Source organism: Burkholderia sp. Tr-862, from assembly GCF_011753085.1.
GTDB classification, from domain to species: domain Bacteria; phylum Pseudomonadota; class Gammaproteobacteria; order Burkholderiales; family Burkholderiaceae; genus Burkholderia; species Burkholderia ambifaria.
Genome location: NZ_VWWG01000056.1, coordinates 1 through 40,798 on the forward strand (window position 1 = coordinate 1; position 40,798 = coordinate 40,798).

Annotated in this window: 34 protein-coding genes; 13 read left to right on the top strand and 21 right to left on the bottom strand. The window is 67.9% G+C overall.

All coding sequences use genetic code 11. From position 1 onward, the window contains the following. The 5 genes from F3J14_RS17135 to F3J14_RS17155 all read right to left on the bottom strand — a co-directional run. A partial coding sequence (locus tag F3J14_RS17135; RefSeq protein WP_166724013.1) for a site-specific recombinase occupies nucleotides 1-1,949 on the bottom strand: 1,949 nt, incomplete at its 3' end. Between the two features lie 501 nt (nucleotides 1,950-2,450). Continuing rightward, nucleotides 2,451-3,179 carry a PqiC family protein gene (locus F3J14_RS17140; RefSeq protein WP_166724014.1) on the bottom strand — a complete coding sequence of 243 codons (729 nt, stop codon included), beginning with the start codon at nucleotides 3,177-3,179 and terminating at the stop codon, nucleotides 2,451-2,453. Beyond that, nucleotides 3,176-4,795 carry an MlaD family protein gene (locus F3J14_RS17145; protein WP_166724015.1) on the bottom strand — a complete coding sequence of 540 codons (1,620 nt, stop codon included), beginning with the start codon at nucleotides 4,793-4,795 and terminating at the stop codon, nucleotides 3,176-3,178. Before F3J14_RS17145 ends, F3J14_RS17140 begins: the two co-directional genes overlap by 4 nt. Continuing rightward, nucleotides 4,788-5,417, bottom strand: coding sequence for a paraquat-inducible protein A (locus F3J14_RS17150; RefSeq protein ID WP_166724016.1), 630 nt, complete (start codon nucleotides 5,415-5,417; stop codon nucleotides 4,788-4,790). The genes F3J14_RS17145 and F3J14_RS17150 overlap by 8 nt, the downstream gene beginning before the upstream one ends. Next, nucleotides 5,414-6,079: a paraquat-inducible protein A gene (locus F3J14_RS17155; RefSeq protein ID WP_166724017.1), complete on the bottom strand. Its 666-nt coding sequence runs from the start codon at nucleotides 6,077-6,079 to the stop codon at nucleotides 5,414-5,416. The genes F3J14_RS17150 and F3J14_RS17155 overlap by 4 nt, the downstream gene beginning before the upstream one ends. Before the next feature lie 258 nt (nucleotides 6,080-6,337). On the opposite strand from F3J14_RS17155, the gene F3J14_RS17160 reads away from it, so the two are divergent. The 4 genes from F3J14_RS17160 (at nucleotide 6,338) to F3J14_RS17175 (ending at nucleotide 9,544) form a co-directional block, all read left to right on the top strand. Next, nucleotides 6,338-6,898, top strand: a complete 561-nt coding sequence (locus tag F3J14_RS17160) for a cytochrome b (protein ID WP_166724018.1) — start codon at nucleotides 6,338-6,340, stop codon at nucleotides 6,896-6,898. A gap of 8 nt (nucleotides 6,899-6,906) precedes the next feature. Further along, the gene (locus tag F3J14_RS17165; protein ID WP_166724019.1) at nucleotides 6,907-7,467 is read left to right on the top strand and encodes a YceI family protein; all 561 of its coding nucleotides are present in this window, start codon (nucleotides 6,907-6,909) and stop codon (nucleotides 7,465-7,467) included. A 65-nt stretch (nucleotides 7,468-7,532) separates the two neighbouring features. Then, complete coding sequence (locus tag F3J14_RS17170; protein WP_006755693.1) at nucleotides 7,533-8,114, top strand: YceI family protein; 582 nt, start codon at nucleotides 7,533-7,535, stop codon at nucleotides 8,112-8,114. 152 nt (nucleotides 8,115-8,266) lie between these two features. Continuing rightward, nucleotides 8,267-9,544 carry an MFS transporter gene (locus F3J14_RS17175; RefSeq protein WP_166724020.1) on the top strand — a complete coding sequence of 426 codons (1,278 nt, stop codon included), beginning with the start codon at nucleotides 8,267-8,269 and terminating at the stop codon, nucleotides 9,542-9,544. A 19-nt stretch (nucleotides 9,545-9,563) separates the two neighbouring features. On the opposite strand, the gene F3J14_RS17180 is transcribed toward F3J14_RS17175, so the two are convergent. The 6 genes from F3J14_RS17180 to queA form a co-directional block, all read right to left on the bottom strand. Next, the gene (locus tag F3J14_RS17180) at nucleotides 9,564-11,099 is read right to left on the bottom strand and encodes a S41 family peptidase (protein WP_166724021.1); all 1,536 of its coding nucleotides are present in this window, start codon (nucleotides 11,097-11,099) and stop codon (nucleotides 9,564-9,566) included. A gap of 157 nt (nucleotides 11,100-11,256) precedes the next feature. After that, the gene (gene secF / locus F3J14_RS17185; RefSeq protein WP_006755170.1) at nucleotides 11,257-12,207 is read right to left on the bottom strand and encodes a protein translocase subunit SecF; all 951 of its coding nucleotides are present in this window, start codon (nucleotides 12,205-12,207) and stop codon (nucleotides 11,257-11,259) included. 18 nt (nucleotides 12,208-12,225) lie between these two features. Then, on the bottom strand, nucleotides 12,226-14,247 hold the full coding sequence (gene secD, locus F3J14_RS17190) for a protein translocase subunit SecD (protein WP_166724022.1): 2,022 nt from the start codon (nucleotides 14,245-14,247) through the stop codon (nucleotides 12,226-12,228). Between the two features lie 106 nt (nucleotides 14,248-14,353). Continuing rightward, on the bottom strand, nucleotides 14,354-14,677 hold the full coding sequence (gene yajC, locus F3J14_RS17195; RefSeq protein ID WP_006476868.1) for a preprotein translocase subunit YajC: 324 nt from the start codon (nucleotides 14,675-14,677) through the stop codon (nucleotides 14,354-14,356). Between the two features lie 245 nt (nucleotides 14,678-14,922). Further along, complete coding sequence (gene tgt, locus F3J14_RS17200) at nucleotides 14,923-16,110, bottom strand: tRNA guanosine(34) transglycosylase Tgt (protein WP_166724023.1); 1,188 nt, start codon at nucleotides 16,108-16,110, stop codon at nucleotides 14,923-14,925. Nucleotides 16,111-16,278: 168 nt separating this feature from the next. Then, nucleotides 16,279-17,346 carry a tRNA preQ1(34) S-adenosylmethionine ribosyltransferase-isomerase QueA gene (gene queA / locus F3J14_RS17205; RefSeq protein WP_166724024.1) on the bottom strand — a complete coding sequence of 356 codons (1,068 nt, stop codon included), beginning with the start codon at nucleotides 17,344-17,346 and terminating at the stop codon, nucleotides 16,279-16,281. A 167-nt stretch (nucleotides 17,347-17,513) separates the two neighbouring features. On the opposite strand from queA, the gene recG reads away from it, so the two are divergent. The 6 genes from recG (at nucleotide 17,514) to ubiA (ending at nucleotide 25,734) form a co-directional block, all read left to right on the top strand. Next, nucleotides 17,514-19,865 (top strand): ATP-dependent DNA helicase RecG, encoded by a 2,352-nt coding sequence (recG, locus tag F3J14_RS17210; protein WP_166724025.1) that lies wholly within the window; start codon nucleotides 17,514-17,516, stop codon nucleotides 19,863-19,865. 147 nt (nucleotides 19,866-20,012) lie between these two features. After that, nucleotides 20,013-20,972, top strand: coding sequence for a LysR substrate-binding domain-containing protein (locus F3J14_RS17215; protein ID WP_006754461.1), 960 nt, complete (start codon nucleotides 20,013-20,015; stop codon nucleotides 20,970-20,972). A 536-nt stretch (nucleotides 20,973-21,508) separates the two neighbouring features. Further along, nucleotides 21,509-23,695 carry a catalase/peroxidase HPI gene (katG, locus tag F3J14_RS17220; RefSeq protein WP_166724026.1) on the top strand — a complete coding sequence of 729 codons (2,187 nt, stop codon included), beginning with the start codon at nucleotides 21,509-21,511 and terminating at the stop codon, nucleotides 23,693-23,695. A 104-nt stretch (nucleotides 23,696-23,799) separates the two neighbouring features. After that, nucleotides 23,800-23,973, top strand: a complete 174-nt coding sequence (locus F3J14_RS17225) for a hypothetical protein (RefSeq protein WP_166724027.1) — start codon at nucleotides 23,800-23,802, stop codon at nucleotides 23,971-23,973. Between the two features lie 120 nt (nucleotides 23,974-24,093). Continuing rightward, nucleotides 24,094-24,582: a non-specific DNA-binding protein DpsA gene (gene dpsA, locus F3J14_RS17230; RefSeq protein WP_006754457.1), complete on the top strand. Its 489-nt coding sequence runs from the start codon at nucleotides 24,094-24,096 to the stop codon at nucleotides 24,580-24,582. A 279-nt stretch (nucleotides 24,583-24,861) separates the two neighbouring features. Further along, a complete protein-coding gene (ubiA, locus tag F3J14_RS17235; protein WP_012363135.1) occupies nucleotides 24,862-25,734 on the top strand; it encodes a 4-hydroxybenzoate octaprenyltransferase in 873 nt (290 codons plus the stop codon). Nucleotides 25,735-25,827: 93 nt separating this feature from the next. Here the strand turns inward: ubiA and proC are convergent, their stop codons facing one another. The 6 genes from proC to F3J14_RS17265 all read right to left on the bottom strand — a co-directional run bounded on the left by proC (nucleotide 25,828) and on the right by F3J14_RS17265 (nucleotide 33,124). Then, nucleotides 25,828-26,640, bottom strand: a complete 813-nt coding sequence (proC, locus tag F3J14_RS17240) for a pyrroline-5-carboxylate reductase (protein WP_011656016.1) — start codon at nucleotides 26,638-26,640, stop codon at nucleotides 25,828-25,830. Between the two features lie 50 nt (nucleotides 26,641-26,690). Further along, nucleotides 26,691-27,389, bottom strand: coding sequence for a YggS family pyridoxal phosphate-dependent enzyme (locus F3J14_RS17245; RefSeq protein WP_006754454.1), 699 nt, complete (start codon nucleotides 27,387-27,389; stop codon nucleotides 26,691-26,693). Between the two features lie 134 nt (nucleotides 27,390-27,523). Continuing rightward, a complete protein-coding gene (glcF, locus tag F3J14_RS17250; RefSeq protein ID WP_166724028.1) occupies nucleotides 27,524-28,750 on the bottom strand; it encodes a glycolate oxidase subunit GlcF in 1,227 nt (408 codons plus the stop codon). Nucleotides 28,751-28,912: 162 nt separating this feature from the next. Then, on the bottom strand, nucleotides 28,913-30,001 hold the full coding sequence (glcE, locus tag F3J14_RS17255; protein ID WP_166724029.1) for a glycolate oxidase subunit GlcE: 1,089 nt from the start codon (nucleotides 29,999-30,001) through the stop codon (nucleotides 28,913-28,915). Nucleotides 30,002-30,183: 182 nt separating this feature from the next. Next, entirely contained in the window at nucleotides 30,184-31,677 is a 1,494-nt protein-coding gene (locus F3J14_RS17260) for an FAD-linked oxidase C-terminal domain-containing protein (RefSeq protein ID WP_166724030.1), read from the bottom strand. 37 nt (nucleotides 31,678-31,714) lie between these two features. After that, nucleotides 31,715-33,124: an FAD-linked oxidase C-terminal domain-containing protein gene (locus F3J14_RS17265; protein WP_166724031.1), complete on the bottom strand. Its 1,410-nt coding sequence runs from the start codon at nucleotides 33,122-33,124 to the stop codon at nucleotides 31,715-31,717. A 140-nt stretch (nucleotides 33,125-33,264) separates the two neighbouring features. On the opposite strand from F3J14_RS17265, the gene F3J14_RS17270 reads away from it, so the two are divergent. Next, complete coding sequence (locus F3J14_RS17270) at nucleotides 33,265-33,816, top strand: cob(I)yrinic acid a,c-diamide adenosyltransferase (protein WP_012363141.1); 552 nt, start codon at nucleotides 33,265-33,267, stop codon at nucleotides 33,814-33,816. 94 nt (nucleotides 33,817-33,910) lie between these two features. Continuing rightward, nucleotides 33,911-35,119 (top strand): NO-inducible flavohemoprotein, encoded by a 1,209-nt coding sequence (gene hmpA / locus F3J14_RS17275; RefSeq protein ID WP_166724032.1) that lies wholly within the window; start codon nucleotides 33,911-33,913, stop codon nucleotides 35,117-35,119. Nucleotides 35,120-35,235: 116 nt separating this feature from the next. Here hmpA and aroG read toward each other — a convergent pair whose 3' ends face one another. Continuing rightward, the gene (gene aroG / locus F3J14_RS17280) at nucleotides 35,236-36,309 is read right to left on the bottom strand and encodes a 3-deoxy-7-phosphoheptulonate synthase AroG (protein WP_166724033.1); all 1,074 of its coding nucleotides are present in this window, start codon (nucleotides 36,307-36,309) and stop codon (nucleotides 35,236-35,238) included. Nucleotides 36,310-36,389: 80 nt separating this feature from the next. On the opposite strand from aroG, the gene F3J14_RS17285 reads away from it, so the two are divergent. Beyond that, entirely contained in the window at nucleotides 36,390-36,644 is a 255-nt protein-coding gene (locus F3J14_RS17285; RefSeq protein WP_166724012.1) for a hypothetical protein, read from the top strand. 110 nt (nucleotides 36,645-36,754) lie between these two features. Here the strand turns inward: F3J14_RS17285 and tldD are convergent, their stop codons facing one another. The 3 genes from tldD to F3J14_RS17300 form a co-directional block, all read right to left on the bottom strand. Next, entirely contained in the window at nucleotides 36,755-38,221 is a 1,467-nt protein-coding gene (gene tldD / locus F3J14_RS17290) for a metalloprotease TldD (protein ID WP_166724034.1), read from the bottom strand. Nucleotides 38,222-38,314: 93 nt separating this feature from the next. Then, complete coding sequence (locus F3J14_RS17295) at nucleotides 38,315-39,142, bottom strand: carbon-nitrogen hydrolase family protein (protein ID WP_166724035.1); 828 nt, start codon at nucleotides 39,140-39,142, stop codon at nucleotides 38,315-38,317. Nucleotides 39,143-39,193: 51 nt separating this feature from the next. Beyond that, nucleotides 39,194-40,798, bottom strand: a 1,605-nt coding sequence (locus F3J14_RS17300; RefSeq protein WP_282100697.1) for an AsmA-like C-terminal region-containing protein, incomplete at its 5' end; no start/stop codon positions are given.

A 40,798-nucleotide genomic window follows, 5' to 3' on the forward strand; every position in this document is an offset into this window, starting at 1 on the left:
TCGTTGAGGATCGCCATGCTCAGCACGCCGGCGCAGGCCCACCACAGCTCCGGCGTACTCAGCGCGTCCTTGCCGAGCACGCCGAGCGCGATCCCGATCGAGCCGGCCGACAGCGTCACGTGCCGCACCTCGAACGGGAACAGGAACACGGTGACGATCGCCGGGACCAGGCCGAGCATCAGGCCGAGGCCGACGTTCGCGACGACGCCCGCGACGTTCGACCGGCAGAAATGCGCGAGCTTCGCGGCGCCCGATGCGCCGAGCGTGAGCCGCAGCCGGCGGTTGTACGTGAGCGCGTCGCCGACCCGGTGCAGCACGAACCAGTTGTCGGCCCAGCCCGCGAGCAGGCTCGACGACCACAGCAGCACGCCCGTGAGCGCGGCATAGAACGGCGTCGGGCCCAGCAGCGAGAACGAATGCAGCGTTGCGTGCGCTTTTTCCGGCGAGATCAGGTTCCCGTGCAGCAGGTGGCCCGCGAACAGCTGCACGAGCAGGCACACGGGCAGCACGACGAGCACGTTGCCGGAGATCGCCGCCGCCTGCGTGCGGATCAGCGCGATCACCGACGCGACGAACGCCTTCACGCCTTCGTCGTGACCGGTTTCGTCGAGCTCGCGCGCGAGCGTCGGCGCGGTCATCGCGGGCTGCTTGGTCGCGAGCGTGAAGTGCAGGAAGTGCATCAGCATGAAGCTCGCCGCGTAGTTGATGCCCGCGAGCAGCCCTTCGAGCATCGACTGCAGGTGCGCGCCGGTGATCGCGAACTTCACGCACACGGTCGCGACGGTGACGAGGCCGCCGCCCGCGGCCATCCGCAGCATCTTCAGGTATTCGGCGCGGCCGCGCGAGATGTAGTGCTCGCCGGTGTCCGCGTTGGTCTCGACCAGCTTGCGCGCGAACAGCGAGAAGTTGCTGCGCACGAGGTGCGACACGCTCTGGCTGTTCTGGTTCGCGTCGACGAGCTCGGCCGTCAGGCGCGCCATGCCGCGCAGGTCGTCGCGCGCCATCCAGGCGTTGAGCAGCGTTTCGGCGCGCAGGATGCGCATGCGCATCCGTTCGACCTGGAACACGATGTCGACCGACACGCCGTTGCGGTACAGGTGCGTGAACACGTCGTCGACCGCGGTCCGGCATTCGTCGAGCAGCACGCGCAGGTAGTTCACCTCGTGCAGCAGCTTGCTCGGATCGCCGCCGTCCTCGACGGCCGCGTGCGCCGTCTCGACCGCGAGCATCGCGCGCGTGAGGCGGTAGAACGGCTGCGTTTCGAGCGGCTTGCGCGCGTCGTCGTCGGACAGGCGGCTGCGCACCGTCTGCGACAGGCCGGTCGAGCTGATCTGGCAGGTCAGGTTGTGCAGGGCGGCCAGCAGGTCGCGCGAGAACGAGCCGGGCTCGTGGCGTTCTTCGTCGGTGACGTCGTACGCGTTCAGGTCGGCGAGGCGGGCGAGCAGGTCGTCGGGCAGCGCGTCGATCCAGTGCGCGTCTTCCGGTGCCGGGAACATCAGCGTGAACAGCGCGGTCAGCTCGCGGCGGTTCGGCGCGGGCGGGATCAGCGACGAGTCGATCCGCTCGAACAGCGCGCCGAAGAAGCCGGAATGCACCGGCATCCCCGCATCGCACAGCAGCGAGATGCCGTCGCATTCGCGCAGGATCCCGCGCAGGATGCGCGCCGCGTGCGATTTCCACACGGGATTGCGGTCGAGCACGTGGAACAGGTAGCGCAGCCGCGCGTGTGCCGGATACGTGCGCGTGCCGGCGTCGTGCTCGGCTGTCGCGTCCGGCGCGGGCTGCACCGTGCCGTTGCGGCGCAGCCAGTGCGCGAGCTCGATCAGCCATTCGCTGCGCTCGGCGTACGACGTGTCCGCGTCGGCATGCGCGAGCAGCGCGTCGAGCTGGTGGCCCGTACTGCGCGACGCGCGCCACTTCTTGATCAGGGTCGTCAGGGAACGAAACATAAACGGAATAGCGAAAGCCCTGGACGGGCGGGTTCGGGGTGCCGGCCGGGAACACGGCATGGCGCCGGGGGAACGGTAAGGCTGGTCGGGTGGCCGGAAAATACGCGGCGACCCGCGATGCGGCTGTCCCGGCGCGGTGCACGCGGATCGCGTGCGGGCGCCCGGGAGACGCGGCGATCGGACCGGACACGGGCGGATCGCCGCCGGCTGGCACGCACGACAGGCGGCGCGAGCCGGAAAGTGCGTAGGATCGTCAATCGGGCGCGAAAACGCAAGCGGACCGTGTTGCGTGGCGCCGGTTCCGGCGGATTTTGACAAACAATGCAAAGCGGCCGTCCGGCCGATGGATGACGCGCGGTGTCGGCTACATCGGCGATGGCGGCGGGTGCGCGTGCACGGCGGCGCGCACGCGGATCGCCGCCGATGATCGCTATCGGGCGGCGCGTGCCGAATGCGGTGGCAGGTGCGAATACACCGGACGCCGGCCCGCGCGCCGCACGCTTACGTGCCGGACTTGCCGCTCGCGCCCGCGTCGCCGCCTGGCGTCGGATTGGCCGGGCAGGGCAGCACGGGCGCGGTGGCCGTTGCCTTGGCCGACGCGGTCCGCGTGGCCGTCGCCATCGCATCGCGCTGCGCGGCCATCGCGCGCACGCCGGACGCAGCCTGCGACGCAATCACGTCGAGCGCGCGCCGGTGGCCGGCGACGAGCGCGTCGTAGCCATCCCCGACCGGTTCCGCGACGCTCGTGCGGCACGTCATTACCGCCTGCGTGCCGAGTGCGCGCACGCTCCACACCGCATCGATCGCCGCACGCTTGCCGGGCCAGGAATCGAAGCGCTGCAGGTTCACGCTGATCCGATAGACGGGCACGCCGACCGGGTATGCGGAATTCGCGACGTCGATCGTGTCGAGCTGCGCGGCGAGATCGTCGGACAGCGCGCGGCGAATCTCGTCGGCGGGCGGCGCGGCCCAGCGCTCCTGTTCGAGCACGTCGACCTGCGCGGCGTTCTTCTGCACGACGAGCTGGTTCTTCGCGACCTGTTCGGGCACGCCGACGGACGGCACCTCGATCAGGAATGGCGGGTTGGCCGGCGCGGTGCGCACGGTTGCCGTGGCGCCGGCCGGGCTCAGCGTGTAGAACCGCGCGGGCGGCGAGCTGCACGCGGCGAGCGCGAGCACGGCGACAGCCGCCGCCGCGCCGCTCGCGAAACCGTTCACGCGTGTCGTCATTGTTGGTCTCCTGGCTTGCCCTTGAGCAGCGATTCGGGGTGGCGCTCCAGATAGTCGGCGAGCGCGTTCAGGGATTGCAGCGTGCGCGTGAGCTCCTTCAGCGCGCCGCGCACGTCGGACTGCAGCGGCGAATCCTGCTGCAGCGTCGCCTCGGCGGTGGAGAAGGTCTGCTGCGCGGCCGACAGCGTGTCGCGCGCTTGCGGCGCGATCTGCGTGTCGAGCTGCTTGAACAGCTTGTCGGCGTTCGACAGCGCGCTGTTCAGGTTCGCGCCGATCTGGTCGAACGGCACCTTGTCGAGCTTCTTCGCGATGTCGGCGACCTGCAGCTGCAGCTCGTCGAGTGTGTTCGGCACCGTCGGCAGCTCGAGCGGCTGGCGGGTGGTGTCGATCTTCGCGGGCGGCGCCTTCGGGAAGAAGTCGAGCGCGACGTACAGCTGGCTCGTCAGCAGGTTGCCGGTGCGCAGCTGGCCGCGCAGCCCGTGCTTGACGAGGCGCTCGACGATGTCGCGGCGGGCCGGTTCGCCCTGGGTCTCGATCGTTTCGCGGAACCGCCGGCCGAGCCGCTCCGGATACACGTTCATCGTGACCGGCATCAGGAAGTTCTTGGTCTTCGGATCGTAGTCGATGCCGATGTTCGTCACTTCGCCGAGCACGATGCCGCGGAAGTCGACCGGCGCGCCCACGCCGAGCCCGCGCAGCGACTGGTTGAAGTTCATCACGACCTGCAGCGGCTGGCCGTCCGGATCGCGCATCGCGTCGGCCTCGTCGGAGCCCAAGCGGAAGGTCGTGTTGTTCGGCGCGCTCGCACCGGTGCCCTGGTTCGGCGGCGTCTGGAACGCGATGCCGCCGAGGATCACCGTCGCGAGCGACTGCGTGTTCAGCTTCAGGCCGCTCGAATCGAGCCGCAGATCGACGCCGCTCGCCTGCCACCAGCGCGAGTTCACGCCGACGTACTGGTCGTACGGTGCATTGACGAACACGTTGAAGGTGACGCCCGTGCCGTCCTTGTCCAGGGAGAAGCCGACCACTTGTCCGACCTGCACGCGGCGGTAGTAGACGGGCGAGCCGATGTCGACGGAGCCGAGCGAATCGCCGCGCAGCACGTACTGCGTGCCCTTCTGGTCGCCGGTCACGGCCGGCGGGGATTCGAGCCCGGTGAAGTCGGTCTGCGTGTCCTGCCCGTGGCCGCCGTCGACGCCGATATACGCGCCCGACAGCAGCGTGCCGAGCCCCGACACGCCGGTCGCGCCGACGCGCGGACGCACGATCCAGAAGCGCGAGCCCTTGACCGCGAAGTCCTCGGCTTCCTTCTTCAATTGCACCTGGACGAGCACGCGCGACAGGTCTTTCGACAGCTTGATCGTCTTGACCATACCGATCTCGACGTCCTTGTACTTGACCTGCGTCTTGCCCGGCTCGAGGCCTTCCGCGCTGTGGAAGCTGATCGAGATTTCCGGGCCGCGTTCGCGCACGGATTTGACGACGAGGCCGATGCCGATCAGCGCGGCGATCAGCGGCACGAGCCAGACGAGCGACGGCAGCCAGCCGCTTTTCGTCGAGATCGACGGGTCGGGCGGCCGGGACGCGTCGTGCTGCGGGCCTTGCGGACTATTCATGGTGTTTCCCTGAGGTTTCGACTGGATCCCAGATCAGGCGGGGATCGAACTGCATCGACGCGAGCATCGTCAGGATCACGACCGAGCCGAACGCGAGTGCGCCGGGGCCGGCCGTGATGACGGCGAGCGAACGGAAATGGACGAGCGCGACGGTCAGCGTCACGACGAAGATGTCGAGCATCGACCAGCGGCCGATCCGCTCGACGATCCGGTATAGCCGCGTGCGCTGCAGCGGCCGCCACGTGGTGCGGCGCTGCGAACTGATCACGAGGATCAGCAGCACGCCGAGCTTGAGCATCGGCACGAGGATACTGGCGACGAACACGACGAGGGCGAGCGGCCAGTCGCCCGACGTCCAGAAATAGATGACGCCGCTCATGATCGTGTCTTCCTGCGAGCCGACGATCGACGAGGTGCGCATGATCGGCAGCAGGTTCGCCGGGATATAGAGGATCGCGGCCGCGAGCAGCAGCGCCCAGGTGCGCATGATGCTGTTCGGCGTACGGAAATGGAGCGTGCTGCCGCAGCGCGCGCAACGCGCATGCGGATGATCGATCGTCTGCACCAGCCCGCATGCGTGGCAGCTGGCGTAGCCCTCGCGGGCCGCGGTCGGCGTCGTCATCGGCGGGGGTCTTGCGGCAGCGGTGCGGCGCCGTCGGGCCGCCCGGGCGCGCGGCCGGCGCGCAGGTCGTCGGCGATGTCCCACAGCGTGCGCGGATCGAACATCAGCACGACGGCAGTCATCAGCGTGAGCGCGCCGAACGCGAACAGCGCGGCGTCGGGCACGACGCGCGCGAGGCTCACCATCTTCACGATCGTCACGACGATGCCGAGCATGAATACCTCGATCATCCCCCACGGCCGCACGAGCTGGATCGTGCGCAGCACCAGGTTGAGGCCCGGCGGCACGACGCCGCGGCGGATCGGCAGCAGCACGTAAAGCAGCGCGGCCATCTCGACGAGCGGGAACAGCACGGTCGAGCAGAACACCATGACACCGACGACTTCCATGCCCTGGTGCCACAGCGAATCGATCGCGCCGATCAACGTCGTCTGCACGCGGGTGCCGTTCAGGTCCATTTCGAGGATCGGGAAGGTCTGCGCGATGACGAACGTCACCAGCGCCGCGACCGCAAGCGCGCTGATGCGCTCGATCTGCTTGGTGCTGTTGCGGTAGAGCAGCGCGTCGCAGCGCGGGCAGCGCGCGATTTCGCGACCGCTCAGGCGCGGTTTATGCAACAGTGCGTCGCATTCGTGGCAGGCAATCAGGTCGTATCGTTGCATGGAGGAGGCGGTTGCGTGACGGCAGAAACGTGCGCCGACGGGGCCGGAACCCGCGCCAATCTTACCAAAACGGCTTTTTCGGCGCGTCAACGTTCCGTTTTCTGGTTACCGATCGGTAACATGGCGTAGACATGGCGGCCGGCTGGCGCGCCTGTCCTCAGAGTCCGCGCAGGACAAAAGGTTGCGGTAGCATGGCGCCCGTGGCAAGCGTCGGACGGATTTACCGGCGCAGCCGTTCGCTCAACTGAGGAAACCAAGATGGCATCGAAATCGCTGCCGGCCCGGCCGGTACGTTACACGCAGACCGCGATCGCGCTGCACTGGTTGATCGCGCTGCTGATCATCTGCGGCTTCGCGCTCGGCTGGGTGATGACGGACATCCCCGGTTTCACGCCGACCAAGCTGAAGTATTTCTCGTGGCACAAGTGGATCGGCGTGACGGCGTTCGCGCTGGCCGTCGTGCGCGTGCTGTGGCGTGCGACCCACGCGTCGCCACCACTGCCGGGCAATACGCCGGCATGGCAGCGGGCGGCGTCGCACGGCGTGCACATCCTGCTGTACGTGCTGATGCTCGTGATCCCGGTGACCGGCTACCTGTACAGCTCGGCGTCGAACATCCCGGTCGTCTACCTCGGCATCGTGCCGTTGCCGCGCCTGATCGATCCCGATCCGGTGTTGAAGGAAACGTTCAAGACGCTTCACGTGTCTTTGAATTACATTTTGCTTGCGCTCGTTTCGCTGCACGTGCTCGCGGCGCTCAAGCACCAGCTGTTGGACCGCGACGGTCTGCTGTCGCGGATGCTTCCCTTTGCCAAATGAAGGATCCCATGAAAGTGTCTTTCTCCCGCTCCATGCTGACCGCGTTCGCCGCGGTGACACTTGTCGCGTCGGCCGCGGCGCACGCCGACGTCGATCTCGCGAAGAGCAAGGTGTCCGCCGTGTCCAAGCAGATGAACGTGCCGACCGAAGGCGCATTCAAGAAGTTCTCCGCGCAGGTGAAGTTCGATCCGGCGAAGGCCGCGCAGGGCAGCGCGCAGATGTCGATCGACATCGCGAGCTTCGACCTGGGCGACAAGATGTACAACGACCAGGTCGCCGGCAAGGACTGGTTCGACGCGAAGACGTATCCGCAGGCGACCTTCGCGTCGTCGGCGATCGCGCCGGCGGGCGGCAACAAGTACAACGTGACCGGCAAGCTGACGATCAAGGGCAAGTCCGAGACCGTCACGGTGCCCGTCACGGTCACGCAGAGCGGCGCGACGCAGACCTTCGACGGCGTGCTGCCGATCAAGCGTTCGGCGTTCAACGTCGGCACCGGCGAGTGGAAGGACACGTCGATCGTCGCCGACGAAGTGCAGATCAAGTTCCATCTCGTCGCCACGAAGTAAGCGGCGCGCTGTTGCATTACCCGAATGCCGCGCGAGGGCGCGGCGCTGTTCAAAGGAGAATGAGTTTGAAAAAGCATCTGATCATCGCCGCCGGCGCGCTGGCCGCTTCGCTGTCGTTCTCGGCATTCGCCGACACGGCGACGTACCAGTTCGACCCGAGCCACACGTACCCGAGCTTCGAGGCCGACCACTTCGGCGGCCTGTCGGTCTGGCGCGGCAAGTTCGACAAGTCGAGCGGCACCGTGACGCTCGACCGCGCGGCGAAGACCGGTACGGTCGACGTGACGACCGACATCGCGTCGATCCACACGGGCAGCACGAAGCTCGACGAGCACCTGCAGACGGGCGAATTCTTCGACGCGTCCAAGTTCCCGCAGGCGAACTACAAGGGCACGATCAAGTTCGACGGCGACAAGCCCGTGTCGGTGGTTGGCAACCTGACGCTGCATGGCGTCACGAAGCCGGTCACGCTGAAGATCGATTCGTTCAAGTGCATGCCGCACCCGATGCTCAAGCGTGAAGTGTGCGGCGTCGACGCGGTCGGCGAATTCAGCCGCGACGATTTCGGCCTCGACTACGGCAAGCAATACGGCTTCAAGATGAAGACGAAGCTGCTGATCACGGCCGAAGCCGTCAAGCAGCAGTAACGCGCCCGGCCGGACCGGCCGCCGCGTGCCCACCGCCGCGCCCCGCTTCCGGGGTCGCGGCGGTTTTTTTTGCGCGCCTATAATCGTCGGCACAGCTCGCGGCGCGAGAACGGACGCGTCCGACAGAACGTACAACGACAAGGAGATCGCCGATGCACGCCGTCACGCAGTCCCGCTCCATTGCCTCGTCGCCGCGCGTGTGGCGCGCGGTGGTCGCCGCGTCGATCGGCAACGCACTCGAGTGGTTCGACCTCGTCGTCTACGGCTTCTTCGCGGTGACGATCTCGAAGCTGTTCTTTCCGGCCGGCAACGACACCGTGTCGCTGCTGCTCACGCTCGGCACGTTCGGCGTGTCGTTCTTCATGCGTCCGCTCGGCGCGATCGTGCTCGGCGCTTACGCCGACCGCGCGGGCCGCAAGGCCGCACTCACGCTGTCGATCCTGCTGATGATGGCCGGCACGCTCGTCATCGCGGTGCTGCCGACCTACCGGACGATCGGCGTCGCGGCGCCGCTGATCCTCGTCGCCGCACGGCTGATGCAGGGTTTCTCGGCGGGCGGCGAATTCGGCAGCGCGACCGCGTTCCTGGCCGAGCACGTGCCGGGCCGGCGCGGCTTCTTCGCGAGCTGGCAGGTCGCGAGCCAGGGCCTCACGACCCTGCTTGCCGCCGGTTTCGGCACCGTGCTGAACGCGCAGCTCACGGCCGACCAGATGGCCGCATGGGGCTGGCGCATTCCGTTCTTCTTCGGGCTGCTGCTCGGGCCCGTCGCGTACTACATCCGCTCGAAGGTCGACGAGACGCCCGAATTCCTCGCGGCCGAAAGCACCGCGAGCCCGTTGCGCGACACGTTCGCGTCGCACAAGGCGCGGCTCGTCGCCGCGATGGGCGTGGTCGTGCTCGGCACCGTCGCGACCTATCTCGTGCTGTTCATGCCGACCTACGGCGTGAAGCAGCTCGGCCTCGCGCCGTCGGCCGCGTTCGCGGCGATCCTCGTCGTCGGCGTGATCCAGATGGCGTTTGCGCCGCTCGTCGGCCACTGGTCGGATCGCTACGGCCGCGTGCGCGTGATGATCGCGCCGGCGCTCGGCATTCTCGTGCTGATCTATCCGGCGTTCGCGTACCTCGTCGCGCATCCGGGCTTCGGCACGCTGATCGCGCTGCAGGTGCTGCTCGCGTTCCTGATGACCGGCTATTTCGCGGCGCTGCCGGGCCTGCTGTCGGAAGTGTTTCCGGTGCAGACGCGCACGACCGGGATGTCGCTCGCGTATAACGTCGCGGTGACGATCTTCGGCGGCTTCGGGCCCTTCATCATCGCGTGGCTGATCCGCGCGACCGGGATGAAGACCGCGCCGAGCTTCTACCTGATGTTCGCGGCCGTGCTGAGCCTCGCGGCGCTGTTCGTGCTGCGGCGGCGGTTCGGGTTCCGGTGATCGGGCGCGCGGCGGCGCGTCAGTCGTCGCCGCGCTCGCATGTCGGCTGCGCCGGCATCAGTCGCGCGGGCGCGGCGACCGTCTGCACCGGCCGACCGGCGAGCGCATCGAGCGCCTGCCGGAGCTGCCAGTCTGCAGCCGTGCCGAATTCGCGCTGCGGCAGCGCCGCGCTCTTCGACATATCGACCTTCGCGCGCACGCGCTGCTCGCGCAGTGCCTGCCGCGCCTTGCGCACCTGCGCGAACGGATCGGGCGCCAGCCGGTCCGCGTAGGGCGCGCGGGCGAGATCGACTTCGCGATACCACAGCAGCACACCGTCGACGTCCGAGTCGCGGCGCGGCGCCACGAGCCAGTCCGGCACGACGGCGTAGCCGTCCATCGGGCAGCCGTTCGGCCGCAGGTTGCGCGCGAACGTGAAGTTGAGCCGCGTGCCGTCGATCAGGTCGACGCCGGTCTGCGCGAGCCCCTTCCCGTAGGTCGGCATCCCGAGCAGCCGTGCGCGGCCGAGATCCTTGAGTGCTGCCGCGCTCGCTTCGGCGGCCGACGCGCTCTGTCCGTCGACGAGCACGACGAGCGGCACGGTGCGCCACCAGGCGTCGGCCTGCAGCGGCGCGAGCGGATCCTGGCCGTGCATGACCGGCAGTTCGTAGTCGGGCCAGTTGGTCGTGAAGCGGCGGCGCTTCGTGCCGTCGCGCTCGAGCGTGACCATCGCGGTGCGGTCGCGCCCGGCGAACAGCGCGACGATGCCGATCGCCGCATTGAGCGCGCCGCCGCCGTTGATGCGCAGGTCGAGGATCACGCCTTTCGCGGGCGGCCCCGCGCGACGCGCGGCCTGCACCGCGTCGATGTAGTTGCCTACCGCGGGCTCTGGGAAGCTCGACAGGCGCGTGTACAGGATGTCGCCGGCGAGCCGTTTCGCGGTCGCCGGATGCGGGCGGACGATCGCACGCACGGGCGCGAAGGTCAGCGTTTCGTGATTCTGACCGCGCCGGACCGTGAGTTTCAGCGGCACGCCCGCGTCGCCTTTCGCGAGTTTCACGACCTCGCTGCTGTCGAGGCCGACGACGCTCGTGTCGTTCATCGCGACGACGAGATCGTCGGGCCGCACGCCGGCCTGCTCGGCGGGGGCGTCGGGAATCACGTCGATGATGTGCAGCCCGTCGGGCCGTGTCTCGAACACGATGCCGATGCCCGGCGTGCCGTCCCGCACGCGGCGCTCGTCGTCGAGCTGCTGCTGGCGCTCCTTCGCGTTGAAGAAGCGCGCGTACGGCAGCGTCTTGATCCCGTCGTGCACGGTGGCGTCGAGCAGCGCGCCGATGTCGACGTCGGTCAGGTGCTGCTTCTTCAGTACTTCGACCGCGGCCTTCAGTTCGCAGAGTTGCGGTTCCCAGTCGGGCGGGCAGGGTGACGGTTGCGACGCGGCGGCGGGCGCGGTGGCGGACGCGGACGCGGATTGCGCGCGGGCGGCCGATGCGCATGCAACCAACGCAGCTGCAGCGGCTGCACCGGTACTCCAGGCGACGAGGCGACGAACGACACGCGTGGCAGGCATCATGAGGACCGCGGCTTCGACGGGGCGGGGCGGGATGGTGACGCGATTGTAGCCGACGCCCCTTGCCGTCGCGCCGGCGCAGGAGGGCGGCGGCGCGCGCATGAAAAAAGGCCGGTCCACGAGGGACCGGCCTTCTGGTATCAGCCGAAACGGCGCGGGCTCAAACCTGCGCGCCTGCGTTCGGATCGTCCGGATCGTGTGCGCTCTTCTTGTCCTTGATCAGGTCTTCGCGCTTGATGCCGAGCCACATCGCGAGCGAGCCCGCGACGAACACCGACGAGTAGATGCCGAACATGATGCCGACCGTCAGCGCGAGCGCGAAGTAGTGCAGCGTCGGGCCGCCGAAGAAGAACATCGACAGCACCATCATTTCCGTCGACGTGTGCGTGATGATCGTGCGCGACATCGTCGTCGTGATTGCGTGGTTGATCACTTCCGACACGCTCATCCTGCGTTCGCGGCGGAACGTTTCGCGGATCCGGTCGAAGATGACGACCGACTCGTTGACCGAGTAGCCGAGCACCGCGAGGATCGCCGCGAGCACCGCCAGCGAGAACTCCCACTGGAAGAACGCGAAGAAGCCGAGAATGATCACGACGTCGTGCAGGTTCGCGATGATGCCGGCGACCGCGTACTTCCATTCGAAGCGGATCGACAGGTAGATCACGATGCCGATCACGACGCACGCGAGCGCGAGGAGACCGTCGGTCGCGAGCTCGCGGCCGACCTGCGGGCCGACGAACTCGACGCGCTGCAGCGATACGTCGGGGCTCTGCGCCTTCAGTGCGGTCATCACCTGATCGCTCTGCTGCGCGGACGTGAGGCCTTCCTTCAGCTGCAGGCGGATCAGCACGTTGCGCGACGTGCCGAAGTTCTGCACCTGCGCATCGGCGTAGCCGAGCTTGCCGAGCGTGGCGCGCACGGGTTCGAGCTGCGCGGCCTGCTGGTACTGGACCTCGATCACCGTACCGCCGGTGAATTCGACGGACAGGTGCAGCCCGCGGTGGAACAGGAAGAACACGGCGGCGAGGAACGTGACCAGCGAGATCACGTTGAACACCAGCGCGTGCCGCATGAACGGAATGTCTTTACGGATGCGGAAAAATTCCATGGCTTCGTCTCCGGGGCCTTATTGGGTCGAGCCCGGTTTCTTCGGCGACACGCCTTGCTGCGCGCGGTTGCGCAGCTGCGGCTTGCCGGCGCGCGGGGCGTTGCCCTTCGCGGGGGCGGCGAGCTTCGCGGCGCGTGCGGTGTCGGTCGATTCGTCGGCCGCGGTGAACGATGCGCCGGCTGCGGCGCCTTCCGGCCTCCACACCTGGCCGATCGCGAGCGACTTCAGTTTCTTGCGGCCGCCGTACCAGAGGTTGACGAGCCCGCGCGAGAAGAACACCGCGGAGAACATCGACGTCAGGATGCCGAGGCAGTGGACGATCGCGAACGCACGAACCGGGCCCGAGCCGAACGCGAGCAGCGCGAGGCCGGCGATCAGCGTCGTGACGTTCGAGTCGAGAATCGTCGCCCACGCATGTGCGTAGCCGGACTGGATCGCGAGCTGCGGCGGCTGGCCGGCGCGCAGTTCTTCACGCACGCGCTCGTTGATCAGCACGTTCGAGTCGATCGCCATACCGAGCGCGAGCGCGATTGCCGCGATACCGGGCAGCGTCAGCGTCGCCTGCATCAGCGACAGCACCGCGACGAGCAGCAGCAGGTTCACCGACAGGCCGATCACCGAGATCACGCCGAACAGCATGTAGTACGCGATCATGAACACGGCGATCGCGCAGAAGCCCCAGATCACCGAGTGGACGCCCATCTTGATGTTGTCCGCGCCGAGGCTCGGGCCGATCGTGCGTTCCTCGATGATGTCCATCGGTGCGGCGAGCGAACCGGCGCGCAGCAGCAGCGCGAGGTCGGCCGCAGCCTGCGGCGTCGGCTGGCCCGTGATCTGGAAGCGGTCGCCGAGTTCGGACTGGATCGTCGCGACCGTCAGCACTTCGCCCTTGCCCTTCTCGAACAGCACCATCGCCATCGGCTTGCCGATGTTGTCGCGCGACACCGTGCGCACCGAGCGGCCGCCCGCCGAGTCGAGGCGGATGTTGACCGACGGACGCTGGTGTTCGTCGAAGCCGGCCGACGCATCGATGATGCGGTCGCCAGTGAAGATCACTTCCTTCTTCAGCAGCACGGGCGCCTGGTTGCCCTGCGTGAACAGCTCCTCGCCCGGCGGCACGGGGTCGTTCGGGTTCGGGTGCGTGTTGATCGGATCGGCGAGGCGCGCCTCGAGCGTCGCGGTGCGGCCGATGATGTCCTTCGCCTTCGCGGTGTCCTGCACGCCCGGCAGTTCGACGACGATACGGTCGCTGCCCTGCTGCTGCAGGATCGGCTCGGACACGCCGAGTTCGTTCACGCGGTTGTGGAGCGTCGTCAGGTTCTGCTTGAGCGCGGCGTCCTCGACGGACTTCTGCACGGCCGGCGTGAACGTGCCGACGACCTGCGTGCCGCCGCCGCCGGGCTGGGTCGCCCATTGCAGTTCGGTGACGGACGCGGCGAGCACCTTGCGGGCGTCTTCGGCCGTTTGCGCATCGCTGAAGTTGACGACGACGGACTGGTCGACGCGGCTCACGCCGCCGTCGCGGATGTTCCTGTCGCGCAGCAGCGCGCGCGCGTCGGATGCATCGGAGTCGAGCTTTTTCGTCAGCGCGCCCGTCATGTCGACCTGGAGCAGGAAGTGGACACCGCCGCGCAGGTCGAGGCCGAGATACATCGGCAGTGCGTGCAATGCGGTCAGCCAGCGCGGCGACGCGCTCTGCAGGTTCAGTGCGACGACGTACTGCGGATCGTTCGGATCGGCGTTCAGCGATTTCTGCAGCAGGTCCTTGACGCGCAGCTGCGTATCGGTGTCCTTCAGGCGCACGCGGATGTTCGCGTTGGACGCCGTGTTCTCGAAGGTGATGTCGTCCGGCTTGATCTGCGCGGACGCGAGCGCGGATTCGACCTGGGTCAGCGTGGTCGAGTCGAGCTTGACCGTGGCCTTGCCGCTCGACACCTGCACCGCCGGCGCTTCGCCGAAGAAGTTGGGCAATGTGTACAGAAAGCCGATGGCGAGCGCCACGACCATCACGACATATTTCCAGAGTGGATAACGATTCATGAGGGGGCCGAACGGGTGGTTGGCGTGAAAGCGTCGCGTCCGGCGCCGCGGCGGCCCGCTCTCTCAGGCGGGCACGGCGCGGGGAGCCGGACGCTCGGTAAAAGCCTTACAGCGACTTGATCGTGCCCTTCGGCAGAATGGTCGTGACGGCGGCCTTCTGCACGGTGATTTCGGTGCCTTCGGCGATTTCGACGCCGATGTAGCCTTCGGTGACCTTCGTCACCTTGCCGACGAGGCCGCCGCTCGTGACGACTTCGTCGCCCTTCGCCATGGCCGCGAGCATGTTGCGGTGTTCCTTCTGACGCTTCATCTGCGGACGGATCATGATGAAGTACAGCACCGCGAACATCAGGATGAGCGGCAGGAAGCTCATCAGGCTCGATTCGGCGCCACCGGCGCCTTGCGCGAAGGCATTGGAAATGAACGGCACGTTGGTCTCTCCGTAGGGGAAGATCGAAAAATAAGCCGGTTATTCTACCACCGGCCCCATGCGCAAACGGCGCAGCAAATGCGCTGTCGGATCAAGCTGTTAAAGCACGAACCGGCACCGTTGCGACTTGTTTGGAAAGGTAATTGTAATGTTTGGTGGTCACGACCGGCACCTGGAACGCGTTATTTAGTACGCGTCCGATGTGACAGGCCGCAGTGCGGGCGGCGGGCGGGCCGCCGGCCGCGTCAGTCGACCCCTCTTGCACGATCCTCCGCGAAGCGCTGGCGGAACGCGTCGAACGTATGGGTTTCGATCGCATCGCGGATCTCGCCCATCAGCTGCAGGTAGTAGTGCAGGTTGTGGATCGTATTGAGCTGCGCGCCGAGGATTTCGCCGACACGGTGCAGGTGATGCAGGTAGCCGCGCGAGAAGTTCTGGCACGTGTAGCAGGTGCAGCTCGCATCGAGCGGCTTCAGCGAGTTCTTGTGCGTCGCGTTGCGGATCTTCACGTCGCCGAAGCGCGTGAACAGCCAGCCGTTGCGCGCGTTGCGGGTCGGCATCACGCAGTCGAACATGTCGATGCCGTTCGCGACGCCCTCGACCAGGTCTTCCGGCGTGCCGACGCCCATCAGGTAGTGCGGCTTGTTGGCCGGCAGCTTCGGGCCGACGTGCCGCAGCACGCGCATCATGTCTTCCTTCGGCTCGCCGACCGACAGCCCGCCGATCGCGAGGCCGTGGAAGCCGAGCTCGGACAGCCCCGCGAGCGATTCGTCGCGCAGGTCTTCAAACATCCCGCCCTGGACGATCCCGAAGAGGGCGTTCGGGTTGCCGAGCCGGTCGAACTCGTCGAGCGAGCGCTTCGCCCAGCGCAGCGACATGCGCATCGAGTCGGCCGCCTCCTTGTGCGTCGTCGGCACGCCGTTGGTCGCGTACGGCGTGCATTCGTCGAACTGCATCACGATGTCGGAGTTCAGCACCTTCTGGATCTGCATCGACACTTCCGGCGACAGGAACAGCTTGTCGCCGTTGATCGGCGACGCGAACGTGACGCCGTCCTCGGTGATCTTGCGCAGGTCGCCGAGCGAGAACACCTGGAAGCCGCCCGAGTCGGTCAGGATCGGCTTGTTCCAGCCCATGAAGCCGTGCAGGCCGCCGTGCGCATCGATCGTGTCGAGGCCCGGGCGCAGCCACAGGTGGAACGTGTTGCCGAGGATGATCTGGGCCTTGATCTCGTGCAGCTCGCGCGGCTGGATCGCCTTCACGGTGCCGTACGTGCCGACCGGCATGAAGATCGGCGTCTCGACCACGCCGTGGTTGAGCTTCACGCGGCCGCGGCGTGCATGGCCGTCGGTCGTCAGCAGTTCGAATTCGAGCCCGTTGGCCGGGCGGTCCTGCACGGGCGCGTGCGTATCGTGGGATGAACCTTCGGTCATCGCGTCATTCTCCTTGCCACCGGAAAAACAGTCCGGCGCATGTTGGAAACGCTGCCGGCGAGCCGGCGGCGGGGAAAAGCGGGCGCGCGCCATCGGCGCGCGCAGCGGGAAAACGGTGCAACGGCGGCTGCGCGGTCGCGGGCAGGTGCGTCTTCGCACCTGCCGCGCTTACGCTTGCGGTGCCTCCGGCGTGTCGCGCCGCGTGAGCAGCATCGCGTCGCCGTAGCTGAAGAAGCGGTAGCGTTCGTCGATCGCGTGCTGGTAGGCGGCGCGGATCGTCTCGACGCCCGCGAACGCGGACACCAGCATCAGCAGCGTCGACTTCGGCAGGTGGAAGTTCGTGACGAGCCGGTCGACGACCCGGAAGCGGTAGCCGGGCGTGATGAAGATGTCGGTCTCGGCCTGCGTCGCCGCGAGCGGGCGGCCCGCTTCGTCGGCGCTGCGCGCCGCGGCTTCGAGCGCGCGCATCGACGTCGTGCCGACCGCGATCACGTTGCCGCCGCGCGCGCGGGTCGCGGCGATCTTGTCGACGAGCGACTGCGGCAGGTCGTACCACTCGCTGTGCATCCGGTGCTCGGCGATGTTCTCGACGCGCACCGGCTGGAACGTGCCGGCGCCCACGTGCAGCGTCAGCGTGGCGCGTTCCACGCCCATCGCGTCGAGCTTCTCGAGCAGCGGCAGGTCGAAATGGAGCCCGGCCGTCGGCGCGGCGACCGCGCCCGGGTTGCTCGCGTAGACGGTCTGGTAGCGCGTCTCGTCGTTCGCGTCGGCGTCGTGCTCGATGTAAGGCGGCAGCGGCAGGCGACCGTGCTGCTCGATCAGCGTGAGGCACGGCTGCGGGAAGTGCAGCGTGAAGAACGGTTCGACGCGCTCGCCGACCGTCACGTCGAATGCGTCGGCGAGGCGCAGCGTCGTCCCGGCGCCCGGCGACTTGCTCGCGCGGATCTGCGCGAGCGCCGTATGCGTGCCGGTCACGCGCTCGATCAGCACCTCGATCTTGCCGCCGCTGGCCTTCTGGCCGAAGAAACGCGCCTTCAGCACCCTGGTATCGTTGAACACGAGCAGGTCGCCGGGCGCGATGCACGACGGCAGCTCGGCAAAGTTGCGGTCGACGAGGCGCGCGGGCTCGACGGTGCGATCGACCTCGAGCAGGCGGCTCGCGGTGCGCTCGGGCAGCGCTGTTTGCGCAATCAGCTCGGGTGGCAGATTGAAATCGAAATCGGAAAGCGTGAACATGCGGGCTGGTTCGAAACGGCCGGCGGGCGCCGCCGACAGGGCGGAAACGCATAAATGGGGCGCGCGAGCCGCTATGATGGCGGGATGCGCGGCCTGGCCGGCGTCGTTCGTTCGGACGACGTGAAAGCCGCTATTGTACTTGCCTTGCGAAGCACCCAGACGATCCGATGCCTGTGTCACCACGCCGTTCCTCCGCTGCCGTTGCCGATTCCGCCGATCCGTTCGACGCGGACGATGCCGCGTTACCCGCGCGAAGCGCGGGGGAGCGCGACTCCGACGCGCGCGCGGCGCCGAAGCGTACGGGGCCGAAGCGCGGCGCCGACGGGCGGCTCGCGCAGCCGGCTGCAGCCGCGCCCGACGTCGAACCGGGCGCTGGCAGCGACGAAGCGGGCGCGGCGGCGGCAGCGGGCGCGTCCGACGGCGCGAAGCGCAAGAAGAAGCCGGCCGCCGACAAACCCGTGAAGACCGTCGACAAGCTCGCGAAGCTCGGTCTCACGCGCTCGATCGATCTCGTGCTGCATCTGCCGATGCGCTACGAGGACGAAACCACGCTTACGCCGATCGGCGAACTGCTGCCGGGCGGCATCGCGCAGACCGAAGGCGTCGTGTTCGACAACGAGGTCGCTTACCGGCCGCGCCGCCAGCTCGTCGTGAAGATCCAGGACGACGACGGCGAGCAGCTCGTGCTGCGCTTCCTGAATTTCTACGGCTCGCAGGTCAAGCAGATGGCCGTCGGCCAGCGGCTGCGCGTGCGCGGCGATGTGCGCGGCGGCTTCTTCGGGATGGAAATGGTGCACCCGGCCGTGCGCGTGGTCGAAGCCGATGCGCCGCTGCCGCAGGTGCTCACGCCCGTCTATCCGAGCACGGCCGGCGTGTCGCAGGCGTATCTGCGCAAGGCGATCGAGAACGCGGTCGAGCGCACGCCGCTGCCCGAGCTGCTGCCGCCCGAGATCGAGCGCGACTACCTGAAGCCGCTCGGCGTGCCGACGCTCGCGCAGGCCGTGCGGATCCTGCATCACCCGGGCGTCGATTCCGACGAAGCCGCGCTGATGGACGGCTCGCATCCGGCGTGGACGCGCATCAAGTTCGAGGAGCTGCTCGCGCAGCAGCTGTCGCTCAAGCGCGCGCACGAGGAGCGCCGCACGCGCGCGGCGCCCGCGATGCCGCGCCGCACCGCGACCGATGCCGACGCGCTGACGACGCGCCTCTACGCGGCGCTGCCGTTCACGCTGACGGGCGCGCAGGCGCGCGTCGTCGACGAGATCGCGCACGACCTCACGCTCGCGCACCCGATGCAGCGGCTGTTGCAGGGCGACGTCGGCAGCGGCAAGACGGTCGTCGCGGCGCTGGCCGCGACGCAAGCGATCGATGCCGGCTACCAGGCCGCGCTGATGGCGCCGACCGAAATCCTCGCGGAACAGCACGCCCGCAAGCTGCGCGCGTGGCTCGAGCCGCTCGGCGTGTCGGTCGCGTGGCTCGCGGGCAGCCTGAAGGCGAAGGAGAAGCGCGCGGCGATCGAGGCCGCGGCGCTCGGCACCGCGCAGCTCGTGATCGGCACGCACGCGATCATCCAGGACACGGTCGAATTCGCGCGGCTCGGCCTCGTGATCGTCGACGAGCAGCACCGCTTCGGCGTCGAGCAGCGCCTCGCGCTGCGTGCGAAGGCCGCGAACGCGGCCAACGGCGCGCGCGATTTCCAGCCGCACCAGCTGATGATGTCGGCCACGCCGATTCCGCGCACGCTCGCGATGACGTATTACGCGGATCTCGAGGTGTCGACGATCGACGAGCTGCCGCCGGGCCGCACGCCGGTGCTGACGCGCCTCGTCGGCGACGCGCGGCGCGAGGAGGTGATCGCGCGCGTGCGCGAAGCCGCGCTGACCGGCCGCCAGGTGTACTGGGTGTGTCCGCTGATCGAGGAGAGCGAGACGCTGCAGTTGCAGACGGCCGTCGAAACCTACGAGACGCTGGCCGCGGCCCTGCCCGAGTTGAAAGTCGGGCTCGTGCACGGCAGGCTGTCGCCGGCCGACAAGGCGGCCGTGATGGAAGCCTTCACGCGCAACGACGTGCAGCTGCTCGTCGCGACGACCGTGATCGAGGTCGGCGTCGACGTGCCGAACGCGTCGCTGATGGTGATCGAGCACGCGGAGCGCTTCGGCCTCGCGCAGCTGCACCAGTTGCGCGGCCGGGTCGGGCGCGGCACCGCGGCATCGGTGTGCGTGCTGCTCTATACGGGCCCGCTGTCGCTCACCGGCCGCGAGCGGTTGAAGACGATGCGCGAGACGACCGACGGCTTCGAGATCGCGCGGCGCGACCTCGAGATCCGCGGCCCCGGCGAATTCCTCGGCGCGCGCCAGTCGGGCGCGGCGATGCTGCGTTTCGCGAACCTCGAGACCGACGGCTGGCTGATCGACCCGGCCCGCGACGCGGCGGCGCGACTGATCGCCGCGTATCCCGACGTGGTCACGCAGCATCTCGCCCGCTGGCTCGGCGCGCGAGAGCAGTATCTGAAGGCGTGATCGAAGCGTGATCGACGCATTAAGGGTCGGATTTGAAATCGCGATTCGCCACCGTCCGGCGCATTGCAATACTGAGAAACTTGGCGAATCGGTCCGAGTGGGTGTATAAATTAAACCTATCGCCTGTATATATCTGATTGACCCACAATGACCCTGACTGAACTGAAATACATCGTCGCGGTCGCGCGCGAGCGGCATTTCGGTCGCGCGGCCGAAGCCTGCTTCGTGAGCCAGCCGACCCTATCGGTGGCGATCAAGAAGCTGGAAGACGAGCTCAACGTGCAGATTTTCGAGCGCGGCGCGAGCGAAGTGAGCGTGACCCCGATCGGCGACCAGATCGTCACGCAGGCGCAGCGCGTGCTCGAGCAGACCTTCGCGATCAAGGAGATCGCGAAGCAGGGCAAGGACCCGCTCGTCGGCCCGTTCCGTCTCGGCGTGATCTACACGATCGGGCCGTACCTGCTGCCGACGCTCGTCAAGCAGATGATCCAGCGTGTGCCGCAGATGCCGCTGATGCTGCAGGAGAACTACACGCTGAAGCTGCTCGAACTGCTGAAGCAGGGCGAGATCGACGCCGCGATCATGGCGCTGCCGTTTCCCGAAACCGGCCTGATGGTGCGGCCGCTGTACGACGAGCCGTTCGTCGTCGCGCTGCCGGCCGGCCATCCGTGGGAGAAGCGCGACGAGATCGACGCCGAGGACCTGAAGCAGGAAACCATGCTGCTGCTCGGCAACGGCCACTGCTTCCGCGATCACGTGCTCGGCGTGTGCCCGGAACTGATGCGCTTCTCGCAAACAGCCGACGGCATCCAGAAGACCTTCGAGGGCTCGTCGCTCGAAACGATTCGCCACATGGTCGCGAGCGGGGTCGGCATCACGGTGCTGCCGCGGATGTCGGTCGCCGAGATCGGCCCGCGCGCGAACGGCCCCGACGCCGAACTGCTGTCGTACGTGCCGTTCAACGAACCGGTGCCCGATCGCCGCGTCGTGCTGGTTTGGCGCAAGAGCTTCACGCGGATGCCGGCGATCGACGCGATCAGCGACGCGATCGCCGCGTGCGAACTGCCGGGCGTCGCGAAGCTCGACATGCCGGCGACGATGAACTGAGCGCATGCGGACATGCAGACGGCATGATGAACGGGGTTTGCGACCCCGTTTATTTTTACCTATCGCATAGATTATTTTTATTAAATTACTATATTCGATAGATATCAATACAATCTTCTACATGGTTCGGCGTCGCATCGACAGCCCGATCCGCATGCTCAATGCAAGCGTCAAAGGAGGATGTCATGATGCGGTCGGTATTGCAGCACGCGCAGCGGAACATTCCGTCGCGCGATGAAGTCCTGAATCGTGCCAGGGCAGCGGCCCGCAGCCTGCGCCCGATTGCGTTCGCATACCTGGCGGAGCGTGTGTATGGCGGATGAGTGCCGCCGTGCGCCGCTCTTGTGTTCCCCCGATTCATCGCCGTCCAGTCATGAGGGGGCATTGCATGTCCGAAGTCCCGAAACCCGCATCGAAAGCCACGCCTGACACCCCGTAGCACGACAGGGCCACCCTGTTCCGTTTTATCCCCCCGCAATGCTCCACGAACCGCGCCCGGCAAGTGGGGGCCTACGAGCAAGTAAAGGAGAAAAAGCATGTCGACCGAATCGAAATGTCCGTTCAACCACACGGCGGCCGGCGGCACGTCGAACAAGGACTGGTGGCCGAACCAGCTGAACCTGAACATCCTGCACCGGCACTCGGCGCTGTCCGATCCGATGGACAAGGATTTCGACTACGCACAAGCATTCAAGAAGCTGGACCTCGCGGCGGTGAAGCGCGACCTGCAGGCGCTGATGACGACGTCGCAGGACTGGTGGCCGGCCGACTTCGGCCACTACGGCGGCCTGTTCATCCGGATGGCCTGGCACAGCGCCGGCACGTACCGGACCGCCGACGGCCGCGGCGGCGCGGGCGGCGGGCAGCAGCGCTTCGCGCCGCTGAACAGCTGGCCGGACAACGCGAACCTCGACAAGGCGCGCCGGCTGCTGTGGCCGATCAAGCAGAAGTACGGCCGCAACATCTCGTGGGCCGACCTGCTGATCCTGACCGGCAACGTCGCGCTCGAATCGATGGGCTTCAAGACCTTCGGTTACGCGGGCGGCCGTGCCGACACGTGGGAACCGGACGACGTCTACTGGGGTTCGGAAAAGATCTGGCTGGAACTGAGCGGCGGCCCGAACAGCCGTTACTCGGGCGACCGTGATCTCGAGAACCCGCTCGCGGCCGTGCAGATGGGCCTCATCTACGTGAACCCCGAAGGCCCGGACGGCAATCCCGACCCGGTCGCGGCGGCGCGCGACATCCGCGACACGTTCGCGCGGATGGCGATGAACGACGAAGAGACGGTCGCGCTGATCGCCGGCGGCCACACGTTCGGCAAGACGCACGGCGCGGGCCCCGCGACGGACGTCGGTGCGGAGCCGGAAGCGGCCGGAATCGAGCAGCAGGGTCTCGGCTGGAAGAGCGCGTATGCATCGGGCAAGGGCCACGATGCGATCACCAGCGGCCTCGAAGTCACGTGGACCTCGACGCCGACGAAGTGGAGCAACGACTTCTTCAAGCACCTGTTCAGCTACGAATGGGAACTGACGAAGAGCCCGGCCGGCGCGCACCAGTGGGTCGCGAAGGGCGCAGACGAAGTGATTCCGGATGCGTTCGATGCGTCGAAGAAGCATCGCCCGACGATGCTGACGACCGACCTGTCGCTGCGTTTCGATCCGGCCTACGAGAAGATCTCGCGCCGCTTCTACGAGAACCCGGCCGAGTTTGCCGACGCGTTCGCGCGCGCCTGGTTCAAGCTCACGCACCGCGACATGGGTCCGCGTGCGCGCTATCTCGGCCCGGAAGTCCCGGCCGAGGAACTGCTGTGGCAGGACCCGATCCCGGCCGTCGACCACCCGCTGATCGATGACGCGGACGTCGCGGCGCTGAAGGCGAAGGTGCTCGCGTCGGGCCTGTCGGTCGCGCAGCTCGTGTCGACCGCGTGGGCGTCGGCCTCGACGTTCCGGGGTTCGGACAAGCGCGGCGGCGCGAACGGTGCGCGCATCCGCCTGGCACCGCAGAAGGACTGGGAAGTGAACCAGCCGGTCGCCCTCGCGACGGTGCTCGAGACGCTCGAAAGCGTGCGCAAGGCGTTCAACGATGCACAGACGGGCGGCAAGAAGGTGTCGCTCGCCGATCTGATCGTGCTGGCCGGTGCGGCCGGCGTCGAACAGGCCGCGAAGAACGCCGGTGTCGCGGTGACGGTGCCGTTCGCACCGGGCCGGATGGACGCGTCGCAGGAGCAGACGGACGTCGACGCGATGGCCGTGCTCGAGCCGGTTGCGGACGGTTTCCGCAACTACGTGAAGGGTGCGTACAAGACGCCGGCCGAGGCGCTGCTGGTCGACAAGGCCCAGCTGCTGACGCTGAACGGGCCGGAGCTGACGGTGCTCGTCGGCGGCCTGCGGGTGCTCGGCGCGAACGTCGGCGACGCGAAGCACGGCGTGTTCACCGACCGTCCGGGCACGCTGTCGAACGACTTCTTCGTGAACCTGCTCGACATGGGCACGGAGTGGAAGCCGGTGTCGGCCGCGAACGATGTGTTCGAAGGGCGCGATCGTGCGACGGGCCAGGTCAAGTGGACCGGCACGCGCGTCGACCTGATCTTCGGTTCGCACTCGCAGTTGCGCGCGCTGGCCGAGGTGTACGGCAGCGCGGACGCGAACGAGAAGTTCGTGCGTGATTTCGTCGCGGCCTGGAACAAGGTAATGAACCTCGACCGCTTCGACCTCGCGTGAATGTCGTGACGCGCTAGCGCAGTCACGTTGCAACGTGCAACGGCCGGTCGCGCGACCGGCCGTTTTTTCTTCCGATTCAAGGTCTTGTCGAAGGAGTGACGACCATGACGCAAATGATGCTGAACATGCGCGCCGCGTTCGCCGCGCCCGAGATGCGCACGCCGGCGGGGCTGGCGCGGCGCATCGTCGGTTTCGCGATCGTCATCGGCGGTGCGGCCGAGCTGGTCGCGCAGGGGCTGCACGCGCTCGCGCCGATCGTCTCGCGTGCCGGCGGCTGAGCGCAGCGATTCGCTCGCCGCGCTAGACTGGCACGTGGCGAACGGATGCCGCGCGGTGCGGCATGCCGATTGCTCGACGCATTTTCGCCGGTTCAACATTTCGAATGAGGAGTCCCGAAGATGGCCAAGAAAGGTAACGCCACGCAGATCAACATCGGCATCAGCGACAAGGACCGCAAGAAAATCGCGGATGGCCTGTCGCGGCTGCTGGCCGATACGTTTTCGCTGTACCTGAAGACCCACAACTTCCACTGGAACGTCACGGGTCCGATGTTCAACACGCTGCACCTGATGTTCGAAGAGCAGTACAACGAACTGTGGCTCGCGGTCGACCTGGTCGCCGAGCGCATTCGCACGCTCGGCGTCGTCGCGCCGGGCACGTTCGGAGATTTCGCGAAGCTGTCGTCGGTGCCGGAGGCCAACGGCGTGCCGGCGGCCGAGGAGATGATCCGCCAGCTCGTCGAAGGCCACGAGACCGTCGTGCGCACCGCGCGCGAAATCTTCCCGATCGCCGATGCGGCGAGCGACGAACCGACCGCCGACCTGCTGACGCAGCGTCTGCAGACGCATGAAAAGACCGCGTGGATGCTGCGGTCGCTGCTCGCGTAAGTCCGGTGCGGCCGGTCGCGCGCGCCGCGCGGCCGGCGTGAGCGGGTGTCCGACGCCGAACCGGGGCCGGGTTGCCCGCATCGGATCGAATTCCGGCGACAGCGCGGTACGCGCCGGCCACGAATCTGTCCCTTGATTGATGCGTGGACTGTCCGGCTGCCTGCAGCAGGCCCGGGCGGCCGGCGCGCGGGTCGCGGCAGCCGGCTGCGGGCCTGCCCGACATGACGTGAACCGCCGCTCGGCTCTAAAATGCCGGGATTATCTTCCCGGTGCTTCGCCATGCTTGCCCGCTTTCCCCTGTATCTGCGGCTCGTCCGGATGGACAAGCCGATCGGCAGCCTGCTGCTGCTCTGGCCGACGCTCAACGCACTGTGGATCGCGTCGGACGGCCATCCGCGCTGGCCGCTGCTCGCGATCTTCGCGCTCGGCACGCTGCTGATGCGCTCGGCCGGCTGCGCGATGAACGACTATGCCGACCGCGATTTCGACCGTCACGTGAAGCGCACGGCCGACCGGCCGCTGACGTCGGGCAAGATCCGCGCATGGGAAGCCGTCGCGATCGCGGTGGTGCTGGCCTTCATCTCGTTCCTGCTGATCCAGCCGCTCAATACGCTGACGAAAGAGCTGTCGGTCGTCGCGCTGTTCGTCGCGGGCTCGTATCCGTTCATGAAGCGTTTCTTCGCGATTCCGCAGGCGTATCTCGGCATCGCGTTCGGCTTCGGCATCCCGATGGCGTTCGCGGCCGTGCAGGACACGGTGCCGATGCTCGCGTGGGTGATGCTGATCGCGAACATCTTCTGGTCGGTCGCGTACGACACCGAATACGCGATGGTCGACCGCGACGACGATATCAAGATCGGCATTCGCACGTCCGCGCTGACGTTCGGCCGCTTTGACGTCGCGGCCGTCATGCTCTGCTATGCGGCGACGCTCGGCATCTATGTGTGGATCGGCGTGACGCTCGGCTTCGGCCTCGCATATTGGGCCGGCTGGGCCGCGGCGGTCGGCTGCGCGCTGTATCACTACACGCTGATCAAGGACCGCGAGCGGATGCCGTGCTTCGCGGCGTTCCGGCACAACAACTGGCTCGGCGGCGTGCTGTTCGCGGGGATCGCCGCGCACTACCTGCTGGCGGGCACGGCAGGCAACTGAAGCGGCCGCGCGCCGGCGCGCGATGCCAACAAAAAAGCGGCCGAGGCCGCTTTTTTGTTGCCGGTGCCGGAAGCCCGGCGCCGCGCACCGCGCTTACGCGCGGCCGAGCTCGTCACCCATTTCCTTTGCGCGTGCCTCAGCGGCCAGCGCGCCGCGCACGATGGCTTCCTTCACGCCCTGCGCGTCGAACGACGCGAGTGCGGCGGCCGTCGTGCCGCCCTTCGACGTCACGCGCTCGCGCAGCACGCTCGCCGGTTCGCCCGATTGCGCGGCGAGCTGCGCGGCACCCGCGAACGTCGCGACCGCGAGCGCGCGGCCCTGTTCGTCGTTCATGCCGAGGCGGCGCGCGGCTTCCTGCAGCGCTTCGATGAAATAGAACACGTAGGCCGGGCCGCTGCCCGAGATCGCGGTGACGGCATCGAGCTGCGCTTCGTCGTCGAACCAGACGATCTCGCCGACCGCGCCGAGCACGTTCGACGCGAGCTCGCGACCGGCCGCGTCGACGCCCGGCAGCGCGGCGAGGCCCGTCACGCCCATGCCGACCAGCGCGGGCGTGTTCGGCATCGTGCGCACGACGCGCGCGTAGTCGCCGAGCCAGCGGGCGAGGTCGGTGCCGCGGATGCCGGCCGCGATGCTGATCACGAGCTGCGACGTCAGATGCGGGGCGAGCGCCTGCGCGACGTCCTTCAGTACCTGCGGTTTCACCGCGAGCACGATCGCGTCGTAGCCTGCGAGCGTCGCGTCGATGGCCGCGCCGGTGCGGATACCGAATTGCTGCGCGGCGCGCGCGCGGACGTCCTCGTTGACGTCGATGGCATACAGGCCGTCAGCGGCGACGCCGCGCTTGATCAGGCCGCCGATCAGGGCCGCGGCCATGTTGCCGCCGCCGATGAATGCGATTTTCATGGTGTCGATTGAGCAGGAGAGTGAACGGAAAGGCGAAACAGGGGAGGCGCTCAGTGCGAATAGTCGCGTGCGCCGAAGAGCGCGGTGCCGACGCGCACGATCGTCGCGCCTTCGAGGACCGCGGCCTCGAGATCGGCGGACATGCCCATCGACAACGTGTCGAGCGGCAGGCCGTCGGCGCGCAGCGTATCGAACAGCGCACGCAGCGCACGATGCGGCGCGCGCTGCGCGTCGGTATCGCCGGCCGGTTCGGGAATCGCCATCAGGCCGCGCAGGCGCAGTGTCGGCAGCGCGGCGACCGCGCGCGCGACCTCGGCCACGTCGGCCGGCGCAACGCCGCTCTTGGACGCCTCGCCGCTGATGTTCACCTGCACGCACACGTTGAGCGGCGGCAGGTGCGCGGGGCGTTGTTCGGCGAGGCGCTGCGCGATCTTCAGCCGGTCGACCGAGTGGACCCAGTCGAACCGTTCGGCCACCGGGCGCGTCTTGTTCGATTGCAGCGGCCCGATGAAATGCCATTCGAGCCCGGTGCGGAGATCCGCGAGCGCGTCGATCTTGTCGATCGATTCCTGCACGTAGTTTTCGCCGAACGCGCGTTGTCCGGCCGCATGCGCGGCGCGCACGTCGTCGGCGGGAAACGTCTTCGACACGGCGAGCAGCGAGACGGTGGCGGGATCGCGGCCGGCCGCGCGGGCGGCGTCGGCGATGCGGCGGTGAACGGAGTCGAGACGGGCGGCGAAATCGGACATGACGGGCACGGAAGCAGGCACGAAAAGCGGATACCACGGCGGATACGGCGGCGGATGCGGCACGGCACGCGTCGCATCGATTCGCCCATTATACGGACGGGATGCCGTGCGCGACCGGCCGGGCCGGCGCCGCGCTAGCCGTACAGCAGATGCTCGACGAGCTGGATCCAGTGCGCGACCGGAATCTGCGTGCCGCTCTGCAGGTGCGCGATGCAGCCGACGTTGCCGGACACGATCATCTGCGGCTCGAGTGCCTGCAGCTTCAGCAGCTTCTGCTTGCGCAGCCGGTACGACAGCGACGGCTGCGTCAGCGAATAGGTGCCGGCCGACCCGCAGCACAGGTGGCTGTCGGCCGGCAGCCGCACCTCGATGCCGAGCGTCTCGAGCAGGCGCTCGACTTTGCCGCGCGATTGCTGGCCGTGCTGCAGCGTGCACGGCGGGTGGTACGCGACGGTATGGATCGCGCGGCGCCGCGCGAGCGTCGCGATCTCGGCCTCGAACGCGAGCAGCACGTCGGAGATGTCGCGCGTCAGCGCGACGATGCGCTGCGCCTTTTCCGCATAGGCCGGATCGTCACGCAGCAGGTGCGCATATTCGAGCACCGTCGCGCCGCAGCCCGATGCGTTCATGACGATCGCTTCGGCACCTTGCTCGATATATGGCCACCACGCGTCGATGTTGCGGCGTGCGTCGTCGAGCGCTTCGTCGTGATAGTTCAGGTGCAGGCGGATCGCGCCGCAGCAGCCCGCGTCGGGCGCGACGATCGTCTCGACGCCGAGTGCGTCGAGCACACGCGCGGTCGCGATATTGATGTTCGGGAGCATCGACGGCTGCACGCAGCCGCCGAGCATCAGCATCTTGCGCGGATGCGTGCGCTGCGGCCATTCGAGCAGCCGCTGGCGCGGCGGTACCTTGTCGCGCAGCCGTTTCGGCAAGAGCGGTCGCACGTGCTGGCCGAGCCGCATGACCGGCGAGAACAGCGCCGCGTTCGGCACGAGGCTCGCGAGCACGCGGCGAAGGAGCCGCTGCTGCACCGGGCGCTGCACCTGCGCCTCGACGTGCTTGCGGCCGATCTCGACGAGCCGGCCGTACTGGACACCCGACGGGCAGGTCGTCTCGCAACTGCGGCAGGTGAGGCAGCGATCGAGGTGCTGCTGCGTGCTGCGCGTGACGGGCGCGCCTTCGACCATCTGCTTGATCAGGTAGATGCGCCCGCGCGGGCCGTCGAGTTCGTCGCCGAGCAACTGGTAGGTCGGGCACGTCGCGGTGCAGAAGCCGCAATGCACGCACTTGCGCAGGATCGCGTCGGCCTCGTCGCCGTCGGGCGTATTGCGGATGAAATCGGCGAGGTTGGTTTGCATCGAGATCAGGGTCTGTTTACACAGGCAACGCGCATGCGTTGCCACGAATTAAACAATTCATGTCACGGGAATGCCCGAGATCGCCCGGATGGCGGCGTCGCTCGTCCCTTTGGGGGACCGGCGATTCAGGGCATTCGCATGTGCGTTCCATATGTAAGCACCCTAAAGATCGGGGTAGAGCCGGCCGCGGTTGAAGATGCGTGCGGGATCGAACGCAGCCTTCAGCCCGCGGTGAATCTTCATCAGCGGCGCGGGCAGCGGCGTGAACACGCCCGCGCTGCGGTCGTAGGTGTCGCCCGCGCGGAACAGCGTCGCATGGCCGCCGGCCTGCTTCGCGCTCATGCGCACCGTTTGCGCATCGGCGTCGGTGATCCACCAGCGCTGCGCGCCGCCCCATTCCATCAGCTGGGTGCCGGGCAGGTGCATCGGTTCGGTGATCGACGGCAGCGCGAGGCGCCATAGCGCATAGCCGGGCGGGATGCCGTTGAAGAACGGATCGGCATGCTCGCGCAGGCCGGCCCAGAAGCGCTCGGCCTCGACCGCGTCGACGACTTCGCCGCCGAGCAGCGTCTTCGCCGATTTCACGGCGGCCTCGGCGCCCGACAGCCGCAGCACCAGCGTGCCGTTGCGCCACGCGCTCGCGCTGACGGGCAGCGGATGGCCGCCCCATTCGTTGAGCTTGCGCACCGCGTCGGTCGCGGTCATCTCGAACTTCAGCGTGACTTCGGCGACCGGCACCGGCAGCACCTTGATCGACAGCTCGAGCATCAGCCCGAGCGTGCCGAGCGAGCCGGCCATCAGCCGCGACACGTCGTAGCCGGCGACGTTCTTCACGACCTGGCCGCCGAAGCGCAGCAGCTCACCGCGCCCGTTCATCAGCGTGACGCCGAGCACGAAATCGCGCGGCGCGCCGCAGGTCGCGCGGCGCGGGCCCGCGAGGCCGGCCGCGATACAGCCGCCGACGGTAGCCGTGCGGCCGAAGTGCGGCGGCTCGAACGGCAGCATCTGGCCGCACTCGGTGAGGGCGGTTTCAAGCTGCGCGAGCGGCGTGCCCGCGCGGACCGTGACGACGAGTTCGGCCGGGTCGTACGACACGATGCCCTGCAACGCGCGCGTGTCGAGTATTTCGCCGTCCAGCGCCTGGCCGTACCAGTCCTTGGTGCCGCCGCCGCGAATCCGCAGCGGCCGGCCGTCGGCACTGGCGGCGCGGATGCGCTCGGCCCATCCGGCGACGATGTCGTCCTCTTCCATGTCCGTTGCTATCTCGTCTTGTTGTCCGGTCGATTGTACCGGGGTGGCGCGAATCCACATCGTGACTATCCCTAAGCCCCGTATCACGACGGCATGCAGGCGCCGCCGCGAGTATGGCCGGCGCGGGCAGGGCGGTACGTCGCGGCCGGCGCGTCGGCACGGGGCGCGCCGCCGCGCGGTGCTCAGAAGCGCGGCAGGTCGGGGTGCGGCAGCAACCCCCCGCGCACGTGCTGGCGACCGTATTCCGCGCAGCGCGCACGGGTCGGAATGCCCTTGTCGGGGTTCAGCAGCCCGGCCGGATCGAACGCGCGCTTGACCGCGAAGAACGCGTCGCGCTCCTGCGGGGAGAACTGTACGCACATCGAATTGAGCTTTTCGATACCCACGCCGTGCTCGCCCGTCACGCTGCCGCCGAATTCCACGCAGCATTCGAGGATTTCCGCGCCGAACTGCTCGGCACGGTGCAGCTCGTCTGGATCGTTCGCGTTGTAGAGGATCAGCGGATGCATGTTGCCGTCGCCGGCATGGAACACGTTGATGCAGCGCAGCCCGTAGCGTGTCTCGAGCTGCTCGATGCGCGCGAGCAGCGGACCGATCGCGCGGCGCGGCACGGTGCCGTCCATGCAGTAATAATCGGGGGAAATGCGCCCGGCGGCCGGAAACGCGTTCTTGCGGCCCGACCAGTAGCGCAACCGCTCGCTTTCGTTGCGCGAGACCTGGATGCGCGTCGCGCCATGCTCACGCAGCACGGCCGTCATGCGCACGACTTCCTCCGCGACTTCCTCCGGTGTGCCGTCCGATTCGCACAGCAGGATCGCCTTCGCGTCGAGGTCGTAGCCCGCGTGCGTGAACGCCTCGACGGCCTGGGTGGCCGGCTTGTCCATCATCTCGAGCCCGGCCGGGATGATGCCCGACGCGATGATCGCGGCGACCGCCTCGCCGCCCTTCACGACATCGTCGAAGCTCGCCATCACGAGCTGCGCGGTCTGCGGTTTCGGGATCAGTTTCAACGTGACCTCGGTGACGATCGCGAACATCCCTTCGCTGCCGATCATCACCGCGAGCAGGTCGAGGCCCGGCGTGTCGAGGCCCAGCGAGCCGAATTCGACGATCTCGCCGTCGATCGTGACCGCGCGCACGCGCATGACGTTGTGCACGGTCAGCCCGTATTTCAGGCAGTGGACGCCGCCGGAATTTTCCGCGACGTTGCCGCCGATCGTGCAGGCGATCTGCGACGAAGGATCGGGTGCGTAGTACAGCCCGTAAGGCGCGGCGGCTTCCGAAATCGCGAGGTTGCGCACGCCGGGCTGCACGGTGGCCGTGCGCGCGTACGGGTCGACCTCGACGATGCGCGTGAAGCGCGCGAGCGACAGCACGACGCCGTTGCCGATCGGCAGCGCGCCGCCCGACAGGCTCGTGCCCGCGCCGCGCGGCACGATCGGCACTTCCATGCGGCGGCAGATCTGCACGATCCGCTGCACCTGCGATTCGGTTTCGGGCAGCGCGACTGCGAGGGGCAGCCGCCGGTACGCGGACAGGCCGTCGCATTCGTACGGCGCGGTGTCTTCGTCGCGGAACAGCAGGCAATGCGTCGGCAGCACGGCCATCAGCGCCTGCACGACTTCGCGCTGGCGCTGCGCGCGGGTCGCGCTCGACAGTTCGACGGAAGCGTTCATTGGGTCTCCTGCGGCGGCGCTGCGGCGCGCCGCCGTGTCAGCACGTGAAGATCTTGCCGGGATTCATCAAGTTGCGCGGATCGAGCGCGAGCTTGATCGCGCGCATCGCGTCGATCGCGTTGTCGCCGTGCTCCTTCGGTAGGAAGCGCATCTTGTGCAGCCCGACGCCGTGTTCGCCGGTGCAGGTGCCGCCGAGGCGCAGCGCGCGTTCGACGATCCGGTCGTTGATGCGTTCGGCTTCGTCGATTTCCTCGGGCTTGTCGGGATCGATCAGGATCGCGACGTGGAAATTGCCGTCGCCGACGTGGCCGACGATCGGGCAGGGCAGCGACGACGCGCGCAGGTCGACTTCCGTCTCCTCGACGCAGGCGGCGAGCTGCGAGATTGGCACGCACACGTCGGTGGTCACCGCGCGGCAGCCGGGTTTCAACTGCAGCATCGCGAAGTACGCGTTGTGGCGCGCGGCCCAGAGCCGCGTGCGGTCCTCGGGGCGGGTCGCCCATTCGAAGCCCTGGCCGTTGTTCTGGCCCGCGAGCGCCTGCACGAGCTCGGCTTGTTCCTTCACGCCGGCTTCGGTGCCGTGGAATTCGAAGAACAGCGTCGGCGCCTCGGCGAGCGTCAGGTTCGAGTGGCGGTTGATCGAGCGCACCGCGAGCGAATCGACGAATTCGACGCGCGCGATCGGCACGCCGATCTGGATCGTCTCGATCACGGTGCGCACCGCGTCGCCCATCGACGGGAACGTGCAGATCGCGGCCGACACGGCTTCGGGCAGCGGATGCAGGCGCAGCGTGATCTCGGTGATCACGCCGAGCGTGCCTTCGGAGCCGACGAACAGGCGCGTGAGGTCATAGCCGGCCGACGACTTGCGCGCGCGCGAGCCCGTCTTCACGACGCGGCCGTCGGCGAGCACGGCGCTCAGGCCGAGCACGTTCTCGCGCATCGTCCCGTAGCGCACGGCGTTGGTGCCGGACGCACGGGTCGCGGTCATCCCGCCGATGCTGGCGTCGGCGCCCGGATCGATCGGGAAGAACAGGCCGGTGTCGCGCAGCGCTTCGTTGAGCGCCTTGCGCGTGATGCCCGGTTCGACTGTGACCGTCAGGTCTTCCGCGTTGATCGACAGCACGCGGTTCATTTCCGACAGGTCGAGCGATACGCCGCCGCGCACGGCGAGCAGGTGGCCCTCGAGCGACGAGCCGGCGCCGTACGGAATCAGCGGTACGCTGTAGAGCGCGCACAGCGACACGACTTCGCGGACTTCATCCGCACTGCGGGCGAACACGACGACGTCGGGCAGTTGCGGATCGAACGGCGATTCGTCGCGGCCGTGATGGGCGCGGACGGCCTCGGCGGTCGACACGCGCTCGCCGAAGGCGGCGCGCAGCGCATCGAGCATCGCGGGCGGGAAGGGGCGGCGCGTGGCGGCCGGCGTGTCGGGGTGATTCACTTGTGTCTCCTGACGGCTGCTTGTCAAACTTTCAGTTCATTCTACGCTGCAACGTCCGCTGCGGCCCCCGCCGCGGGCTGCGATAATCGCGTACCAACGCAACCTGGCCGCGTCGCGGCCGCGCACGAGAGGACATTCGCATGGGCCACCGCTTGAGCAAGATCGCCACGCGCACGGGTGACGACGGCACCACCGGCCTCGGCGACGGCCGCCGCATCGGCAAGGACGACACGCGGATCGCCGCGATCGGCGACGTCGACGAACTGAACTCGACCCTCGGCGTGTTGTTGGCCGAGCCGCTTCCGGACGACGTCCGCACCGCGCTCGTCACGATCCAGCACGACCTGTTCGATCTGGGCGGCGAGCTGTGCATCCCCGGCCATGGAGTGCTCGACGACACGCATCTCGCGCGCCTCGACCGGTGGCTGGCCGACTACAACGCGACGCTGCCGCCGCTGAAGGAATTCATCCTGCCGGCCGGCTCGCGCGCGGCGTCGCTTGCGCACGTGTGCCGGACGGTGTGCCGCCGTGCCGAGCGCTCGATCGTCGCGCTCGGGCGCACCGACACGCTCAATGATGCGCCGCGGCGTTACGTGAACCGGCTGTCGGATCTGCTGTTCGTGCTGGCGCGCGTGCTGAACCGTGCGGACGGCGGCTCGGACGTGCTGTGGGAGCGCGGGCGCGTGCGCTGACGCGCGGCATCGTTTTCCGCACTGCGACAATTTGCCCGAGGTCCGTCGGTTTTTTAAAGATGTATTGTGTGAGCATGTTTAACCGAGAACGAACATGACCCACATCACCGCTGACCAGATGGCCCGTGTGAAGGCCACCGCCCCCGTCCTGGCCGAGCACGGCGCGACGATCACGAAGCATTTCTATCAGCGCATGTTCGCGCGTCATCCGGAACTGAAGAACCTGTTCAACCAGACGCACCAGAAGACCGGCAGCCAGCCGGAAACGCTCGCGAAGGCGGTCTACGCGTATGCTGCGAACATCGACAACCTCGGTGCGCTGGGCGGCGCGGTGTCGCGCATCTCGCACAAGCACGCGAGCCTCAATATCCGTCCGGAGCATTACCCGATCGTCGGCGAGCACCTGCTCGCGTCGATCGTCGAAGTGCTTGGCGACGCGGTCGACACGGGAACGCTCGAAGCCTGGCGCGTCGCCTACGGCCAGCTTGCGCAGATCATGATCGGCGCCGAGGCCGACCTGTACGCGAACGCCGCATGGAGCGGCTTCCGCCCGTTCAAGGTCGCCCGCAAGGTGCGGGAAAGCGACGAGATCACGTCGTTCTACCTGACCCCTGCCGACGGCGGCGACGCGCCGAAGTTCGAGCCGGGCCAGTACATCTCGGTGAAGCGCTTCGTCGGCGACCTGGGGGTCGACCAGCCGCGCCAGTACAGCCTGTCCGACGCGCCGCACGGCAAGTGGCTGCGCATTTCGGTGAAGCGCGAGGCCGGCAGGCCGGAAGCGATCCCGGCCGGCAAGGTATCGACGCTGATGCACGACGCCGTGGAAGAGGGCGCGATCGTCGAAGTGACCGCGCCGATGGGCGACTTCTCGCTGAAGCGCGGTGCCGATACGCCGGTCGTGCTGATCTCGGGCGGTGTCGGCATCACGCCGATGATGTCGATGGCGTCGACGCTGATCGCCGAAGGCAGCAAGCGCGAAGTGCGGTTCGTCCACGCATGCCGTTCGGGCGCGATGCACGCGTTCCGCGACTGGCTGAACGACGCGGCGCGCGAGCACGCGAACGTGAAGCGCACGGTGCTGTACGAGCTGGTCGGCCCGAACGACCGTGCCGGTGTCGATCACGACCTCGAAGGACGCCTGACGCCGGAACGCGTGAAGCAGCATGCGCTCGCGCCGGATGCCGACTACTACATCTGCGGCCCGATCGCGTTCATGAAGGCGCAACGCGATGCGCTCGTCGCCCTGGGTGTCGCGCCGGAGCGTGTGAACACCGAGATCTTCGGCTCGGGTGCGCTCGAGTGAGGAATCTGACGGCCGGTTCCGGCCAAGACAATGAAAAAACCCGGCGCGAGCCGGGTTTTTTCATGGGGGGCGCAGGCTGCAGGCCGCGGGCGGTCCGCACCGGGCCCTGCAGGCGCTCAGTTCCCGCTGCCGCGCGCGACGCGGCGTGCCTTCACTGATTCCGCGAGGCCTTCGAGCACCTTCACGCTGTCGTCCCACGCGATGCACGCGTCGGTGATGCTCTGGCCGTAGGTCAGCGGGCAGCCTTCCTTCAGGTCCTGACGCCCCTCGACGAGGTGCGACTCGATCATCACGCCGACGATGCGCTCGTCGCCGGCCGCGATCTGGCGGCCGATGTCCGCGCACACGGGAATCTGGTTCTCGTGCTTCTTCGAGCTGTTCGCGTGGCTCGCGTCGATCATCAGGCGCGCGGCGAGGCCGGCCTTGCCGATGTCCGTGCACGCGGCGTTCACGCTGTCCGCGTCATAGTTCGGCGTCTTGCCGCCGCGCAGGATCACGTGGCAGTCCTCGTTGCCGGCCGTCGACACGATCGCCGAGTGGCCGCCCTTGGTCACCGACAGGAAATGGTGCGGCTGCGACGCGGCCTTGATCGCGTCGACCGCGATCTTCACGTTGCCGTCGGTGCCGTTCTTGAAGCCGACCGGGCACGACAGCCCCGATGCCAGCTCGCGGTGCACCTGCGACTCGGTCGTGCGCGCGCCGATCGCGCCCCACGAGATCAGGTCGGCGATGTACTGCGGGCTGATCATGTCGAGGTATTCGGTCGCGGCCGGCAGCCCCATCTCGTTGATCTGCAGCAGCAGTTCACGCGCGGTGCGCAGCCCTTCGTTGATCTTGAAGCTGTTGTCCAGGTGCGGATCATTGATGAGCCCCTTCCAGCCGACCGTCGTGCGCGGCTTCTCGAAGTACACCCGCATCACGATTTCCAGTTCGCCCCTGAAGCGTTCGCGCTCCTTCACGAGCCGCCCCGCGTACTCGATCGCCGCCTTCGTATCGTGGATCGAGCACGGCCCGATCACGACGATCAGCCGGTCGTCCATCCCGTGCAGGATGCGGTGCATCGACTCGCGCGAGTTGTAGATCAGCTCGGACGCGGCCTCGGAGCACGCGAATTCGCGGATCAGGTGGGCGGGCGGCGTCAGTTCCTTGAGTTCGCGAATGCGGACGTCGTCGGTGTTGTGCGGGGGCATGCTGTTTTCTCCTGTGTCGACCGGCGTTCGTGCTTCAGCACTGACTCCGGCCCCATGCAAAGCTGTTGAGGGCGCCGACCATGTACTACGCGTGCGGCAAATTCATCGATTCGGGCAATTCAGTGGTTTCTGTCGGGGCCGCGGGACCGCTGCGGCGGCGACCGGCTGGCGAAGGGCGAAAAAAAACCGCCGGGTTCGCCGGCGGTTTTTCGGGAATTTCGGTTGCGCTTTACGCGCCATCAACCCTCTCGATCCGCCAGCGGTCTGAGATGCCAAAAAAAGTAAAAATAAAACTTGGCGGACATGACGGAGATTCGGTTCGTCAAAAAAGTTGATTCGGAATTTATACCCCGTCGCCGTGCGGCTGGCAACCGGGGATGTCAAAAAATGCGGACAATCCGCGCGTTTTATTCAAAATGCGCGGATTGTCTGCGTCGTGATGCGGTTATGCCGTACCGCCGACCGTCATCTTGTCGATCCGCAGGGTCGGCTGGCCGACGCCGACCGGCACGCTCTGGCCTTCCTTGCCGCACACGCCGACGCCCGAGTCGAGCGACATGTCGTTGCCGATCATGCTCACGTACTTCAGCGACTCCGGGCCGCTGCCGATCAGCGTCGCGCCCTTCACCGGGTAAGTGACCTTGCCGTTTTCGATCATGTACGCCTCGGACGCCGAGAACACGAACTTGCCGTTCGTGATGTCGACCTGGCCGCCGCCGAAGTTCACCGCGTACAGGCCGTTCTTCACCGACGCGATGATTTCCTGCGGATCCTTGTCGCCGTTGAGCATGTACGTGTTGGTCATGCGCGGCATCGGCAGCGCCGCGTACGATTCGCGCCGCGCGTTGCCGGTGACGGGCATCTTCATCAGGCGCGCGTTCAGCGTGTCCTGGATGTAGCCCTTCAGGATGCCGTCCTCGATCAGCGTCGTGCACTGCGTCGGATTGCCTTCGTCGTCGATGTTCAGCGAGCCGCGGCGGTTCGGCAGCGTGCCGTCGTCGACCACCGTCACGCCCTTCGCGGCGACCTGCTCGCCGATGCGGCCGGCGAACGCCGACGAACCCTTGCGGTTGAAGTCGCCCTCGAGACCGTGGCCGATCGCCTCGTGCAGCAGCACGCCCGGCCAGCCCGGCCCGAGCACGACCGTCATCGCGCCGGCCGGCGCGGGGCGTGCATCGAGGTTCACGAGCGCTGCGTGCACGGCGTCGTCGACGTAGCGCGACAGCACGTCGTCGGTGAAGTAGGCGTAGTCGAAGCGGCCGCCGCCGCCGCCGGAGCCGATCTCGCGGCGGCCGTTCTGCTCGGCGATCACCGTGACCGACACGCGCACGAGCGGGCGGATGTCGGCCGCGAGCGCGCCGTCGCTGCGCGCGACCAGCACGACATCGTATTCGCCGGCGAGGCCCGCCATCACCTGCGTGACGCGCGGGTCGCGCCCGCGCGCCATCTGCTCGATGCGCTCGAGCAGCTTGACCTTGGCGGTCGCGTCGAGCGATGCGAGCGGATCGGACGGCAGGTACAGGTCGCGGCCCGAGATGCCCGTCAGCGACGTCGCGGCCTTGATCTTCTGGCGGCCGCCGCCGGCCGCCGCGATCGCCTTGGTGGCCGCGGCCGCCTGCGCGATGGCTTCCGGCGACAGGTCGTCCGAGTAAGCGAACGCGGTGCGGTCGCCCGCGACCGCGCGCACGCCGACGCCCTGGTCGATGCTGAAGCTGCCCGACTTCACGATGCCTTCCTCGAGGCTCCACGCTTCGCTGCGGGTCGCCTGGAAGTACAGGTCCGCGTAGTCGACGCGATGCGTGAAGATGTCGGCGATCGTGCGCGTGAGCAGGCTCTCGTCGAGGCCGTACGGCGTGAGGAGGATGTCCTTCGCCAGCGCAAGATTGCGGATGCCGGGTTCGATGATGTTCATGCGGGTATCGAGGGTTCTCAAAAAGTTGTCGGGTGCGTTCTGGGCAGATGGGTTGGCCGGGCGGCGTTTCAAGCGCCGGGGCGGTTCAGCGGGTCAGGCCAGCACGCGATGCCGCCACGCGGGCAGGCTCTGGCGCACGTCGGCGATACGCTGCGGATCGAGCGCGCCGGTCACGACGCTCGCGCCTTCGTCGCGGACCGCGACGATCTCGCCCCACGGGTCGATCAGCATGCTGTGGCCCCAGGTGCGCCGGCCGTTCTCGTGCTTGCCGCCCTGGGCGGCCGCGAGCACGTAGCACTGGTTCTCGACGGCCCGCGCGCGCAGCAGCATTTCCCAGTGCGCGCGACCCGTCGTATAGGTAAACGCCGACGGCACGACGATCAGCGCGCAGTCGCCCATCCTGCGATACAGCTCCGGAAAGCGCAGATCGTAACAGACCGACAGGCCGACCCGCCCGAACGGCGCGTCGAACGTGACGACCGTCTCGCCCGCGCGGATCGTGCGCGCCTCGTCGAACGATTCGTCGCCTTTCTCGAAGTTGAACAGGTGGATCTTGTCGTAGCGGGCCGCCTCCTGGCCGCTCGGATCGAACACGAGCGTCGTGTTCAGCACGCGATCGGGTTCCGGCGCCTTCAGCGGCAGCGTGCCGCCGATCACCCAGATGCCGTGGCGGTGCGCGGCCTGCGCGAGAAACTGCTGGATCGGACCGTCGCGGTAGGGTTCGGCGAGCGCGAGCTTGTCGGTGTCGCGGTGGCCCATGAAGCAGAAATACTCGGGCAGCAGCACGAGCTGGGCGCCGTCGCCGGCCGCTTCCGCGATCAGGCGGCCGGCTTCGGCGAGATTGCGCGCGACGTCCGGCGTGCTCACCATCTGCAGCGCGGCGACCCGAAAGGGCGTGGCGGAACGGGTGTGATCGGTCATCGCAGGATCGGTTGCGTCATAAATAGGGTGCGGCCCGGCACCCTGCGCGCGTCAATGGCTCGCCGCATCGGCCGGACCGTGATTCATCTTACCCTGATCGCCCCGCACCCGCTCGATGTGCGGATGCGCCCACGAGCCCGTGATCGCGTAGTCGAGCGCGAACGCGTGCGACAGCGTCTCCGACAGCGCGTAGTTCGCGGCCAGCACGCCGACGCCGAGCAGCGGATTGATGATCGCGGCCGCGATCGCCGCCGTGCCGGCGCCGATCTTCGGCGCGACGTGCGCGTGCAGGTCTTGCGTCTCGGCGCCGAGGTCGACCGCGCCGCGCACCGTCACGTTCGCCGGCGCCGTCGTCATCGAGAAGTCGTCGGTGCGCGCGATCCCGTTCGAGATCCGGCTGGTGCCCGTGATCTTGTCGAACGGCAGCCCCTTGCCGACCACGTCGCGGAAATTCAGCGTCAGGAAGCGCGCGAGACTCTGCAGGCTCAGCACGCCGAGCAGTTTCGCGGCACCCGGATCGACCTTCAGGATCTGGCCGTGCTCGAGATCGACCGCGACCTGGCCGCCGAGCGACGGCAGATCGACCGCGGTGGGGCCGCCGCGCCAGCCGACCTTGCCGGTCACCGTGCCGTGGCCGTTCGCGACCGTGCGCGGCAGGCCGACGAGATCGAGCAGCGCGCCCGCGTTGCCGATGTCGAGCTTGAAGTCGAACACGCTGCGGCGCGGCGCATCGTTTTCGTCGACGCCGCGGGCGAGCGCGCGGCGCGAGGTGCGCCAGTTGCCGGTCGCCGTCAGCTTCGCGGCCGAGTTCGCCAGCTCGAGCTTGTCGAGCTGCCACACCGGCGCGCCGTCCTCGTCGATGTTGCGCGCATTGACGACGAGCCGGCCGATGTCGTGATCGCGCGCGACGACCTGGTCGACGATCAGGTCGACCGACGGCATTGGCCGGTCGGTCGGCGTCGGCAGGTTCATCGCGCGGCCGACGAGGTCGTGCTGCGCGCTTTGCGGAATCACGAGCTTCGCGAGCCGCGCGTTCAGCACGCCCGCGCCGTTGTGGCCGCCGGCCTGCGCCCACGACAGGTAGCCCGAGACCTGGTTCGACGCGATGTTCGCCTGCCACAGCTCGTCGACGTGCGACGCGCCGATGATCACGTTTTCCCAGTTGCGCTTGAGCAGCTTCAGCGTGCCGAAGTGAAGCGCGAAGCGCTTCGGCGTGAAGCTCGCGACGTCGATGCGCGGCGCGGCCTGCTCGGGTGCGCGCGGCGTGTCGTGCTGCAGCGTGCGGGCCAGTGCGAGCCATGCGTCGGCGTCCAGTTCGTCGACGTCGACGGCGGCGCTCACGCCATCCTGCGGCAGGTCGGGCATCCGGTGGATGCCCATCGCGCCGCGCACCGCGCGCAGCGGCTGGCTGCGCGTCGCGTCGAGCAGGTAGGTCGCGGACACCGGGCCGAGCGTCAGGTCGGCATGTTCGAGGCGCTTGCCGTCCACCTCGGCGGCCGGCTGCAGCGTGAAGCGGAACGGCATCGGCGTGCCGGCCGGTTTCGCGAACGGCGCGGGGAAGTTCAGCGCGACGCCCGTCAGGTCGGAACGCGCGCTGACCTGCGGCAGGCGGCCCGGCGCGCCGCGCACGGCGACCTGGTACGGCGCGTCGCCGAC

Coding starts and splice junctions, on each gene's coding strand:
- F3J14_RS17140 (WP_166724014.1), bottom strand. CDS start 3,179: ATGACGACACGCGTGAACGGTTTCGCGAGCGGCGCGGCGGCGGCTGTC.
- F3J14_RS17145 (WP_166724015.1), bottom strand. CDS start 4,795: ATGAATAGTCCGCAAGGCCCGCAGCACGACGCGTCCCGGCCGCCCGAC.
- F3J14_RS17150 (WP_166724016.1), bottom strand. CDS start 5,417: ATGACGACGCCGACCGCGGCCCGCGAGGGCTACGCCAGCTGCCACGCA.
- F3J14_RS17155 (WP_166724017.1), bottom strand. CDS start 6,079: ATGCAACGATACGACCTGATTGCCTGCCACGAATGCGACGCACTGTTG.
- F3J14_RS17160 (WP_166724018.1), top strand. CDS start 6,338: ATGGCATCGAAATCGCTGCCGGCCCGGCCGGTACGTTACACGCAGACC.
- F3J14_RS17165 (WP_166724019.1), top strand. CDS start 6,907: ATGAAAGTGTCTTTCTCCCGCTCCATGCTGACCGCGTTCGCCGCGGTG.
- F3J14_RS17175 (WP_166724020.1), top strand. CDS start 8,267: ATGCACGCCGTCACGCAGTCCCGCTCCATTGCCTCGTCGCCGCGCGTG.
- F3J14_RS17180 (WP_166724021.1), bottom strand. CDS start 11,099: ATGATGCCTGCCACGCGTGTCGTTCGTCGCCTCGTCGCCTGGAGTACC.
- secF (WP_006755170.1), bottom strand. CDS start 12,207: ATGGAATTTTTCCGCATCCGTAAAGACATTCCGTTCATGCGGCACGCG.
- secD (WP_166724022.1), bottom strand. CDS start 14,247: ATGAATCGTTATCCACTCTGGAAATATGTCGTGATGGTCGTGGCGCTC.
- tgt (WP_166724023.1), bottom strand. CDS start 16,110: ATGACCGAAGGTTCATCCCACGATACGCACGCGCCCGTGCAGGACCGC.
- queA (WP_166724024.1), bottom strand. CDS start 17,346: ATGTTCACGCTTTCCGATTTCGATTTCAATCTGCCACCCGAGCTGATT.
- recG (WP_166724025.1), top strand. CDS start 17,514: ATGCCTGTGTCACCACGCCGTTCCTCCGCTGCCGTTGCCGATTCCGCC.
- F3J14_RS17215 (WP_006754461.1), top strand. CDS start 20,013: ATGACCCTGACTGAACTGAAATACATCGTCGCGGTCGCGCGCGAGCGG.
- katG (WP_166724026.1), top strand. CDS start 21,509: ATGTCGACCGAATCGAAATGTCCGTTCAACCACACGGCGGCCGGCGGC.
- F3J14_RS17225 (WP_166724027.1), top strand. CDS start 23,800: ATGACGCAAATGATGCTGAACATGCGCGCCGCGTTCGCCGCGCCCGAG.
- dpsA (WP_006754457.1), top strand. CDS start 24,094: ATGGCCAAGAAAGGTAACGCCACGCAGATCAACATCGGCATCAGCGAC.
- ubiA (WP_012363135.1), top strand. CDS start 24,862: ATGCTTGCCCGCTTTCCCCTGTATCTGCGGCTCGTCCGGATGGACAAG.
- proC (WP_011656016.1), bottom strand. CDS start 26,640: ATGAAAATCGCATTCATCGGCGGCGGCAACATGGCCGCGGCCCTGATC.
- F3J14_RS17245 (WP_006754454.1), bottom strand. CDS start 27,389: ATGTCCGATTTCGCCGCCCGTCTCGACTCCGTTCACCGCCGCATCGCC.
- glcF (WP_166724028.1), bottom strand. CDS start 28,750: ATGCAAACCAACCTCGCCGATTTCATCCGCAATACGCCCGACGGCGAC.
- glcE (WP_166724029.1), bottom strand. CDS start 30,001: ATGGAAGAGGACGACATCGTCGCCGGATGGGCCGAGCGCATCCGCGCC.
- F3J14_RS17260 (WP_166724030.1), bottom strand. CDS start 31,677: ATGAACGCTTCCGTCGAACTGTCGAGCGCGACCCGCGCGCAGCGCCAG.
- F3J14_RS17270 (WP_012363141.1), top strand. CDS start 33,265: ATGGGCCACCGCTTGAGCAAGATCGCCACGCGCACGGGTGACGACGGC.
- hmpA (WP_166724032.1), top strand. CDS start 33,911: ATGACCCACATCACCGCTGACCAGATGGCCCGTGTGAAGGCCACCGCC.
- aroG (WP_166724033.1), bottom strand. CDS start 36,309: ATGCCCCCGCACAACACCGACGACGTCCGCATTCGCGAACTCAAGGAA.
- F3J14_RS17285 (WP_166724012.1), top strand. CDS start 36,390: ATGTACTACGCGTGCGGCAAATTCATCGATTCGGGCAATTCAGTGGTT.
- tldD (WP_166724034.1), bottom strand. CDS start 38,221: ATGAACATCATCGAACCCGGCATCCGCAATCTTGCGCTGGCGAAGGAC.
- F3J14_RS17295 (WP_166724035.1), bottom strand. CDS start 39,142: ATGACCGATCACACCCGTTCCGCCACGCCCTTTCGGGTCGCCGCGCTG.